This window comes from Shewanella sp. SM87 (genome assembly GCF_025653705.1).
GTDB lineage: Bacteria > Pseudomonadota > Gammaproteobacteria > Enterobacterales > Shewanellaceae > Shewanella > Shewanella oncorhynchi.
On sequence record NZ_JAKKSC010000018.1, the window covers coordinates 57,672 to 104,670 of the forward strand.

The 46,999-nt window shown below is 45.5% G+C and carries 43 protein-coding genes and 2 pseudogenes (1 of these 45 running past the window's edge); 27 read left to right on the forward strand and 18 right to left on the reverse strand.

Going from position 1 to position 46,999, the window contains the following annotated elements:
* From L5M11_RS14995 to L5M11_RS15010, 4 genes are all read left to right on the forward strand, one after another.
* On the forward strand, positions 1-41 hold the 3' end of the coding sequence (locus tag L5M11_RS14995; protein ID WP_105250136.1) for a YajG family lipoprotein. 526 nt of this gene lie to the left of the window's left edge; only the last 41 of its 567 coding nucleotides appear in the window; its start codon lies beyond the left edge, outside the window; its stop codon occupies positions 39-41.
* Between the two features lie 29 nt (positions 42-70).
* Entirely contained in the window at positions 71-655 is a 585-nt protein-coding gene (locus L5M11_RS15000; RefSeq protein ID WP_131523723.1) for a peptidylprolyl isomerase, read from the forward strand.
* A gap of 73 nt (positions 656-728) precedes the next feature.
* Positions 729-1,049 carry a hypothetical protein gene (locus L5M11_RS15005; RefSeq protein WP_131523724.1) on the forward strand — a complete coding sequence of 107 codons (321 nt, stop codon included), beginning with the start codon at positions 729-731 and terminating at the stop codon, positions 1,047-1,049.
* A 283-nt stretch (positions 1,050-1,332) separates the two neighbouring features.
* The gene (locus L5M11_RS15010) at positions 1,333-2,748 is read left to right on the forward strand and encodes an AmpG family muropeptide MFS transporter (protein ID WP_131523725.1); all 1,416 of its coding nucleotides are present in this window, start codon (positions 1,333-1,335) and stop codon (positions 2,746-2,748) included.
* Between the two features lie 123 nt (positions 2,749-2,871).
* Here the strand turns inward: L5M11_RS15010 and L5M11_RS15015 are convergent, their stop codons facing one another.
* Complete coding sequence (locus tag L5M11_RS15015) at positions 2,872-3,357, reverse strand: YajQ family cyclic di-GMP-binding protein (protein ID WP_006080274.1); 486 nt, start codon at positions 3,355-3,357, stop codon at positions 2,872-2,874.
* A 155-nt stretch (positions 3,358-3,512) separates the two neighbouring features.
* On the opposite strand from L5M11_RS15015, the gene L5M11_RS15020 reads away from it, so the two are divergent.
* The 4 genes from L5M11_RS15020 (at position 3,513) to L5M11_RS15035 (ending at position 6,881) form a co-directional block, all read left to right on the forward strand.
* The gene (locus L5M11_RS15020) at positions 3,513-3,875 is read left to right on the forward strand and encodes a VanZ family protein (protein ID WP_105250138.1); all 363 of its coding nucleotides are present in this window, start codon (positions 3,513-3,515) and stop codon (positions 3,873-3,875) included.
* A 50-nt stretch (positions 3,876-3,925) separates the two neighbouring features.
* Positions 3,926-4,882 carry a ketopantoate reductase family protein gene (locus tag L5M11_RS15025; protein ID WP_411569231.1) on the forward strand — a complete coding sequence of 319 codons (957 nt, stop codon included), beginning with the start codon at positions 3,926-3,928 and terminating at the stop codon, positions 4,880-4,882.
* A 350-nt stretch (positions 4,883-5,232) separates the two neighbouring features.
* Positions 5,233-5,571, forward strand: coding sequence for a P-II family nitrogen regulator (locus tag L5M11_RS15030; RefSeq protein WP_105250140.1), 339 nt, complete (start codon positions 5,233-5,235; stop codon positions 5,569-5,571).
* Positions 5,568-6,881, forward strand: coding sequence for an ammonium transporter (locus L5M11_RS15035; protein ID WP_263192626.1), 1,314 nt, complete (start codon positions 5,568-5,570; stop codon positions 6,879-6,881). Before L5M11_RS15030 ends, L5M11_RS15035 begins: the two co-directional genes overlap by 4 nt.
* 89 nt (positions 6,882-6,970) lie before the next feature.
* On the opposite strand, the gene L5M11_RS15040 is transcribed toward L5M11_RS15035, so the two are convergent.
* The 6 genes and pseudogenes from L5M11_RS15040 to L5M11_RS15065 all read right to left on the reverse strand — a co-directional run bounded on the left by L5M11_RS15040 (position 6,971) and on the right by L5M11_RS15065 (position 13,197).
* On the reverse strand, positions 6,971-8,491 hold the full coding sequence (locus L5M11_RS15040) for an EAL domain-containing protein (RefSeq protein WP_263184422.1): 1,521 nt from the start codon (positions 8,489-8,491) through the stop codon (positions 6,971-6,973).
* A 160-nt stretch (positions 8,492-8,651) separates the two neighbouring features.
* A pseudogene (locus L5M11_RS15045) lies at positions 8,652-9,514 on the reverse strand (EamA family transporter).
* A 188-nt stretch (positions 9,515-9,702) separates the two neighbouring features.
* Entirely contained in the window at positions 9,703-10,551 is an 849-nt protein-coding gene (kdsA, locus tag L5M11_RS15050) for a 3-deoxy-8-phosphooctulonate synthase (protein ID WP_105250144.1), read from the reverse strand.
* 58 nt (positions 10,552-10,609) lie between these two features.
* The gene (locus L5M11_RS15055) at positions 10,610-11,857 is read right to left on the reverse strand and encodes a DUF819 domain-containing protein (protein WP_105250145.1); all 1,248 of its coding nucleotides are present in this window, start codon (positions 11,855-11,857) and stop codon (positions 10,610-10,612) included.
* Between the two features lie 156 nt (positions 11,858-12,013).
* Entirely contained in the window at positions 12,014-12,802 is a 789-nt protein-coding gene (locus tag L5M11_RS15060; protein WP_168824767.1) for a SirB1 family protein, read from the reverse strand.
* Positions 12,802-13,197, reverse strand: a complete 396-nt coding sequence (locus L5M11_RS15065; protein ID WP_006080263.1) for a SirB2 family protein — start codon at positions 13,195-13,197, stop codon at positions 12,802-12,804. Before L5M11_RS15065 ends, L5M11_RS15060 begins: the two co-directional genes overlap by 1 nt.
* 119 nt (positions 13,198-13,316) lie before the next feature.
* Between L5M11_RS15065 and L5M11_RS15070 the strand changes: the two genes are divergently transcribed.
* Positions 13,317-13,730: a GNAT family N-acetyltransferase gene (locus tag L5M11_RS15070; protein ID WP_219255813.1), complete on the forward strand. Its 414-nt coding sequence runs from the start codon at positions 13,317-13,319 to the stop codon at positions 13,728-13,730.
* Positions 13,731-13,865: 135 nt separating this feature from the next.
* Here the strand turns inward: L5M11_RS15070 and prmC are convergent, their stop codons facing one another.
* The 3 genes from prmC to hemA are packed head-to-tail and all read right to left on the reverse strand — an operon-like array spanning position 13,866 to position 17,073.
* On the reverse strand, positions 13,866-14,714 hold the full coding sequence (gene prmC, locus L5M11_RS15075) for a peptide chain release factor N(5)-glutamine methyltransferase (protein ID WP_113939044.1): 849 nt from the start codon (positions 14,712-14,714) through the stop codon (positions 13,866-13,868).
* A gap of 2 nt (positions 14,715-14,716) precedes the next feature.
* Positions 14,717-15,808, reverse strand: coding sequence for a peptide chain release factor 1 (prfA, locus tag L5M11_RS15080; protein ID WP_131523734.1), 1,092 nt, complete (start codon positions 15,806-15,808; stop codon positions 14,717-14,719).
* A 14-nt stretch (positions 15,809-15,822) separates the two neighbouring features.
* The gene (gene hemA / locus L5M11_RS15085) at positions 15,823-17,073 is read right to left on the reverse strand and encodes a glutamyl-tRNA reductase (RefSeq protein ID WP_028761678.1); all 1,251 of its coding nucleotides are present in this window, start codon (positions 17,071-17,073) and stop codon (positions 15,823-15,825) included.
* Positions 17,074-17,326: 253 nt separating this feature from the next.
* Here hemA and lolB point away from each other — a divergent pair, with 253 nt between their 5' ends.
* The 3 genes from lolB (at position 17,327) to L5M11_RS15100 (ending at position 19,887) form a co-directional block, all read left to right on the forward strand.
* On the forward strand, positions 17,327-17,971 hold the full coding sequence (gene lolB, locus L5M11_RS15090) for a lipoprotein insertase outer membrane protein LolB (protein ID WP_263192628.1): 645 nt from the start codon (positions 17,327-17,329) through the stop codon (positions 17,969-17,971).
* 1 nt (position 17,972) lies between these two features.
* Positions 17,973-18,827, forward strand: coding sequence for a 4-(cytidine 5'-diphospho)-2-C-methyl-D-erythritol kinase (gene ispE / locus L5M11_RS15095; protein WP_263192631.1), 855 nt, complete (start codon positions 17,973-17,975; stop codon positions 18,825-18,827).
* Positions 18,828-18,939: 112 nt separating this feature from the next.
* Positions 18,940-19,887 (forward strand): ribose-phosphate pyrophosphokinase, encoded by a 948-nt coding sequence (locus tag L5M11_RS15100; protein WP_006080255.1) that lies wholly within the window; start codon positions 18,940-18,942, stop codon positions 19,885-19,887.
* 199 nt (positions 19,888-20,086) lie between these two features.
* On the opposite strand, the gene L5M11_RS15105 is transcribed toward L5M11_RS15100, so the two are convergent.
* Entirely contained in the window at positions 20,087-21,949 is a 1,863-nt protein-coding gene (locus L5M11_RS15105; protein ID WP_173496755.1) for a methyl-accepting chemotaxis protein, read from the reverse strand.
* Between the two features lie 439 nt (positions 21,950-22,388).
* Here L5M11_RS15105 and L5M11_RS15110 point away from each other — a divergent pair, with 439 nt between their 5' ends.
* Genes L5M11_RS15110 through L5M11_RS15120 form a run of 3 tightly spaced genes read left to right on the forward strand, consistent with a single transcriptional unit; the run spans position 22,389 to position 24,459 of the window.
* Positions 22,389-22,922, forward strand: coding sequence for an RNA polymerase sigma factor (locus tag L5M11_RS15110; RefSeq protein ID WP_105250152.1), 534 nt, complete (start codon positions 22,389-22,391; stop codon positions 22,920-22,922).
* Positions 22,922-23,506, forward strand: coding sequence for an anti-sigma factor (locus tag L5M11_RS15115; protein ID WP_219250392.1), 585 nt, complete (start codon positions 22,922-22,924; stop codon positions 23,504-23,506). The genes L5M11_RS15110 and L5M11_RS15115 overlap by 1 nt, the downstream gene beginning before the upstream one ends.
* The gene (locus L5M11_RS15120) at positions 23,503-24,459 is read left to right on the forward strand and encodes a DUF4097 family beta strand repeat-containing protein (RefSeq protein WP_168824756.1); all 957 of its coding nucleotides are present in this window, start codon (positions 23,503-23,505) and stop codon (positions 24,457-24,459) included. Before L5M11_RS15115 ends, L5M11_RS15120 begins: the two co-directional genes overlap by 4 nt.
* Before the next feature lie 71 nt (positions 24,460-24,530).
* Here L5M11_RS15120 and rsuA read toward each other — a convergent pair whose 3' ends face one another.
* Positions 24,531-25,283 carry a 16S rRNA pseudouridine(516) synthase RsuA gene (rsuA, locus tag L5M11_RS15125; protein ID WP_173248550.1) on the reverse strand — a complete coding sequence of 251 codons (753 nt, stop codon included), beginning with the start codon at positions 25,281-25,283 and terminating at the stop codon, positions 24,531-24,533.
* Between the two features lie 78 nt (positions 25,284-25,361).
* Here rsuA and L5M11_RS15130 point away from each other — a divergent pair, with 78 nt between their 5' ends.
* The 5 genes from L5M11_RS15130 (at position 25,362) to L5M11_RS15150 (ending at position 30,373) form a co-directional block, all read left to right on the forward strand.
* A complete protein-coding gene (locus L5M11_RS15130) occupies positions 25,362-25,916 on the forward strand; it encodes a sugar O-acetyltransferase (RefSeq protein ID WP_198571876.1) in 555 nt (184 codons plus the stop codon).
* A 261-nt stretch (positions 25,917-26,177) separates the two neighbouring features.
* On the forward strand, positions 26,178-28,262 hold the full coding sequence (locus L5M11_RS15135) for a M13 family metallopeptidase (protein WP_263192632.1): 2,085 nt from the start codon (positions 26,178-26,180) through the stop codon (positions 28,260-28,262).
* Between the two features lie 217 nt (positions 28,263-28,479).
* The gene (locus L5M11_RS15140) at positions 28,480-29,265 is read left to right on the forward strand and encodes a RelA/SpoT domain-containing protein (protein WP_263192633.1); all 786 of its coding nucleotides are present in this window, start codon (positions 28,480-28,482) and stop codon (positions 29,263-29,265) included.
* A 169-nt stretch (positions 29,266-29,434) separates the two neighbouring features.
* The gene (locus tag L5M11_RS15145; protein WP_113939053.1) at positions 29,435-29,842 is read left to right on the forward strand and encodes an SMI1/KNR4 family protein; all 408 of its coding nucleotides are present in this window, start codon (positions 29,435-29,437) and stop codon (positions 29,840-29,842) included.
* A 30-nt stretch (positions 29,843-29,872) separates the two neighbouring features.
* Complete coding sequence (locus tag L5M11_RS15150; protein ID WP_198571879.1) at positions 29,873-30,373, forward strand: DUF4447 family protein; 501 nt, start codon at positions 29,873-29,875, stop codon at positions 30,371-30,373.
* 127 nt (positions 30,374-30,500) lie between these two features.
* On the opposite strand, the gene L5M11_RS15155 is transcribed toward L5M11_RS15150, so the two are convergent.
* On the reverse strand, positions 30,501-33,086 hold the full coding sequence (locus tag L5M11_RS15155) for a TonB-dependent receptor (protein WP_131523744.1): 2,586 nt from the start codon (positions 33,084-33,086) through the stop codon (positions 30,501-30,503).
* A gap of 242 nt (positions 33,087-33,328) precedes the next feature.
* On the opposite strand from L5M11_RS15155, the gene L5M11_RS15160 reads away from it, so the two are divergent.
* From L5M11_RS15160 to L5M11_RS15175, 4 genes are all read left to right on the forward strand, one after another.
* The gene (locus L5M11_RS15160; protein ID WP_263171687.1) at positions 33,329-33,868 is read left to right on the forward strand and encodes a PH domain-containing protein; all 540 of its coding nucleotides are present in this window, start codon (positions 33,329-33,331) and stop codon (positions 33,866-33,868) included.
* A gap of 151 nt (positions 33,869-34,019) precedes the next feature.
* Positions 34,020-35,294, forward strand: a complete 1,275-nt coding sequence (locus L5M11_RS15165) for an Nramp family divalent metal transporter (protein ID WP_263184438.1) — start codon at positions 34,020-34,022, stop codon at positions 35,292-35,294.
* A gap of 140 nt (positions 35,295-35,434) precedes the next feature.
* Positions 35,435-35,899, forward strand: a complete 465-nt coding sequence (locus L5M11_RS15170; RefSeq protein WP_263184440.1) for a DUF1456 family protein — start codon at positions 35,435-35,437, stop codon at positions 35,897-35,899.
* A 269-nt stretch (positions 35,900-36,168) separates the two neighbouring features.
* Positions 36,169-37,857, forward strand: a complete 1,689-nt coding sequence (locus L5M11_RS15175) for an NAD-dependent malic enzyme (protein WP_105250164.1) — start codon at positions 36,169-36,171, stop codon at positions 37,855-37,857.
* A 132-nt stretch (positions 37,858-37,989) separates the two neighbouring features.
* Here L5M11_RS15175 and L5M11_RS15180 read toward each other — a convergent pair whose 3' ends face one another.
* Together L5M11_RS15180 and L5M11_RS15185 are read right to left on the reverse strand one after the other, a co-directional pair.
* The gene (locus L5M11_RS15180; protein WP_105250165.1) at positions 37,990-38,424 is read right to left on the reverse strand and encodes a DUF3069 domain-containing protein; all 435 of its coding nucleotides are present in this window, start codon (positions 38,422-38,424) and stop codon (positions 37,990-37,992) included.
* A gap of 36 nt (positions 38,425-38,460) precedes the next feature.
* The gene (locus tag L5M11_RS15185) at positions 38,461-38,985 is read right to left on the reverse strand and encodes a phosphatase PAP2 family protein (RefSeq protein WP_105250166.1); all 525 of its coding nucleotides are present in this window, start codon (positions 38,983-38,985) and stop codon (positions 38,461-38,463) included.
* A 220-nt stretch (positions 38,986-39,205) separates the two neighbouring features.
* Here L5M11_RS15185 and L5M11_RS15190 point away from each other — a divergent pair, with 220 nt between their 5' ends.
* Positions 39,206-41,062, forward strand: a complete 1,857-nt coding sequence (locus L5M11_RS15190) for a diguanylate cyclase (RefSeq protein WP_372832218.1) — start codon at positions 39,206-39,208, stop codon at positions 41,060-41,062.
* On the opposite strand, the gene L5M11_RS15195 is transcribed toward L5M11_RS15190, so the two are convergent.
* Positions 41,059-41,856 carry a substrate-binding periplasmic protein gene (locus tag L5M11_RS15195; protein ID WP_263181947.1) on the reverse strand — a complete coding sequence of 266 codons (798 nt, stop codon included), beginning with the start codon at positions 41,854-41,856 and terminating at the stop codon, positions 41,059-41,061. The genes L5M11_RS15190 and L5M11_RS15195 overlap by 4 nt on opposite strands.
* 174 nt (positions 41,857-42,030) lie before the next feature.
* On the opposite strand from L5M11_RS15195, the gene queG reads away from it, so the two are divergent.
* A complete protein-coding gene (gene queG, locus L5M11_RS15200) occupies positions 42,031-43,233 on the forward strand; it encodes a tRNA epoxyqueuosine(34) reductase QueG (RefSeq protein ID WP_263181946.1) in 1,203 nt (400 codons plus the stop codon).
* Between the two features lie 105 nt (positions 43,234-43,338).
* Here queG and metE read toward each other — a convergent pair whose 3' ends face one another.
* Positions 43,339-45,609 (reverse strand): 5-methyltetrahydropteroyltriglutamate--homocysteine S-methyltransferase, encoded by a 2,271-nt coding sequence (gene metE / locus L5M11_RS15205; protein WP_263181945.1) that lies wholly within the window; start codon positions 45,607-45,609, stop codon positions 43,339-43,341.
* Between the two features lie 199 nt (positions 45,610-45,808).
* On the opposite strand from metE, the gene L5M11_RS15210 reads away from it, so the two are divergent.
* Positions 45,809-46,714, forward strand: coding sequence for a LysR family transcriptional regulator (locus L5M11_RS15210; RefSeq protein WP_105250171.1), 906 nt, complete (start codon positions 45,809-45,811; stop codon positions 46,712-46,714).
* Between the two features lie 49 nt (positions 46,715-46,763).
* Here the strand turns inward: L5M11_RS15210 and L5M11_RS15215 are convergent.
* Positions 46,764-46,999 (reverse strand): annotated as a pseudogene (locus L5M11_RS15215) (IS4 family transposase); the annotation flags it as partial.

Genomic DNA, 46,999 nt, shown 5'->3' on the forward strand with positions numbered 1-46,999 from the left:
TTCTAAACGATCCTGAGCTTAATCAGTTTCTACAAAAATAACAGCGTCAGTTTATTATAAGGAAATCAATATGCTCCGTTGGATATCAGCCCTCTTGCTCATCTTGATGAGTCATCATAGCCTCGCACTCGACATTCAGGCCGATACCTTGTATCCCAGAGTCGAATTTGATACTAGCTTAGGCAAAATAGTGGTCGAGCTAGATAGAACTCGTGCACCAATCACTGTCGATAACTTTTTAACTCATGTCGTTAAAGGCGAATACGACAACACAATATTTCACCGCGTGATCAGTGACTTTGTGGTGCAAGGCGGCGGACTCACCCCCAAGTATGAAGAGCTCCCCGAGGGTAAGCCGATAGTCAACGAATCAGGAAATGGCCTAACAAATAGCATGGGCACTATCGCCATGGCACGTGAAAACGAGCCGCACTCAGCCACTCGTCAGTTCTACTTCAACGTAGCCGACAACACTAAGCTCGATCCCTCTAAACGTCGTTGGGGTTATGCCGTATTTGGTGAAGTGATTGAAGGTAAAACCGTCCTCGAAGCTATGGCTGTCGTTGAGACAGGAACTAACACTAAGCTCAATTGGCCCGATGTTCCTGTTACCCCTATCATATTGAAAAAAGCCAAGTTATTACCAAAACAGTAATCAAAATATAATTTCGAGCAAAAGCGCTAATTTTGCATCTATACTGTGATAGTAAACAGAAAGGAGGCAAACGATGACGGCAACTGAGTTCATCGATAATAAAGCGCCCCAACTCGCCTTCTATGGAAAAGCGTTTTTGAGTGAAGAACTCGACTTCAATGAAGTGCAACTTTACTTATGGGACACGTTAGAAGAATGGCAGCAACTGAATTCGACTGGCGAAGCGCAAACGGAAACTGAAAAAGTGTTTTGGCACTTGCTCCACAGCTTTAACAGGTGGCCTGACTGTGTGATCCGCGGTAATCAATATCTGCGTAAGCAAGTAAATGATTGCTGTGACTACCTGAGTTTAGGCGGCCGAGTGCCGCAGGGATGCATCGGGATAAGACCTTAAGTTCAGCATTCCTATCGATTAAAAATGGCCTGTAATAGGGCCTTTTTTATTTCGTAAACCAATTCCTCGTGTGTACATTATTACGCTCTCCTTACTATCAAGATCAATGCTAGCGATAAAGATAAGCGGTAAACTTTTAGCTACAAGCAGTTAACTCTCGAGCCATATTCAACCATCTTATAGTGCTAAACGGGACTCCAAAGTAAAAGTAATACCATTAGCCCTTGAACCCTATGGCACCTTACCCGTAAGCTAAGCGGATTAAACACTTAGACTCATGCCTATGTCTGCAACAGGTTTTATTCAACGTACACTCGATGCCCTCAGTGTCTATTATCACAAGCGGGTTTTGATCCTGTTATTACTGGGTTTTTCTGCTGGTCTACCATTAATGCTGGTATTTTCAACGTTATCCTTTTGGTTGCGTGAAGCTGGTGTTGATCGCACTTCAATCGGTTATTTCAGCTGGATAGCCTTAGCCTATGCGTTTAAATGGGCTTGGTCACCCTTAGTCGATCGGCTTTCATTGCCGCTGCTAACTCGATTTCTAGGCCGCCGCCGTAGCTGGATGCTGTTCGCTCAGTTATTATTGGTTGGTGCCATCTTAGGCATGTCTTTTAGTGATCCCCTCAAAGATCTCGAGCGCTTGGCACTGTTCGCGTTAATGGTCGCCTTTGCCTCAGCCACCCAAGATATTGTTATTGATGCCTTTCGGATTGAATCAGCCCCAGAAAAGATGCAAGCCGCACTAGCAGCGGCCTATCAAGTGGGTTATCGCAGCGCCATGATTATCGCCACCGCAGGCGCGCTAACCATAGCGGCTTGGGTTGAACCCGGTAACACGGCATACAACTTAGTGGCATGGCAAACTTCTTACCTGATTATGGCGGGCTTGATGTCTGTTGGGATTTTGACCACGCTTTTTAGCCGCGAACCCGAAGTCGATACCCGCGCCGCCGATGCCACTGAATTAGCGCTAAAACAACGCTTAAGTGCCCGTTATCCTAGAATTATCGCAGCGGGCATATCTTGGGTATATACGGCCAGTATTTTACCCTTTATCGACTTTTTCAAACGCTATGGCCGCAGCGCTATCCTCATCCTATTACTGATTTCTTGCTACCGGATCTCGGATATTGTGATGGGGATTATGGCGAACGTCTTTTATGTGGACATGGGATTCACTAAGGAAGAAATTGCCTATTTGAGTAAAATCTATGGCCTGATCATGACCTTAGTCGGCGCAGCCTTCGGCGGTGTTTTGTTAGCCCGCTTCGGAACTATGAAAATCCTTTTCCTCGGTGCCTTACTGGTTGCCGTAACCAATCTGCTATTCGCATGGCAGGCAGTGATTGGCTACAACGTGCCCTTTTTAACCTTTGCTATTTCCGTGGATAACTTCAGCGCTGGGATAGCCACGGCGGCATTTATTGCCTATCTCTCGAGTCTCACTAGCAACGGCTACAGTGCAACGCAATATGCCTTACTGTCTTCGATTATGTTGCTTTTCCCTAAATTTATCGCGGGCTTCTCGGGCGCTTATGTCGACGCATTTGGCTATGTGAACTTCTTTGTCGCTGCCAGTGTTATTGGCTTTCCAGTGTTGTTTTTGGTTGTCTTAGTCAACAAGTATGCCCCGCATCCAAGCACATCATTAATGGATGATTCGTCAAAAAGTGCACCAACAAACTCGGATTAAGGTCTCATAGCACTTATGTCATCAATATAAAAAAGCCCTCACACCTTAGTGTGAGGGCTTTTTTATATTTAAAGACGAAATGGCAAACGCGATACTGCATCACGTTAAACCAATTCTGCTCGATTAATCTTTAAAGTTATCAAATTGGAAAGGCTGGCCTAACTCAGACTCACGTGCCAACGCCATGACAGCTTGTAAATCGTCACGTTTTTTACCTGTAACTCGTACTTTCTCGCCCTGAATAGACGCTTGCACTTTAAGTTTGCTGTCTTTAATTAGCTTGACCAGTTTTTTAGCAATTAAGGTTTCTATACCTTCTTTAAACTTCACTTTTAGGGAGAAGGTTTTACCGCTGTGGATGGCTTTCTCATCGACTTCCATCGAAGACGGATCCACATTACGTTTGCTCAGTTGCATACGTAAAATGTCCACTAATTGTTGGCATTGGAAGTCATCTTCAGCGGTTAACGTGACCACATGGTCCTTATATTCCACGTCAGCCGTTTTACCGCGAAAATCGAAACGTGTCGCCAGCTCACGCTTAGTATTATCAACCGCATTACGCAGTTCAACTTCATTCACTTCTGACACAATATCCATTGAAGGCATAGTTTTTATGTCCCATATCAAATTAATATGCAGCTAGTTTACCCACACACAGGCCTAAGTTGAAGGTAAAGCCTAGAATAAAAGCGTAATCATGGGTGACTTTAGCCACACATTTTCCTATCATTGCCCCACTCTAAGCTAATACAAACATATTTGTGATAACTAAAAACACCCTATTTAAGCTGGCTTTAGCCGTAGCCTTTGTCGTGATCAGTTATCTGGTATTTTCCAGACCAACCTATTCGCAAAGTATTCCGAATATCGACAAGGTAGGCCATCTTGGGAGCTTTTTTTGCCTCTCCTATCTCACCTATCTTGCTTTCAAACCTAAGTGGTATTGGTTATCTCTCACACTGGCAAGCTACGCCATTTTAATTGAGTTGGTGCAATCACGTTTGCCCTACCGTAGCGCTTCTGTGGGGGATGTTATTGCCGACTTTTCGGGTATTGCACTGTTTTACTTTTGCAATTGGGCCTATGGCAAATACTTCCGCGCAGCGCAATTGCGAGAAGATTAACTCAGGTGCTTCAAACTGGTACTGATAACAGATACCTTAAGGCTACACATATGACTCTTGCTGTGAACATAAATCGCGTGGTGGATATTGCGATTTTAGGTGCTGGTGCCGTTGGGCAGCTTATTTGCCACCAACTGACTACAGCGGGCATGAGTGTTGGTCTTATCGGCCGCGATTCAATTGCATCTATACAGCAGACACTTAGCGTCACTCCATTAGCGCTGGCCAATGATAATCAACAGAAAACACAAGCACTCCAGTATTCTGTGCCTATCTTAGCGGCCAATGCGCTCGATAATATCCGCCTCGTGATTGTCTGCGTCAAAGCCTATCAAGTGCTCGATGCACTTTTGCCCTTACTTAACCAACTGCCCAGACAATGCCACATTTTGTTGTTACACAATGGAATGGGACCTCATTTAGCCCTAGCGCCGCTAATTGATGCGCAAGCTGATGACAGAGGGCTAAGCCTAGGGACAACTTCCCAAGGAGTGTTACGTCAAGCCAGTTGGCAAATTAGGCAAACTGGACAAGGGCTAACTCAATTTGGGCATTTTGCAGGTACAGAGCTCACTGAGCATTATCGCAATGCTTTACTGACGGCTATCCCCAACAGTGAATGGGTGGATGCCATTGTGCCTTGTCTATGGCAGAAACTCGCCGTTAATGCCGCGATTAATCCGCTTACAGCACTATATCAATGTCCTAATGGCACACTCGCCGAGCCAGATTTTAGTGACATGATTAAAGGCATTCTCGACGAGTTAGTCACGGTTGCCACACTCGAGGGCGTGCCTCTCGATAAACAATTGTTACACGACAGGGTCTATCAGGTGATCCGCCTCACTGCGGGGAATTTCTCATCGATGCACCAAGATATTGCACACCAAAGACGAACTGAAATAGACCAAATTAATGGTTATATCTGTGAGCGTGCACAAGCGCACGGTTTAAGTGCACCAGTTAATGCTGACCTCTGGGCGCGCGTCAAACAGCTAGAAGCTTAAGCAAGAAAACTCACATAACAAAACTCAATATAACATTATGTTTAATTGATATAATTTTTAATTTTTTGCTAAATCCCCACTTTTTACTTACCGCATTAAAACGCGAATCACCCTAGCGCCATACTCACTCGGCTTTTACCGCACTCATGCTAGTCAAGCAAATTTAACTTGCACCAATAATGCGCACCAAATCAGGGCAGATTAACTTTGCTTTGCACCGTTTTGCATCAAAATTTTAAGCTATTTCGGTGCATTTTAATGTTAACGCAATGATAATAAATGCTTTGTCTATATGGCCTAATTCCTGCTTTATTCCAATCAATTGAGTCTGCAGCTTGTTGGAGAGAAAATTGAAACTGGTCACCGCAATCATTAAACCGTTCAAATTAGACGATGTACGTGAAGCTTTAACCCAGCTCAGCGTCCATGGCATGACAGTCACTGAAGTACGTGGTTTTGGCCGCCAAAAGGGCCATACGGAATTGTATCGTGGTGCTGAATATGCAGTGGACTTTTTACCTAAGATTAAACTCGAAGTTGCCATTCATTCCGATCAAGAAGATGCCGTTATTGATGCCATTATTGCTGCAGCCCATACGGGCAAAGTGGGTGATGGCAAAATCTTTGTGACTTCGTTAGAACAAGTGGTGCGCATTCGCACTTCGGAAGAAGGAGTTGATGCCCTATGATGCTAGTGAGCTTCAGACTCAGTATTAAATACCTATTGATATTATTCAGTGTATTGACGACGAACGCCGTCGCCGATGATGGTCAATTTAGCGCTGCAAATACGGCGTGGATCTTAAGCTCATCCGCATTAGTGTTGTTGATGACCCTGCCAGGATTAGCCTTATTTTACGGCGGTTTAGTTCGCAGTAAAAACGTGCTTTCAATATTGATGCAATGCTTCTCTATTGCCGCCCTAGTGTCAGTTTTATGGTTCGGGCTAGGTTATTCACTCGCATTCGACACAGGTAACAGTCTCATCGGTGGCTTAGACAAAGCACTACTGTCAGGTATTGGTCGCGATAGTCTTAGCGGGGATATTCCCGAGCCGCTGTTTATGCTATTTCAAATGACCTTTGCCATCATAACGCCAGCTTTAATCATCGGTGGTTTTGCCGAGCGAATGAAGTTTTCAGCTGTGCTTATCTTTTCAGGTGCTTGGTTATTACTGGTTTATGCGCCGATCACCCACTGGGTTTGGGGCGGTGGCTGGTTAGCACAGCTAGGACTGTATGATTTCGCAGGCGGAACCGTGGTGCATATCACCGCAGGGGTTGCTGCGCTCGTGGCCGCTAAAGTGCTAGGTCCACGCAAAGGATTTTTAAACTCGGCCATTATGCCGCACAACCTGACGATGACTGTCACAGGTGCGGGCATGCTGTGGGTGGGTTGGTTCGGTTTTAACGGCGGCAGTGCGCTAGGCGCTAACGGCACCGCAGCCATGGCGATTCTAGCCACTCATCTCGCCGCTTCTATGGGCGCGATGACATGGGCGGCAATTGAGTGGATTAAGTTTGGTAAACCCAGCGCCCTTGGCATAGTCACAGGCATGGTAGCGGGCTTAGGCACTATCACTCCGGCGTCTGGTTATGTTGGCCCAGCAGGCGCCTTAGTCATAGGTTTACTCGGTGGAATCGTGTGTTTTTACTCAACGGTTTATATCAAACAGAAACTTAAAATCGATGACTCCTTAGACGTTTTCCCCGTGCACGGTGTCGGCGGTATTCTTGGTACTCTTTTGGCAGGAGTCTTTAGCTCGACCCAATTAGGCGTTTTTAGCGGCTACGGTTTTGCGACTATGAATAACACTATGATAGACCAACTTGGGGTACAGATTATCGGGGTTGCGGCGACATTCACTTATACTGCGGTGGTCACTTGGTTGCTGTTTGTGATCATCCGTAAGCTACTTGGCGGCCTTCGCGTCAGCACAGAACAAGAAGTTAACGGCTTAGATTTATCGGAACACGAAGAAACGGGTTATAGCCTTTAATCAGAACCTCTAGCCAGAACCTTTAGTTAAGACAGTTGAATAGCCATAAGGGTACCAAGGCGCCCTTATGGCTGACTTACATCATGATGCTACTTTTTGAAATGTTCGACTAACCATAACTTTAAATCCCCCAACTTCATCGGCTTAGCAAAGAGATAACCTTGTAAAAAATGGACTTGGCGACTGGTCAAATAATCTGCCTGCTCCTGGGTTTCAACCCCTTCAGCCACCACCACATAATTCATCTTATGAGAGAGCTCAATAATGGTATCGAGCACGTGGGAAGTCACGGAATCCTGCCCTATGGTATCGATGAAGCATTTATCGATTTTCAAGTAATCTAATGGCATGGTTTGTAACAAAGATAAGGTTGTTTGCCCAGTACCAAAGTCATCGATAGCCACTAAAATCCCCAACTGGCGTAAGCTTTCAATGCGCTGGCAAATATCCGGCGTTAATAATTGCCGTTCGGTGATTTCGATTAAAGGCTTAACGCCAATACGATCCAAAGAATCCCGCAGATGAATAAATTTCGACTCTATATCATCTTGGGTAAAATGCTCTGGCGCCACGTTAAACGCGACTCTAAAGCCCGATTCAACCTTCATATTAGCAAAATCTTTTAATGCCTTTTCGAAGATATAATTGGTCAATGGAACAATCAACTTGCTCTCTTCGGCGATAGGAATAAACAAATCAGGCCGCACTAAGCCCATTTGTGGGTGCTGCCAACGCACTAATGCCTCGACTCCTTTGGCCTTACCGTCCTCAGCACAGATCACAGGCTGATAAACCAAAAAGAACTCTTCGTTCTCTATCCCGCTACGAATATCATCAGCAAGGGAGTGACGAGATAACCGTGAATAGAGCACAAACAAGATAGAACCCGTAATCAAAATAATGCTAAAGGGTAATGAGATGGCAAAAAATATCCAAAAAAAATGCCTAAAAAAAGCAGGTGACATTTCTAGTAACACCGAAAAACGATGATCCTCAGAATCTAAAGTCATTACCTCATTTTTGATAAACTCGAGTGATTCAGGAATCGTTTTACCATTGATGGATAAAGCGACATTGATAACTGCGCTAGGAAACACATCGGGCTGTACAAAGGAATCTAATAAATATTGTCCTTCAATAATGACAGCAGCGCCGTGTTTAGATTTAGGGTCCCATTTAGATGACACTATCGCGGGCACCTCAGGCATAAAAGGCGTGCCCGTAATAATAAACTGGTTAGATATTTCAAGATTTTCGGTAGCACTAACAATGCTCAGGGGAGTATCAATATCACCGGTTTTAGAAGAGCAATAAACATGTTGTGAATCATATATTAAAGCCGAGCGAAAGTAGGGTTGGAACAACATATAGTTGTATAACTCTTGACACTCAGAATCCTTCAATGCCAATGCATAATGGCTGATTTCATTAGCATGGGACACCAAAGTATCAATATGACTCACATAAATAGCCCCCACACCTTTGACTTTATCTTCAACAAAATACTGTGCAGAGAGATAACTTGCGACAGCAGCAATTCCAATTGGAAACAATATGACTGCCAGCCATTGCCATAATGACAGATTTAATTTTGCTAACTTTTTTCGCATATATCCTTAACTCGCACAGCGCTCGGTTAAAAATGGTATCAAAATCTATGGAGCAAGACGTGTGTATATTTGTATCTCAGCGAATGTTTGCTTGATATAAACACACTGAATCGAGTTCTATTTTAGTCTAAAAAACCATCACACCTTCTATTAATTTAGTCTATTCCCACATCACCAAAATAGCGGCGATAGCGATCAAGACTAACCCTAGCATATCTTTTATCTTTACTTTTTCCTTCAGCCAAAAGGTGGCAATCAAGATCATAAAGAAAACTTCAACTTGACCTAAGGTTTTAACATAGGGCACAGCCTGCAACGACATAGCACTAAACCAACCGATAGAACCTAAACAACTGGCGATGCTTGTCAGTAAAGTCAACTTAGGTCGTTGCCATAATGCTATCAGCGTAAATTTATCCTTAAGCAACAAATAACTGACTAACAGCAAAGTTTGTAGGCCTATCACAAATAGCAACACCCAAGCTGCGCTATGGGGGTCAAACATAAACTCGCTTCTCGTACCCAAAGCGATGTCAGCGCAAACGAAGTACCACAGGCTAAACCAATCAATACCGTATTGAGCGACAGACTTCGCAGGCCTTGTTTGGCACTCATGAGAAAAATTGCCACACCACCCAACAACACTCCCGACCAACCTAAAAGGGATAAATGCGTCCCAAAAAACACTGTGCCTAAGATCGCCGCGACCACAGCTTCACTCTTGGCTAGCCCAGCACCAACGGCAAAGTTCTGTTGCTTGAACAATTTCACCATCAAGCCCGTCGCGAGAATTTGCATCGCCGATGCTCCGAGAATAAAACCGATAAAACGGTCGCTAAAATCGGGGATTCCGACATCCTGCCAAAGATATAAGCTCGCCAAATACACGGCGGCAATCGGCCCAGCCCAAATAAAACGCGCTAAGGTCACGCCCGCAACACTCACTTCTTTACTCAGCTGGCTTTGAAACGCATTACGCCAAGCCTGCATAAATGCCGCCAGCAAAGTGAGTAAGATCCACATAAAGGTATTCCGTAAAGAATCTGGTCGGCTATAAAAACAAGATTGTTAGGCAAAGCCCATCATAAAACATTAATGTTTCAGATAGCTACGGGGCTATACCAATCACATTCCTCGACTGAAAAACAAAAGCCCCGAACGAGTCGAGGCTTTAGGATTAAGTCACTAATTCATTAAGTCTTAGCTTGCGATTACTTACTGGTATCGATTGGCTCGAAGGATTTAACCAAATCGTCGATCGCTTTCATTTGCTTCAGATAATTTTCTAACTGATGCAAAGGCAGCGCACATGGGCCATCACACTTAGCGTTATCAGGATCAGGGTGCGCCTCAATGAATAGACCCGCTAAACCCAGCGCCATACCACTGCGCGCTAACTCGGTCGCCTGTGCGCGACGTCCACCCGCGGAATCTGCACGACCACCAGGGCGTTGCAGCGCATGGGTCGCATCGAAAATCACCGGATAGCCAGATTGCTTCATCTCGTCCATACCCAACATATCAACGACTAAGTTGTTATATCCAAAGCTTGAACCACGTTCACACAGGATGATCTCGTCATTACCCGCTTCGTTAAACTTAGTGATGATATGGCGCATTTCATGTGGTGCTAAAAACTGTGGCTTTTTCACATTGATGATAGCGCCAGTTTTTGCCATAGCGACAACCAAATCAGTCTGGCGTGCTAGAAATGCAGGTAACTGAATAATATCAACTACTTCTGCCACTGGCGCACACTGATGCACTTCATGCACATCGGTGATCAAAGGTAAATTAAAGGTCTTTTTAATCTCTTCAAAAATCTTTAAGCCTTCCTCCATACCTGGACCGCGGTAAGAGTTAATCGAAGAACGATTCGCCTTATCAAAAGACGCCTTAAATATATAAGGGATCCCCAGCTTTTGAGTCACTTCGGCATAGGTTTCAGCAATCGACATCGCGAGATCGCGAGACTCAAGCACGTTCATGCCACCAAACAACACGAAAGGTTTATCGTTGGCAATCTCGATTGAACCTAGGTTTATGATTTTATTACTCATCGCAACTTCTCTCTAAAATGCTGGAACCTTTCCCAGCGGTGAATAGGAGCTAAGGCGGTTATACCGCAACTAACTGTAAAATTTGACCACAAATCCATGCCATATAGGTTCCTAACGCATAACCTAATACGGCTAACAGTACGCCCACTGGTGCTAAAGCGGGGTGAAATGCCGCCGCAACTACAGGGGCCGACGCAGCACCGCCCACATTCGCTTGGCTGCCTACGGCCATATAAAATAACGGGGCTTTAATCAGCTTAGCCACCAATAACATAAAGCTTGCGTGAACTATCATCCACACAATACCAATTAAAAAGTACAATGGCGTATCGAGCACCTTACTCACATCCATATGTAGACCAATGGTCGCAACTAAGATGTAAAGGAAGGCTGAAGCCACTTTTGATGCCCCCGCCGCCTCTAAATGACGCACTGGGCTGAATGACATCGCCAAACCAATCGTTGTGACTATCACCACTAACCAGAAGAATTTAGAGGTTAAACTGTAATCTGCGGTCCAAGGATAGTTCACTTCAAAAAATGGCCCCAGAAAATCAGCGGCGATATGAGCAATACCTGTGATACCAAAGCCTACAGCGACAATCAGCATAAGATCGCGCAGATTAGGAATGCGTGCATTTTCAGCGTGATACTTTTCAACTTTATCTTTTAACGCTTCAATAGCAGAAGTATCCGCACCGGTTTTAGCATCGATCTCTTTCGCTTTTGAGGCTAGGAACAGTAACACTGCCATCCAAATATTGGCGACTATCACATCGACTGTCACCATCACAGAGAAAATATTACCGCCCACGTCATAAATCTCTTTCATTGCAGCTTGGTTTGCGCCCCCACCAATCCAGCTCCCCGCTAAGGTCGTCATACCACGCCATACCGCATCGGGGCCATCGACCCCAATTAAAGAAGGTTCAATAACCGACACCAGCAACAAGGCGATAGGGCCGCCGATAACGATACCGACAGTGCCGGTTAAAAACATGATCAAAGCTTTCGGACCTAAACTTAAAATAGCTTTTAAATCAACGCTTAAAATCAATAAGACTAAACAAGCTGGCAGCAAATAACGGGATGCAACAAAATACAGTTGTGAGGTATTACCATCGATTACCCCAAAGGTGTTCAATAACGATGGCAAGAAATAGCACAATAAAAGGGCGGGAATAAAACGATAAAACTTCTGCCAAAAAGGATGACTACTGCTACTGGTATAAAATACAAAACCTAGAATTGTCGCGAGTATTCCTAACGCCGTGGCATCGTTCGTCACTAAAGCCGTGCTTGTCATGCTAATTTCTCCCTGTCGATACAGTTATTATTTTTATTAGAGACTTAACTTTTAAGTCCCTGGGTCAAACTTTCATCTGCCCAGTGTTATTATTTTTGCGGATTGAATTCGTTAATAAAAGTTGAATAAATAAGAAGAGCCCCGAAAGGCTCTGCTTTAGTGATAAACCTCGGCGTGTTCGTTTAATTCTTTGAGCTGCATCTTCACTATCTCGATCACGGGATCGTGAGGACTATTATCAACAAAATGCTGCAGATCGGCGGCGGCCACATTAATACAACCCAACTGCTGTGCAATAAACGCCCGCTCACGATTCAAATGCACATCGTCAACATGCCATTGCAACAGCAGACTGCAACACTCCATCGCTGCCTCAAATTGATGCGACACTATGCAACCCGCCTTAAGCTCATGCAGCATACGCGTCAGCAGTTTTTTCACCGTTGCAGGCTTTAAGTAACTTGCCTTAAGCTCAGCAGCATTACCTAACTCGCCGCGCACTAACACGTGCAACTGGTGACGGGTGAGTTCCTTGCCCGTTAAAGGATCCAAATAACTCACTTCACCGCCAATCTTACAACGCAGCACCGTATTGCCAGGTAGCAATATGGGTTCGAATTCAAGATCTAACTGCTTTGCCAGCAACATCAATACCGTCGCCAGCGTAGTACTATTACCTTGGCGACTAATTAAGCAAGTACCTAAATCTGCCGCCTCGGTACTGAAGTAGTTCTCACGAACACAAAAACCTAAATCCTCGTAAAACCAATGCAACAGCGCATTAAAACGCTGTTGTTGATCAACCAAGTAATGAGTTAATACGGCTCCCGCCATTTCAAACCAAGCCCATTTAGCGGCTTCAAGTTTAGAAAATCCAAGGTGCGCACCTACATCCAATGCCGACTCGGGCAATGAAATGCCATCTTGCAGAGTGTAGTTACCCATTAACCCAATAATACCGCTTGTTTAAAATGAGCCAATTTAGCAGCATAAACCAACCAACCTATCGCGCCTAAGTAAGCAAACACTTTGAACAATTTGTTTCTGTTCGCTTTTATGGCAATGGCGCCTAGGACAATGTAAGCAACTACAGCACCGATTTTTTCGGTCATCCAAGGATCCACAAAAGGAAATTGCTGGATCATAAAACACAAAGTTAAGCCCGACAGCAGTAGGAAAGTGTCGATAACATGGGGCGCTATCTTGAGCAGCTTCTTCTCCATCAGAGCCGATTGGCGCAGATGCAGGACAAAGCGCACGGTAAGCAGTAACACGCTCAACGCGATAAAGGTAAAATGCAGATGTTTAACCGCAGGATATAGACTGTAAAAAGTTTCCATTACGATACTTATGGCCAGTGACAAAGGCGCTAGTTTACCCTAATCCTTGGCGGCATACCAATGCCTATCAGCCTAGATATTCAGAGCTAACATCATAAAAAATCAAACGAGAAGTGACGATGAATTTAAGCTTAATTAATGATGAATCAACCGAGTTCGCCGACGCTGTAAAACAAAAAATTGTCGAGTTCAACCAAGTCCAATGGCAGGGGCTTAGCCGTAAAAATCTCGGACTCAAACTACAGGACTCCGAAGGTAAACTGTTAGCAGGGATCAGCGGTAAAACCTTCGGCAATTGGTTGTTAATCGACTATCTGTGGGTCAATGATTCTTTAAGACACCAAAGTATCGGCACGCGCTTATTATTAGCCGCAGAAAGCCAAGCAAAGGAGCGCGGCTGCCAATTTGCCCTACTCGATACCTTAGATTTTCAAGCTAAGCCCTTTTATGAGCGCCACGACTATCGCGTGCAGTGGATACAACAAGCCTATCCAGAAACCGGCAGTAAATTTTTTATGGTAAAAGTGTTGTGATGTTTAAGGTTTAGGATCTTCACCTTACACCAACTTAAGGTCGCCCTATCGAAAACAAAAACGCCATTGGCAATAACCAATGGCGTTCGATAAATCGGTATAACTGGGTAAATATCTTCACTTAAAGCAGAGTTATTACTCCGCCCATTTGCCCATAGTGCATCTGTCATTACTGCCAAAGTCTCGCACTGTGGCGACATTCTCATAGCCCAGTTCAATAAGCTTAGCTCTGAGTTTCACAGCCTGCTCAAAACCATGTTCGAGCAGGATATAGCCGTTAGGCTTTAAGTAATCTCGGGCAGTGTTGGCAATATAATAAAGATCGGCAAAGCCTTCCTCGGCGGCGGTTAACGCGCTTTGGGGCTCGAAACGCACGTCACCTTGGTGTAAGTGTTCGTCAGCTTCATCAATATAGGGCGGATTTGAGACGATTAAATCAAAGTCCCGCGACTTTACGGCACTGAACCAGTCACTCTGGAGAATTTCGACCTGTGGCAGCTTTAAGTTCTCGCGGTTCGCGATAGCCAAAGCCACGGCATCATCGACTTTATCGACCGCGGTGATTTGCCATGACTCACGCTCAGACGCCAACGCCAGCGCAATTGCCCCAGTGCCAGTGCCTAAATCGAGCACTTTGGCGTAGGTGGAAAGCGGCATGTTCAAGGCGGTTTCGACCAAAATTTCAGTATCAGGACGCGGGATCAAAGTGGTGTCGTTGACGATAAAAGGCAACGACCAAAATTCGCGCTCACCGACAATATGTGCCACAGGTACGCCTTTTTGGCGTTTCTGTACCATTTGCTGGAAGCGTTTCCACTGTTCAACCGTTAGGGATTTTTCAGGCCAAGTATACAAATAGCTGCGGCTTTTATTGAGGCAATATAACAACAAAACCTCTGCATCCAAATGAGCGGATTCAGAGGTTGATGCTAACTGCACATAAGCCCATTGCAGGGCTTCGGCTATGCTAGATTGATCTGACAAAATTACCCCTGCTCGTCAGCCAGTGCGGCTAACTGATCGGCTTGATGCTCTTGCATCAGAGGCAATAAAATAGCATCGAGATCGCCTTCCATCACTTCGTTCAAGCGATATAAGGTCAAGTTGATGCGGTGTTCGCTCACGCGGCCTTGCGGGAAGTTGTAAGTACGTACACGTTCGGAGCGATCGCCACTGGCAACCAGACTACGACGGGTCGATTCTTCGGCGCTGCGGCGTTTTTCGTCTTCAACAGCTTGAATACGTGCGGCCAGTACACTCATGGCTTGGGCACGGTTCTTGTGTTGCGAACGTTGATCTTGGCATTCCACCACGATCCCAGTAGGAATATGGGTGATTCGAATAGCTGAGTCAGTTTTGTTAACGTGCTGACCACCTGCACCTGATGAACGATAGGTATCAACTTTCAGATCGGCTGGGTTGATTGAAATCGCTTCCGCTTCAGGCACTTCGTGAAGTACCACAACAGTAACCGCTGAAGTATGCACACGTCCTTGGGATTCGGTTTCTGGCACACGCTGTACACGGTGGCCGCCGGATTCAAACTTAAGTTTGCCGTATACGCCGTCACCACTGACCTTCATGATCACTTCTTTGAAGCCACCATGTTCGCCTTCGTTACAGCTCATGATTTCGATCTGCCAGCGATTTGCTTCAGCATAACGGCTGTACATGCGGAATAAATCACCGGCGAAAATAGCCGCTTCATCGCCGCCAGCACCAGCGCGGATCTCAACGAAGGCGTTTTTATCGTCGTCAGGATCTTTTGGCAATAATAGAATTTGCAATTCGTCTTCGAGCTGCTCGAGTTTGGCCTTAGCGGCTTTCATCTCTTCCTGCGCCATTTCACGCATTTCAGCATCGTCTTCTTCCAGCATTTCTTTGGCAGAATCGAGATCGGCCTGCGCTTGCTGATAGGCTTTAAAGCCAGCAACAACGTCTTCTAACTGGGCATATTCTTTCGATAACGCACGAAACCTGTCTTGATCAGAAATGACGCTAGCATCACCCAGCAAAGCCATGACTTCTTCATTGCGCTCGAGCAAGCCTTCCAGCTTGCGGATAACGGATTCCTTCATTTAACTCGCTAACCTTAGTTTTTATCTAATCCAAGCGCTGATCTTAACTGACCGAGAGTATTCAAATCGCCCTGACGACTCGCTGCCGTGAGGGCCTGTGTCGGTGCGTGGATAAGTTTGTTGGTCAGGCGATTGGCTAGTTCAATCAATACCTGCTCAGTGTCTGAGCCCTGGGCTAATTTATTCAAGGCGCGTTCCACTAACTCATCTTTTACCGCCATGCTCTGGCTGCGATACTCGCGAATACTGTCGACCGACTCTAAAGAACGGATCCAATCCATAAATAGGAAAGATTGTTCTTCAGTAATTACTTCAGCTTGCTCGGCGGCTTCTTTTCGAGAAGCCATATTCTGTTCAATAATGCTATGCAGGTCGTCCACTGTATACAGAAACGCGTCATCCAAATCGGCGACTTCCGGCTCAATATCCCGGGGAACTGCTATATCAACCAATAACATAGGTTGATGGCGACGCTGCTTTAGCGCTTTTTCGACCATGCCTTTACCTAGGATAGGCAGAGGGCTGGCGGTAGAGGATATCACGATATCGGCTTTTGGGAGATAATCTGGTATCTGCGCCAGTGTAATTGCTGTTGCGCCAAACTCCTCGCACATGCCTTGGGCACGTTCTAACGTCCGATTTGCTACGACCATTGAAGCCACGCCGTTATCTTTAAGATGCTTAGCAACCAGTTCTATGGTTTCACCTGCGCCAATCAACAGTACTTTAGTGGTCGATATCGATGAGAAAATATGTTTCGCCATGCTTACCGCGGCAAATGCCACAGAAACTGCGGCGGCGCCAATTTCAGTGTCAGTGCGGACTTTCTTAGCGACTGAAAAAGTATTCTGAAAGAGTCTATCTATGGTTAGCGCAACCGTACCAGCCTCTTTAGCCTTAACAAACGCTTGCTTTACTTGACCGAGAATCTGCGGCTCACCAAGGATCAAAGAATCGAGCCCGGAGGCTACGCGCATCAAATGCCTTACGGCATCTTGACCGTGATAGTTATAGAGACAAGGTGCTACATCCTCATGATCTAGGCCGTGATATTCTTCAAGCCACGCAATAATGTCGGCCTCATCACCGTTGTTGCAATACAACTCAGTGCGATTACAGGTCGAGACAATAACGGCTTCACCCGAGCGTGTACGACTGGCCAGACTCTTCATAGCGTCATGAATTTTGTCCGGAGAGAAGGCGACTTTCTCACGCAGGTCTACCGTGGCTGTTTTATGGTTAATACCGATTGCTACAAGGCTCATCTGACTCTTTCTAGATTCTTGGCGACTCTCTTAATAAGGGCATTCTACTGAATTGGCCCAACTAAAAACAGAATACGCTTAACAAAACCGAATAAAGGTCTAACTTCTTACCTAAATTTTCTATCAATAATAGGTAAGGCAAAATTTGTCCCAAGGGAGCAAATCTAAGTGACCGCCGATGGAAATTTTACGTTTGGCATTGGTATTCTTTCCAAGCCCTCGTATCATAAGGACTTTGGTATATCAGTCATAGATGAATAATTTGAAGCGCCTCACAAAAACCATTTTCTCTTGTTTTACCTTAAGCGCCCTACTCTTGCTAGCGGGGTGTGAAACCTTGCCGCCGATGACTGACTTAAGCCCAATCGTAGTCAATGATGCGCGCCAAGCCAAAGCTTGGGAATTACAGGGAAAACTCGCGATAAAAACTCCCGATGATAAACTCAGTGCCAATATCTACTGGCGCCACAGTGAAGATCGCGATGAACTCACACTCACGACTATGCTAGGTACAACGGTGTTGACGCTTAATTCAACCTCGAACTCTGCCCATTTACATATCGATGGCAAAGATTTTCGCGACGATAATGCCCAGCGTTTACTCGAGCGCGTCAGCGGTTGGTCCATCCCCTTGGCCGATTTACCTTTATGGATCACCGGCCAAGTTGGCCCGAATGACCAAGTACTGGAAAGCGATAGCCAAGGCAAACCTAAACAGCTCACAAACACTCAAACCCCACCGCCTTGGCAGGTCACATTTTTAAGTTGGCAATCCCAGAGCGGCGCCAACGTGCCCCATCAATTAAAGCTTGAGCGTGGTGACTTACAACTCAAACTACAATTGAATCAATGGCAAGCCCTCGGCAAGCCTGCAATCATACTCGAAGAGAAACCTTAGCATGCCCGCAGCAATTTCACGCCATTGGCCAGCACCAGCCAAGCTTAACTTATTCTTACACGTGAATGGTCGCCGCGCAGATGGTTATCATGAACTGCAAACCTTGTTTCAGTTTATTGATTACTGTGACACGCTCGATTTTAAGGTCACTGAAACCGCAGAACTGATTTTGCACTCCAATATCTCTAATGTTGTCGCCGATAGCGATAACTTAATTCTGCGAGCCGCAAAATCATTACAACAAACCACAGGCTTTACTGGCGGCGCCGAAATCTGGTTGGATAAACGTCTACCCATGGGCGGAGGTTTAGGTGGCGGCTCGTCAGATGCTGCCACCACCTTAGTGGCACTGAACACATTATGGAACACCCAATTATCGACCGAAGAACTGGCTAAAATCGGCCTTAAACTTGGTGCCGATATTCCTGTTTTTATTCATGGTTTCGCCGCTTTTGCCGAAGGTGTAGGTGAACGCTTACAAGCGGTAAATCCGAGTGAGCCTTGGTACTTAATCATCGCACCCGATGCCCATGTATCCACCGCTGAAGTATTCCAAGATCCACTTTTACCACGTGATACCCCGAAACTGGCCATAGATACCTTAATGAACCAACCTTGGGCAAATGATTGTCAAAAACTAGTCGTTTCTAAATACCCTCAAGTTGCCAAGGCATTAGGCTGGCTGCTAGAATATGCGCCGTCGAGAATGACAGGAACAGGCGCATGCGTGTTCGGGGAATTCACACAAAAGCAACAAGCTCTCGCAACCTTGGCGAAATTACCGTCTGAAATGCAAGGATTTGTTGCACAAGGGATGAATCTTTCGCCGCTCATCACGCGACTCAGTCACCCTTAAACTACTTTCTTCTAGAGTAACCACTTAACGATAACGCCTCGGGTTCCTCCCGTCCCTACATCGTCGTTACTCTAGCCACTAAAATATAAAGCAAACGCCTGAGGTTCATACAGTGCCCGACATCAAGCTCTTTGCTGGGAACGCCACCCCCAGTCTCGCTAAAAAGATAGCCGATCGTCTATTTTGCAAACTCGGAGACGCAGTGGTTGGTCGTTTCAGCGATGGTGAAATCAGTGTCCAAATTAACGAAAATGTACGTGGGGCCGATGTGTTCATCATCCAATCCACTTGTGCGCCGACAAACGACAACCTGATGGAACTCATCGTGATGGTTGACGCGCTGCGCCGTGCATCTGCTGGCCGTATCACAGCTGTTATTCCTTACTTTGGTTATGCTCGTCAAGACCGTCGCGTTCGTAGCGCCCGTGTACCTATTACTGCAAAAGTGGTTGCCGATTTCCTGTCTAGCGTGGGTGTTGACCGCGTTCTGACCTGTGACCTGCACGCTGAGCAAATCCAAGGTTTCTTCGACGTTCCCGTTGATAACGTATTCGGTAGCCCAGTGCTGCTAGAAGATATGTTAGCGAAAAACTTAGATAATCCAGTCGTTGTTTCTCCAGACATCGGTGGTGTTGTTCGCGCTCGCGCAGTAGCAAAACTATTGGATGATTCTGATTTAGCGATCATTGATAAACGTCGCCCACAAGCGAACGTTGCGCAAGTTATGCACATCATTGGTGATGTTCAAGGTCGTGACTGCATTATCGTTGACGATATGATCGACACAGGCGGCACTCTGTGTAAAGCGGCTGAAGCCTTAAAAGAACATGGTGCGAACCGCGTATTTGCTTACGCAACTCACCCAGTCTTCTCTGGCAAAGCGGCTGAAAATATCGCTAACTCAGTGATTGATGAAGTGATTGTGACTGACACTGTTCCTTTAAGCCCAGAAATGTTGAAAGTGGCTAAAGTGACTCAGTTAACTATGTCTGCGGTACTGGCTGAGGCAATTCGTCGCGTAAGCAACGAAGAGTCTATTTCTGCCATGTTCCGTCACTAATAGTTCCGTCACTTATAGTTCGGTCGCTGAACGTTCTGACTAATCTGAGTTGTACAATGCACAGTTTGCTGTTTTAACGAATCACTAAGCTTGCAGAGCTCATCACTCAGACATAAAAACGCACTCCTCGGAGTGCGTTTTTGTTAGTGTATTTTTTAAGCCAGCTTCTGATCATCAGATGTAAACTGGCTTCTACGCCTTAGATTTTAAAATTACTCACCGCACGGAATAAGAACTCAGCCTGCGCCTTAAGCTCATCCGATGCGGACGCATTTGCATCTGCCGCATGGGATGACTCCTCAGCGATATCGCGGATCACCACCACGTTCTTGTTCACTTCAGCTGCCACCATACTTTGCTCTTCAATAGCCGCCGCAATTTGAGTGCTCATGTCCATAATATTACGCACGTCGTTATTGATAAGCTTCAATAAAGCGCCAGCACTTGCCGCTTGTTCAGCGCTTTCAACGCCTTGTTTTTGGCTAGATTCCATCAATTGCACAATCGATCGGGTACGCGTCTGCAGCGTTTGAATGATGTTAGCAATCTCTTGGGTTGACGATTGCGTCCGCATCGCTAAGTTACGTACTTCATCGGCAACCACAGCAAAACCACGGCCCTGCTCACCCGCACGCGCTGCTTCAATCGCGGCATTCAAGGCTAAAAGGTTGGTCTGCTCAGCAATGCCGCGGATCACATCTAACACGCTACCGATAGTCTCGCTGTCACGTTCCAATTCGTTAACGACCGCTGCTGAGCTATTCAACTGCTCAGCAAGTGACTGGATTTTATGTATCGTTTGCTCAACCTCTAATTGACCACTTTGGGCATTATCGTGGGTCTGACCCGCTTTTGATGCAGCTAATTCGGTTGTTTTAGCGATTTCCTCAATCGTTGCGCCCATCTCAGTGATTGCTGTTGCGACCATGTCGGTCTCATTAAGTTGTTGGCCCACACCTTCGGAGGCGAGCATGGCATTTTCTGAAACACGTTTACAGGAAGTGTTAATCGTTGCGACCGACTCAATCACTTGCTCAATCAGCTGTTGGAAGCTACTCACCATGCTATTGAAATGCTGTGCAATTTCACCAAGTTCGTCTTGGGTGGAGGCATCGCACCTCAATGTCAGATCTTTACTCACCTCGATGCGAGAAATGATCTGCGTGATACGCTCAACAGGCGCGATAATACTGCGGATAATCAAGTAGGTAATGATTGATAGTAGTAACGCAATAAAGATAAACACAGTAATACCGACATTAACACTACTACTCTCAGCATCATCAATGGCCTTAAGAGCCAAGTTTTTCAAGTCACTCGTACTGCTCTCAGTTTGCTGGTTTGCAGCTAAAACTCGCGCCATAGTACCGTCATTTTCGGTCAAACCAAGCTGCTGTTCTTTATTAATTAAGCTTTTGAAATCCTTTTGATATTGAGTAATAAGCTCTTCAATTTTTCGTTGAGTATCAATATCGATACTCGAGGCATGAAGCTTGTCATTAAACTTACTAATATTAGTATCGAAGGTTTCGACATAACTTAGCTCACGACGCAGCATAAAATCCTTTTCGTTACGCCTAAGTTGCAGCATTGCGGCTTCGAGTGCGGGCTGATCAAATTCCTTGAGTAGCGTTTCAACGTTATGCACCGCAGCTCGTAACGTACCGTACAAACCTGTTTTAGGTGTTAAGCCAATCTCTTGTTGTAGCTGCACCACTTCAGAAAAAGCGGCTTGATACTGATTTAAATTACGGTCAAAACTTTCAAGTGAGGCAGTCGACACCCCATATTCTTTAAAGACTTTCTCTAACTCAGGGACAATACTGTCGATTGCCATGTGGCTTTGCTTATGCAGCTCGACATATTTCAAATCCTTGCGAGCGAAAAAGTCCTTTTCATTTTTACGCAAAATTAAGACGTCGCGCTCTAAATCAAGCACACTTTGAGCCGCGTTAGAAAGTTCCGATTTCACCGAATTTGAATAGAGTTGTAATCCAAACATGGCAATTAGTGCCGAAATAGACACTGCAGCACTGAGTAACAACTTTGAGCGGATTAGCATAGAAAGTCCCCGAATATATAATCTATCTTAAAAAGATAGCTGGAAATTAAGCCTTTAACAGCGCAAACATAGCAATACATTAAAAGTTCACATCAAATACTTTGATAGCTTGTCGATTTAAGCTCCCATACTGTGAGTACCGCATTATTTTTAACTTAGTTCTTCAAGGTGATACCCTACCGTTACTACAAAGTATTTCGTTTTAATTACGTTAAATATACCGTCTCAAAGCAGATGTAAGTGTCATAATATCAATTGATATAAAATGAATTACTTCATTAGCTTAGCAGTACTTTTTCGGGCGAATTCTACTACAAATTACAAAAATGTTACGCTGGATAATTGATCTAAATAAAATATATTTTTTAAGGTTCCAAACCTTTTGTAGCGCCCACTGCGTCAAAACTACAACACTCAATCATTATGGCAGGAAATTACAGTGACAGCAGGGATCCTCCCACTCAATGGCTCAATGTCTGACTTTGAACTGGTCACCTTAGCGAGCCAAGGAGACAAAACTGCCTTCAAGTTGCTGTATCAAAGCCATTACCAACGTATTTACGCCCTATCACTGCGCCTTTGCGGCCATAGCGCTATGGCCGAAGAAATTACCCAAGAGTGTTTTATTTTAGTGTGGCAGAAGTTGCCACAATTTCGAGGTGAGAGTCAGTTTTCCACTTGGTTACACAGTATTTGTGTCAATCAAGCATTGAGCAGCATTCGTAAACAAAAGTCCTTTTGGTCACGATTTATTCCGCTGGAACATGAAACTGAGCCCTTAAGCTCTGATAGCAGCTATAGCGGATTAGATAAGTTAATTTTCAAACTGCCAGAACGCGCTCGCATGGTTTTCGTACTCTGTGCAATCGAAGGTTATCAACATGATGAAATCGCTGACTTACTTGGCATTGCCGTCGGCACCAGCAAGACCCAATACCATAGAGCTAAGCAACTACTACAGGAGATGCTGTAATGACGTTAACGCCGCTTTCCCGTGAACAACAGCTTGAGCAATTGATCAATAGCGCGCCCAAAGAGATGTCGCCTACACATGATCTGTGGCAAGGCATTGAAAAACGCATGGATAAAACGCTGATACCCCAAACGTACAAATCCCAGAAGAGTCACGCTTGGGCGATAGCGGCTTCGTTTATTATTCTAGCGGCATTGGGATATACCCAATTGCCCTATTTCAACTCATTCATAATGCAGCAGACAGAGCTTGCCCAGAACCAAGCTATGCCAGAGCAACCAGAGGATGTGGCCTTACATTTATTACTCACCCAAATTGCAACATCACACCAAGCGCAAGTGGACAACCTAGAACAGGCGCCAAATGCGCTAATGTGGCAAACGAGCAGCTTCAGCGCACCCGTTGAGCAAGGTTTAACTGAGCTAAGGCTCGCGGCAACACAGATTTACCAAGCTTTACAAGCGAATCCAACCGATAAACAACTTTGGCAACTGTGGCTTTGGGTGCAGCAGCGTGAGCTCGACCTATTACAACAGGGCCAAAAATTACCCATTAGAAACTCGACACAAGGAAACACCCTATGAGTAACCTCAATCTCACTAAAGCTAGCCTATTGGTTTCGACACTCTGTTTAGGCTTAATGGGCAATGTGTTAGCAGCACAAAGCGTTGATAAACAGTTAAGTGTCAGCAGCGACACTCAACTGCAGATCAAAGTCCAACGCGGTGATGTGACCATTCAAACATGGGATAAGAGTGAAGTGAGTGTCACTGGCACATTAGATGAATTGAGCGAAGGCTTTGTGTTTGAGCAACAGGGAAATAGTCTCAATATCGAAGACAAGATGCCTCGCCACTATAATGGCAATAATGACAAAGGATCACAGCTCACCATTAAAGTCCCAAAAACGGTTAAACTCAGTGCAGATACCATATCTGCCAATCTGCAAGTTGCCGAAACTCAAGGTGAACTAGATTTGAATACGGTAAGCGGCAATATCAACGCCAACAACTTAAGTGGTAAACCTGAGTTACATACAGTCTCTGGTGATATCACGACCAAAGCTCTTGATGGAAAAATCAAATTAGAAACCGTATCCGGCACGATTCAGGACACTGACAGTAAAGGAGAAATGAATTATCGCCTCGTTAGCGGTGACTTAAAAAGCCACACTCAAGCAGAAAAAGTCACGATTGAACAAGTCTCAGGTGAAGTGAATGCTAACTTTAGTGTCACCAAGGAAATCGAGCTCAGAACCGTCAGCGGAGATTCACAAGTGTCACTCGCTAAAAACTTCAACAAAGCGAATTTAGAAAGTGTGAGTGGCGATATTACCGTGATCTTTAATGATGTTCCCGATGCAAGCTTCAACTTAGATGGTGGTCCTGGTGGAAAAATCAACAACGGTTTAACCCAAGATGTACCGCAAAAGCAAAAATATGTACCAAGCACAGAGTTATCATTCCAAACAGGCTCTGGTGCAGCCAACGTGAAGATGAATACCATCAGCGGTCATCTGATTTTAAAGAAACAGTAATAAAAGCTATTTAGCACAAATAAAAATGCCGCCAAAGTAAAACTCGGGCGGCATTTTTTATATCAAACTCATCAGACTGAAGCTATCTCTTCAGCCGTCAAATATCGCCATTCACCCAGTGCTAAGGTGGGGTCTAATTCAATTTGCCCTACACTTTCACGATGCAACCCTTGCACATGATTGCCCACAGCGGCAAACATACGCTTCACTTGATGATACTTACCTTCGGTGATGGTTAATCGCACTAATTGTGGATCAATAATCTCCAGTAACGCTGGCTTAGTTAGACCATCTTCACCGCGCAATTCAACGCCAGCGGCAAATACCGCAATCAAACTAGCATCCACAGGCTCAGCGAGTTGCACTAAATAGCGTTTGCCACATTCTTTCTTCGGTGAGGTGATCTTATGCGACCATTGGCCATCACTGGTAATCAACACGAGACCTGTAGTATCGGCATCTAAACGACCAGCAATGTGCAGAGTTTCTGGCTTAGGTACATCCACTAAGCTCAATACCGAAGGGTAGGTTTCATCTATCGTCGAGCAAATAGTGTCTACCGGTTTGTTAAGCATTAAATAACGCTCGCCCACTAAGACAATCGGCTCGCCTTCAAGGCAAACACACATACCTTCAGTCACTTTAAAACCCGAGTCTTTAACGACTAAGCCATCACAAGTAATATCACCGCGATGCAGGGCTTTTTTCGCTAATGAGCGAGTCAGTGAGGTACTCTCACAGATAAATTTGTCTAAACGCACGTTAATACTCAACTTCAATAAAGAAAACTGCCGTATTATGAAGCCGACCCGTTCAAAGGGCAAAGAATTGCTGCTCAACGCGACCTGTGTTTCTATATTAGCCCTTACGCATTGACAGTAATCACCATAGGGAAAGATGCTATGACTGAATTCCAAAAGATGATCACAGGCCAAGAATATGATTGTCTTGACAGCGAACTCTTAAGTTTAAGAACACAACAGCAGCGACTGAATCGACAATTAAATCAAACGATAGCTCAAAATAGCACTGAGTACACCCAACTCTGCCAACAACTTCTGCCCCTTAAATCGCCAGTCGCAACTATCTCCACGCCGATTTTTATCAGTTATGGCATCAATCTCACTCTTGCTGACAGAGTGTTCATCAATGTCAATGTCACCTTGCAGGATAATGCCCCCATTTTTATTGATGAACAGACTATGGTCGGCCCCAATGTACAGTTTTATACCTCAAGTCACCCACTTGATGCCGAGCTACGTTGCTCAGGTTTGGAAACCGCTAAAGCGATTCACATCGGTAAACGGGTATGGATTGGCGGCGGCGCAATCATAATGCCAGGAATCAATATTGGTGATGATGCCGTCATCGGTGCTGGCGCCGTAGTGACTAAAAATGTCGCAGCCAAAACAGTGGTTGCAGGTAACCCTGCAAAACTAATTAGGCAACTGAATTAACCCTATTTTAAAATGATAAATCGAAGTGCTCACTTACCTGAAAAGGCCTGCATACGGTAACTTTGCAGCTACTGACTTAAATATGCTCACTGGTAACCTTTAGTTACATATCACTCAAGATAAATCCACGATAAACAGTGTAATGACCTTGTTTCGATTCCTAGTAAGGCATTAACATAGTTCATTGCGCCTGAAGCAATCCCATTTTGCCAAAATAACAGCCCCAATAATGGGCACAATAATAAACTCGAAGGAAACAACATGAGAAAAGTACTCATTGGGGGACTGTGTGCCTCACTTATCGCAGGCCTGACTGCCTGTAATGACAAGGCTGCCGAAGTTAAAGCACCTGAAACTGCTAAAACAGCCACCGCAGCGGCAGTGACTCAAGCACTAGGTTCTGGAATTGAATTTGCTAATTTTGATAAAGCGATTCGTCCACAAGACGATTTCTATAAATACGTTAACGGCACTTGGCTAAAAAACACTGAGATCCCATCCGATCGCACTAGCATTGGCGCTTTCTACGATTTACGTGAAAAATCACGTGACGACGTAAAAGCTATTATCGAAGAAGTGGCTGCAACGCCCAATCTCGCCGCTGGTACAGACGAGCAAAAAGTGGCCGATTTATATCGTTCATTTATGGATACAGAGACACTCAATAAACTGGGAGTCACACCAATCCAAGGCGAATTTGATGCTATTAATGCCTTAAAAGATAAGAATGAATTAGTGAAGTACTTCGCCCACAGCCAAATCGCTGGCGCGGGTACCCCAATAGCATTTTATATCGATATCGATGCGAAAAACTCTAGCCGTTACGCAACGCATCTCTATCAATATGGCCTAAGCCTGCCAGAGAAAGACTACTACTTTAACGAATCCGAACGCTTCGTTAATATCCGTAAGGCATATGTCGCTCATATCGAAAAAATGTTTACCCTTGCGGGTCTCGCTAACCCTAAAGCCAGTGCTGAAGCTATTTTAGCCTTAGAAACGGCGATTGCTGCTAAGCATTGGGATGTGGTTGAAAATCGCGACAGCACTAAAACCTACAATCTATATCAAGTCAAAGATCTGCCAACACTGGCACCAGATATCGATTGGGCTGGCTACTTAGCCGCTCTTGGCGCTGACAAGCAAACCGATATCATAGTTAACCAACCTAGCTATATCCAAGGGTTAAACGAAGTTTTAAAAACGACTGAGTTAGCCACTTGGAAAACCTATATGCAATGGCAAGTGCTGACGCACGCGGCGAGCAATCTGAGTGAAGCGTTAGACAATGAAAACTTCGCTTTCTTCTCTAAGACATTGAATGGTCAAGAAGAACAAGAACCTCGTTGGAAGCGTGGCGTTGCAGCCGTCAATGACGTTCTTGGTGAAGTTGTGGGTAAAGTGTATGTCAAACGTCACTTCACTCCAGAAGCCAAAGACCGTATGCAAGCACTGGTTGAAAACCTGCGTGGTGCTTACGGCGACAGCATCAAAGAATTAACTTGGATGAGCGACAGCACTAAAGTGGCTGCGGCGGATAAATTAGCAAAATTCAACCCGAAAATCGGTTACCCGAACAAATGGGAAGATTACAGTAAGCTGACCATCAAGGCAGACGACTTAGTCGGTAACGCTATGCGTGCCAGCGAAGTTGAACATGCTAAATCACTAGCCAAACTGGGCGCGCCAATCGATAAAGACGAATGGCACATGACGCCACAAACGGTTAACGCTTACTACAACCCAACCATGAATGAAATCGTGTTCCCTGCAGCTATTCTGCAACCACCATTCTTCAATTTGGCAGCTGACGATGCAGTCAACTACGGTGGTATTGGTGCGGTAATCGGCCACGAAATGGGCCATGGTTTTGACGACCAAGGCGCTAAATTCGATGGCGAAGGCAACATGCGTGATTGGTGGACAGAGCAAGACTTGAAAGAGTTCTCTGCTCGCGGCCAAGCGCTGATCGCACAGTACGATGGTTACGCTGTGTTTGATGATCTGCATGTCAACGGCAGCTTAACCTTAGGCGAAAACATTGGTGACTTGTCAGGTGTGACTATCGCTTATCGTGCTTATAAGAAATCGCTTAACGGTAAAGATGCACCCGTTATCGATGGCTTAACGGGCGATCAACGTTTCTTCATCGGCTTCACGCAAATTTGGCGCGCAAAAGCCAAAGAAGAAGCCATGCGTAACCGCGTAGCGACCGATCCACACTCACCTGCGGAATTCCGCGCACTGGGTGCACTATCTAACATGCCTGAGTTCTACACTACATATGATGTAAAACCTGGCGATGCTATGTATATAGCACCAGAGAAACGCGTAAAAATTTGGTAAGCCAAATTTAAATCACTGTTCAGCGGCATAAGCTGGCCAACAATGGCGCTCACTGTTACAGGTGGCGCCATTTTTATTTCCTTAAACCACTGAGTTATGAATGTGAACCCATGCGCAAGATGAACAAGTCTTCATGGTTGGTTCAGCTTTAATTAAGCAATAGAAGCCTATGGTGGAGGCGTGACCTGAATAACTCACCCATAAGGAAGTAGGCCGCATGACTAAGTTATTTCGTACTTTTTTTATTTTTCTACTCTTATTATCGAGCCGCGCTGGTGTAGCCAATCCTCTCGACATCAGTGACAGTAAAGCAGAACGTGGTAATTACAGTGCAAGACAGGCATCAAGCCATGACCTACAAGGTCTATATGCACTCAGCAGTCAGACCTTCGATGCGCCTCATCAATCCTCGAATGACTTATCCGTGCTCCATCACCAAGCCTATGATGCACAAGCTGAGCTCGCTCAATTACTCACCAAGATTGCCCATTATTCACAGGCACAAGTGATTGTTCCGCCAGTAAAGAGTTACCAAAGAGCAGCCGATAAAGTGGCCACAAAATTTAACGGTGATGCCAGCCAAATTACCGACCTTGCAAGGGCAAGTATTGTGACCGACAGCATTCAAGATCTGATGCAGGCCTACCAAACTTTGAATGAGCACACCCAAGTTGTGAAACAAAAAAACCGCTTTGCTGAACCTAAAGCCTCCGGCTATCGCGATCTCAATCTACTGGTACGCTTACCCCAATCAGGCATGATTGCTGAAGTGCAATTACACCTACAGGATATCGCTGATATCAAAAATGGTCCTGAACACAAGGTATATGAAAAAGTACAAAGGATTGAGGCCAATGCTCGTAAACAACAACGTTCACTAAGTGAGTTTGAACTCGCGCAGATTGCCCAATTACGTCAAGAATCACATAAGTTGTACCACAAGGCATGGCTTAACTATAAACGGGTTGATGAAGCCAGTTTATTAAGAGTCTCAGTCGCTTAACTAAAAATCTTCCACTCTTGCGCTGGTTATCTGTAAAGGTGCCAGCGCTTTTTTATATTTTACAGTGCCTGAAACATCATCTTAATGAGGTGTAAAAAAGCACTCTCTCGCATCAAAGTGCCATTTGAGTATATAATCCCGCGCCATAGCCCTATCAGCAGGAAATGCCATGCACGACATTATTGAGCAACTCCAAGAACGCAGCGAAACTGTTCCTGTACCACTCGAATTACCCACATTTGAGCAGCTCGTCGAAGTCGAAGAGCAAATCCTGATTTCATTGCCAAGGGAGCTAAAAGAATACCTGCTGTATGCCAGTGATGTGATTTACGGCACGATAGAGCCAGTAACAGCATCGGATCCCTACTCGCACACCTACCTGCCCGAAGTGACTTGCTATGCGTGGTCCATCGGTATGCCAAGGGACATGATTGCCATTTGTCAGCAGGGTGATGCTTTTTACTGTATCGACCAAGATGGTCAAGTACATTTCTGGAAAAACGGCGACTTTACCGATATCTATTGGGAGTCGTTTTGGGAATGGGTTGAAGAAATCTGGTTAAAGATCAAATACTAATTTTACTTTTATTGCATTGAGAACACGATTATGTCTAAGAACATTGGCTTGAATGCCATCGAAATGAGCTACTTACGCCAGTCACTCAGCTTAAGCGCGGCTCAAGTTGGTGCTCTGACTAACCATAGCGAAGCCGATGTCCTCGCCTGGGAAAGCGGTGAACAACTGGCACCTGAGCTGGCGCAAAAGAAACTGCTTGATATTGATGACATCATTGAGATGCAAGTGCTCAACACCTGCGATGGTATCGAAGAACTATTTAAGAAAGAACCTAAGCGTCACTTAGCCTTCGTGGTCTACCCCACTCAAGCGGTTTACACACAATACAACCCCGAATTCTTAAGTTCACTGCCTTTTACTGAGCTGTACAACACGGCCGCTTGGCGCATCAAGAAAGAGTGCAAACTGGTCCTAGAAGTCGACGTCAGCCTAGTGGCCCTCGACGTGGAGGCCTACAAAGCCTTCCGTGAACCGACCAAAATGAGTGAAAGCCGCGAAAGTCGCGCAAAGTGGGCAGCGACGCAGTTATAAACTCAACCGTCACAAGTTTAACCCTATAAAAATAAAGGCCAATATCATTATTGGCCTTTTTTATTAGAGATCACACCACCCATCATAAATGACGCACCATTCCGAATGAAATGACGCTAAGCGGTAGTTAGAAGTTCATCGTGAATTTAGTGTAAATGTAGCGGCCCATAGGATTATGTACTGAAATAACATAGCCGTAGAGATCCGTATCCCCGTCACCGATAGCAAATGGTGGCTCTTCATCAAATACGTTGTTCACGCCTAGTGTCAGCTTGAACATTTCATTGAAGCGATAAGTACCAGACATGTCGACCAATAATTGAGAGTCGATCATACGAGACTTATTACTTTCAAAATCAAGTACACCATCGAAATTGATATCTGGGGTATCTTCAAATTCACCGATGTAACTCAAATTAATATTGGCGGCAAAATTATCCATAGTCCAGTTAGTGGTGAGTAACCAGCGATGTTGAGGGAACTTATACTCACCCGTGTAATCCAGACCATCTTTCTCAAAATTATGTAAGTAGCTGTACTCTAAGCCAAACTTCAAATCCCCATAGCTATCTAGCTCAAAACCATAATGACTAGAGACATCCATCCCTTGTACATCTTGAGAGCTTAAGTTGATAAAGCTTGAATGGATAATACTGATCGGACCTAAAGTTTGACCTAGCTGTGGCGCTAAGCGCTCGCACACTGTGCTATTTTGATCGTTACAATTTGCAGTATAGATATCGCCTAATGGCTGTTTATCAATTTTGTTGTCTTGCGTGATGCTAAAGATATCAAAACCCACATCAAACGTCTGACTCGGCGCCCAGATCATACCGACGTTCCAAGTTTCGGATTCTTCAGCATCCAGCTCAGAGTTACCTTCAAATTCAGTGTTGTAATCTAAGGCTTCACAATCAACATTATCGGCAGCGCAACGGTAAGTATCGACAAAGAAACTACTTTCGCGAGATGGACCAAGACCTATCTGCGCTAACGAGGGTGCACGGAAGCCCGTAGACCAAGACGCGCGCGCCGTTAGCTCGTCAGTCACTCCCCATTGAAAGGCGACTTTAGGGTTAGTCGTTGAACCAAAATCGCTGTAATGATCATATCGACCAGCGAGTTGCAACTCGAAGTTATCCGTGACTGGAATAGATAATTCCATATAAGCGGCATATTGCTCACGGGATGCCGCCGCAGAGACAGCTTCAGTACCAAAAATCAATCCACGTTGGAATTGCTCATCGGGCACATCACTGACATCTTCTTCGCGATATTCAGCTCCCGCCGCCATCATGATGTCGCGACCAGCCAAGGTAAATGCTTGACCAGATATGTTAGCCGCATAAGATGTCATGTTTGACAAACCTTGGCGTACTAAACTGGTGGTAATAGCGTCAATGACCTCTTGTGAGTTCATCGTGCCGCCGAAAGGATTGTAACGACCCGCATCAATTTCACGTTGCAAATAATCTGTTCTTACCCAGCCTTGGCTGCGATCACCCGTTTGAGTCGACTCACTGCGACCTTTTTGAACAGAAGCTTCCCAATCCCACTCTTTTACTACACCGCGTAAACCAGCAACTAAACGTAAACTATCGGATTCAATATCCCAACGTCGCGCCCCCGCATCAACCGTACGGAAGCGACCAATTTCAATATCTTTCCCCCAAGGATTATTCGGGTGAGATCCAGGTACAGTTAAACCAGCATCCTCGTCAAGTGGTGTCGGTGCTCCACCTGCGATTGAGGTATTGTGCTGCGCCGCTAACTCTAAAAATGCTGTTAAATCATCATTAAAATGATAGTCAAATTGGCCAATAGCCCCTACGCGCTCCGCAGCCGGCGCAACAAAATTGTATGAGCCGTACTCAAATAAACAACTTCCACTCGCGGTTGCACTATCAGCAGGACAAGCAGGATCGATAGTTTTAACACCATCAACATAGAAATACCCAGGAAAACCACGGGAAGAACGAAAATCTTCACCACCATAAGGTGATTGATTTGAAACACCAAAACGTCCTAAATCAGTCGCAGCTAAAGTATCATTTTTGAAATAGTCGAGGATAACCGATGCGCTACCCTTATCGGACTTCATCCCCCACACCATATTCGCTGTAGTTTCATCGTAGCCAGTGCCTGAAGCATCACCGTAGCCAAGATTGACCTCAATGCCTTCAATGTCTTTTTTCAGAACTATGTTAACCACACCCGCGATCGCATCAGAACCATAAATAGCCGATGCACCGTCCTTCAGTATGTCGATACGTTCAATAGCTGATACCGGAATATTATTGATATCAACAAAGGAATTAGTGATACCTTCGGCAAAAGCACTCGCCGCAACACGACGACCGTTAATTAACACTAAGGTCGCATCTGGGCCTAAACCACGTAGACTGATAGATGCGCCGCCGTTGGCGGTTGAATCTTGACTGTTTCCTCGGGTAGAAAACGCGCCAGCACCATTGGCAGGCATGCGTTCAAGTAATTGCTGCAGGTTATCAAATCCCATATTGGCAATATCGTCTTTACTGATCGATTGAATAGGGGAAGGGCCTTCAATATCGGTACGTTTAATACGGGAACCCGTTACTTCAATACGTTCAACTTTTTCTGCACCTTTATCGGCAGCATGGGCCACTGTTGGCGCACATGCCATAGCAATTGCGATTGCACAAGCACTGGGTAGAATCTGAGGTCTGTTCATACATTTCCCTTGTTTTATTTATCTCATTAAAATTATTTTAACAATAAGAAAACCCTAAATTAACAATACACAAGGTAATGAGTTACAAACCAAAGTCAATGGCAGAGAAATAAAAGTTAAACTTTTGTTACATTTGAGACAGTGTATTTTCCTCATACGAGAATCAAAGAACGTCTAGGCACTAAAAATTCAACCTACAAGACAAGTCGCAGTATTTGAATATCAGAATTTAAGGAAGAAAGATGGAAGACAAGATTATTTATCAAGCAGAGTTTGAAACCCATTTAGGTTGGTATTGGTTGCTTTCAGGCGCCGCCTATTTCAGCCTAAGCATAATAGGTATTCCCTTGTTATTACTTTGGTTTCCAATCGGGCTCTGGGGGACTCGCCGCTATATTCGCAATATGAGTGCCGAGCTCACCAGCAATAAACTTATTGTCAGGAGGGGCATATTAACTCGTACTGAAAACACAGTGCCTTTGGACAAAATTACCGATATGGCATTGATCCAAGGCCCAATTATGCGCCTATTTGGTCTGCATAAACTCACGGTAGAAACCGCAGGCCAATCGGGCGCAGGCGCATTGATAAGCTTAGTCGGCATAGTCGATGCGCCTCGATTTAGAGCCCGCGTATTAGAACAAAAAGAACGGCTTACCCAACCCTTGCACCCAACAATCCCATCGGCACAGCCAGATAATACGCTATTACAAATCGTAGTCGAAATGGCTGCAAGCTTAAAACGCATTGAAACTTTACTCAGCCAAAAATTAAACAGATAAATTGAATAAAACGACTTTTAGTTCAATCACTTTACCTTTAATGTTGAGCCACTCACTTAGCGTTAGCGCGGCTTTAACATGAGCGCAGCCTTAGCATGAGGGCTTATTCGATTCCCCAGATTAATTTTCAACAGGCATTTTTAATAACGACATGACAGAATCTTCAGTAACTTCTCCTTCATCCTCTTGGATGACACACCTAACTCTCGGCATTAAAGCCATGGGCCCAGGTGTTCTTATGGCCGCAGCGGCGATTGGCGCATCCCATTTAGTCGCCTCGACTCGGGCGGGCGCCGAATTTGGTTGGCAACTGGCTTGGGTTATTCTTGGGGTGAATTTACTTAAGTATCCCTTCTTTGCAGCTGGCGCACGCTACACAGCTGCCACAGGGGAGAGTCTACTGCACGGCTACCAAAAACAGGGCCGAGGTTACTTACTGCTGTTTACTGGGCTCAATGTGATCGCCGCCATTGCCAGTACTGCAGGGGTGTGCATGTTAACCGCCGCTATGTTGACCCAATTTATTCCGCTCCCCATCGATTGGTTAGCCCTACTGGTATTGCTGAGTTCATTGGCTTTACTGATTTTAGGCCATTATCAACTGCTTGATAGACTCACTAAGATCATCATGTTCGCCCTAACCTTAACCACCTTAATTGCCGTGGCCTTAGCTTGGGATCACGCTCAACCATTAGCGAGCAATTTTATCTCTCCTTCACCTTGGCAATGGGCCCATGTGGGATTTTTGGTCGCCATGATGGGTTGGATGCCAGCACCGATTGAAGTCAGCGCTTGGAATTCTCTCTGGTTGCTCGAAAAACAAAAAAGCCAGACGGTCACGAAAGCGCAGGCACTGCTCGACTTTAACTTAGGCTACATCATCACTGCGATCCTCGCGATCGTGTTTTTGTCCTTGGGCGCCTTAGTGATGCACGGCAGTGGCGAACACTTTTCAGATTCCGGTGCGCAGTTTGCTAATCAATTGATTAATCTTTACAGCCAAGTGATGGGCGGCGAGAGTCGTTATCTTATTGGTATTGTGGCATTTCTGTGTATTTTCAGCACAACAGTAACAGTGATCGATGGCTATAGCCGTACCTTAGATATGGGCTGGCAGTTACTCACCTCAAAGGCCAGTTCAGACAAACGTCTCACAGGGATCATGCTCGCCATCAGTGCCTTTGGCTTATTGCTGATCCTCTTCTTTAAAGGTGCACTCTTACCGTTACTCGAGTTTGTGATGATCTTGGCCTTTATGACCACAGTCATTTTTGCTTGGTTAAATTACCGCTTAATGACCAGCAAACAGCTTCCCGAGACAGACAGATATGGGACTAAGATGAAACTACTCTCTTGGTTTGGCCTAATTTATCTACTGATTTTCGCAGCACTGTTTATCTATTGGTACAACATCATTAAAGGTTAATTGCCAGAATGTTTATGCCGGAGTAATAAATGGCCTTAACTAACTGCCATTAAATTCCCGCTGAATTCTGCAATTAAGGTGGTTTGGGTATATAATGCGGGCTCTTAAACCAGATAGCGCAGCCGCGCCAAGAGATGACCATGATTAATAATGATATTTTGCGCCGTTTGCGCTTCGTGTTTGATTTTAGCAATGCAAAAATGATTAAAATTTTTGCTAAAGCTGGAAGAGAAGTGCCTGTCGAAGAGATGATTGATCTTCTACGTAAAGAAGAGGAAGAAGGTTATAAAGCTTGTAACGACACGACCTTATGTCAGTTTTTAGATGGTCTTATCATAGAGAAGCGCGGTCTACGTGAAGGTGCAGAAATTCCAGCGCCCGTTTCACGTTTAAACAACAACCTCATCTTTAAAAAGCTGAGAGTTGCCCTCGAAATGCGTGAAGAAGACATAGTAGCAGCTTTGGCTTTAGCCGAAGTGAAAATGTCAAAATCAGAGCTAAGCGCCCTGTTCCGCAATCCAGACCACAAGAATTTTAAAGAGTGTGGCGATCAAATACTGCGTAACTTTATCCGCGGCTTATCACTTAAGTATCGCGGCGTATAACGCTAAACTTATGACATAAAACGCAGCTTAGGCTGCGTTTTTTTATATCCGTTTTTATCTACACCTGAGCTTGTTTGGATATAAACAAGACCTTAACAATTCCATCTCAACAACCTCAGAAATCCTGTTTAAAACAGCTGACTTTTTTACTGCTGCAAAAAAAACCACAAATACCTCGTTCCACGGACAACAAAGATCACATTTCATGATAACCTTACGTGACTTACAGCACGTATTGACCACTTAAACAATAACTCAAAAGGTTACCCATGGACGATAATAAACGCCCCCTCTATCTTCCGTTTGCAGGACCTGCCATTCTTGAAGCCCCACTGATTAACAAGGGCAGTGCATTTTCTGAAGAAGAGCGTATTTTCTTTAACCTCGAAGGCTTAGTCCCCTATGCCATTGAAACGATTGAGGAGCAGGCTTCTCGCGCCTACGATCAATTTAGAAGTTTCAATAACGACTTAGACAAGCACATTTACCTACGTAATATCCAAGACACAAACGAGACCTTATTTTATCGTTTAGTGCAAAATAACATCAGCGAGATGATGCCCATCATCTATACGCCGACAGTAGGTTTAGCTTGTGAACGTTTCTCGAAAAACTATCGCCGCAACCGTGGTTTGTTTATCTCCTATCCGAACAAAGATAGGATCGATGACATCCTCAATAACTCGACTCGTCAAAAAGTTAAAATCATAGTAGTCACTGATGGTGAACGTATTTTAGGCCTTGGCGATCAAGGTATTGGCGGCATGGGGATCCCTATCGGTAAGCTGTCACTCTACACTAGCTGTGGCGGTATCAGTCCGGCTTATACCCTGCCTATTACCTTAGATGTAGGTACAGATAATCCGCAGTTGTTAGAAGATCCTATGTATATGGGTTGGCGCCATCCACGCATCGGTGGTGAAGAATACGCCGAGTTTATCGAAGCCTTTATGCAAGCTGTACATGTGCGTTGGCCGGATACTTTGATCCAGTTCGAAGACTTTGCCCAAAAGAATGCCATGCCGATCCTAGAGCGTTATAAGGATCGCTATTGCTGCTTTAACGATGATATTCAAGGCACTGCTGCGGTTGCCGTTGGTTGCTTGCTCGCCGCGTGTAAGGCTGCGGGCACTGAATTGAATCAACAACGTATCGCCTTCCTCGGTGCTGGTAGTGCCGGTTGCGGTATTGCCGAAGCTATCGTGGCACAAATGGTGTCTGAAGGGATCAGCGACGAGCAAGCTCGCACTCAAGTGTGTATGGTTGACCGTTGGGGCTTATTGCTCGACAACATGCCTAACCTGTTGCCATTCCAGCAAAAATTGGCGCAGAAATGCACCAACATCCAAAATTGGAGCAATTTCAGCGACAATATTTCACTGCTCGATGTGGTTAACAACGCCAAGCCGACAGTGTTGATTGGGGTATCTGGCGTTCCGGGTCTCTTCACCGAAGAAATCATCCGTGCTATGCACAGCCATTGTGCTCGCCCGATTATTTTCCCTATGTCGAACCCCACCAGCCGCGTAGAAGCGACACCGAAGGACATTTTGCATTGGACCTCAGGTCAAGCACTCGTCGCTACGGGCAGCCCATTCGAGCCTGTGGTTGTCGATGGTGAAACCTATGAAATAGCCCAGTGCAACAACAGCTTTATCTTCCCAGGTATTGGCTTAGGCGTATTAGCTTCAGGCGCACGTCATGTATCCGATGCCATGTTGATGGCTTCAAGTCGCGCACTTGCCGAATGTTCGCCACTGGCAATCGATGGTACAGGTCCACTACTGCCTAAACTCGAAGATATCCATGCTGTGAGTAAGCATATTGCTTTCGCCGTAGGTAAAGTCGCAGTTGAACAAGGGTTAACGCTGCCAATGAGCGATGAGATCTTACAGCAGTCGATTGAAGGCAATTTCTGGAGTCCAGAATATCGCCGCTACAAACGCACTTCGTTCTAAGCATAGCGTTGCCGCGACTCAAGTTGCAGTAGAGCAGCTTAGTTGAGCGTTTGTGCTAGCCAGCAAAAAGCCCGTTACTTTGCAGTAACGGGCTTTTTCATTTCAGGCACAGTTTTTCATTTCAATAGAACACTAAGGTGCCATCACCTGTTTAAAGCTATTGAGCAAAGCGCGATCGGTACGCGCTTTCTTCAACTTACGTAGGCTTTCTTTGAGCGATTCATCGGCTAAGCGCGTAAAAATACCGTTATATTCTTGCTCTTGGATTGCACTATCAGTATCGGCTTGCTCAGAAATTTCTTGGGCGACACGACTCAATTGCAACCAAGCATTAGCAATATAGAAACCGTGGAATGCGGCTTGTTCCATTAGATTACGTGCACTGGCAGGTAAAGATGCCCAAGCTTGGCTAAATTTACCTTCCCTGTCTTCCAACAGTTCGGCACACAAACCTTGGTACGCTGCTAATAAGTCACCCGGTAATTTAGCCATTGGTAACACTTTATTCGCAACATTGTAAGAAATCTGCTCGGCAGTTTCACGGTAAACAGCTGATAATTCGCTCATAAAAAATCTCGATTAACATTCATTCAAAAAATAGACTTAAAACTGACCACTCACATATAAACCATAAACGCCGTTACCCGCTATCGGCGTGACAGTAATACCTTCATAGGGCTGAGTAAAATACCAACCCGCTAGCGCGCCAATCGCCGCGCCAGCTAACACATCCTCGAGGTAATGTTGGTCGCTCGCCACTCGGGTGTAGCCCACATAAGATGCGGCAACATAGGCAGGTAAACCATATTGCCAACCATAGCGCTGCTGAATAAACGTCGCCGCCATAAAGCTGTCTGAGGTATGACCCGATGGAAACGAATCATCGCCACTATCGTCTGGCCTGTCTTTACTCACACTATACTTAAGACCTTCAACAATTAACCGACTCGACACCGCTGCCTGAATTAACTGCCAACTACCATCATAACCCTCTTCATAAAACAAGGTCGCACCCATCGCAGTAGCGGGTAATAATAAATGCAATACATCGCCAGAGGTTTCTAAATCTGAGCCTGCCCAACTAGTGCCACTCATCATGAATAATGCAGCACAGAGTAATTTCTTCAAGGGTGATTCCTTTGTGGGATAATAACCAAGGCGGAGTTTATACCTTGATCATTAACCGAATGCAAAATTGCTATACATCTATATTAAAAATGAACAAACAAGTTATGCTAAGCTAATAATTAGCTATTGATTTTAATTCGAACAGGAATCTTTTTTGCTACATCAACTTAGGTATTTATCATTCTCCTTATTGCTGCTTCTACTGCCGCTCAGCAACGCTATGGCAGAAGAAAAGACTCAGGTTGATAAAATATTTGCAAGATTTGAAAGCGGCGTCCCTATGACCCGTGAAGAAATCGAAAGCAATCTAGCGTTATTAAGCAAACTAATTTCGACTGACGATGTCACCCGTCATGAAAAGCTACAACTGCTCAAATGCTGGGATCAGAATACAGAAAACGACACAGCTATTGCACTGGCACTTAAAAATACTAACCAAGCACTGAGCAATATTCCGCCAACCGCCTCCCCCCATTTCATTACCGACCTCACGCTCTGCCACTCTTGGTTTCTGCAATTAAGTGGTGATATGGATGGCGCGATGGAAGGCTATAATCTCAGTGTTAAACGTGCCTATGAGCATGAAGACCTTAAGCTAATAGCCGACTCGCGCAGCATTCGCGGCGCACTTTACTCTTATATTGGCGATTTTTCTGCGGCATTAGACGATCTCGTCACAGCGCAAGATCTCTATGAATCACTCAATTTAAGCGGTTGGGCTAACATTAACCTTGCCGATGTTGCTACCAGTTTTAGACGTTATGGCGATCCCCAAAGTGCAATCCGCTATTACACCAAACTCAAAGCTCTCTATCTAAAAAACAATAACCAAGAACAGGCAATGTATGTCAACTCGGACATTGGCCTTGCCTTAGATGAACTCGGTGAACATCAACAGGCCGTAGATAATTTCTTAGTAAGTTATCAATACTTCAAGGAACATCAGCAGGAAAAAGTGGCAGCAACTATGGCAACGAATATTGCCTACAGCTTAATCAAACTCAATCGTCTAAACGAAGCCGAAAAGTATTTAATCGAAGCCGATACTGTTATTAATGAAAAAGATCTGACCGATTACAGCTTCATGAAGCTTTTTATGGCCGATATAAAGTTTCAACAAGCTCGCTATAAAGAGGCGCTTACCGAACTTGAGCAAGGGGAAAAAGCCTTTCGCACTCTGCAGAATAATCGGGGACTCACTCAACTGCTGCAGCTTAAAAGTAACATATATGTGGCTATGAATGATTTATCTGCCGCCTACGGAGCGCTGCAAGAATTTGTTACCCTAACAAAAAAAGTCGATGGCAATTCTCTCTCCCATCATACGACAGAATTAAAGGTCAAGTTTGATACCAGTCGGATTGAATCTGAAAATCAACGCTTGATTGAAAACCAAAACCTTAAAGAACAAGAGCTCGCGCTACTCGAAAAGAACAAATCACTGCAACACATTATCCTATTACTAGCGGGCTTTATCCTGACGATAGTGTCTATATTCGCTTATAAACAAGTACATAGAAATCGCCAACTGCAAGTTATTGCCCTCACAGATTACCTTACCAAACTCCCTAATCGTCGGCATATTTATGCCCAAGCCGCGAAATATTTTCAGCAAGCCTTAAAACATCAAAGCCCTTTTTCAGTGATTATTTTTGATGCGGATCACTTCAAAAAAATCAACGATAACTTCGGCCATGAATTAGGCGATCGCGCCCTTATGACCATTGCAAATGCAGGCCGAGCCTTATCGGGTAATAAAGATCTCGTTGGCCGCATCGGTGGTGAAGAGTTTTTAATCCTATTGCCTAACACTGATGCCACAGGTGCGTTAGCGCTGGCGCATCAATTGCAGAACCATATTAGCCGCCTTAGCGCACAGAATTTACCAGCAGAACTCAAATTAACCGTTAGTGCTGGTGTCGCCACTTTAGAACCACAAAATAATACGGAAGATGCATATCAAGATAAAGATTTTGCCACCCTGCTAAAGCGGGCCGACAATGCTCTTTATGAGGCTAAAAATGCGGGCAGAAATTGTTTGAAATCAGCCAAGAATGAGGCTTTAAGAGAGAATTAAACGGCCTTATGCCAAAACACTTGATGTTGTAATGGCGGTGGCAAAGTGCCAAACCATGTCTGATACAGACGACTAAATTCACCTGAGTCTTTCATTTTCTCAAGCTCTGTTTGCCAACTGATAACGGTTTCCGCCGACGTCCCTTTAGAAAAAGCTAAATAGAGATTAATCTCCGATACCACAAACACTTGGCGGATATCTGTCTCACTCGCGCCAACCTCTTCGAGTATCTGCTTTACCGCAAGATCCGCTTGGCACCAAAAACGAATTCGAGAAAACAGCAACTGTTTCGCCGATTGCTGCGGAAAACTCGCCACCAGCAAATTATCCACGCCCGCTTGTTGTAGCAACTGCGCACCCGCCGATTCCCGATAAACCCCCACAATATCTGTCGATTGAAGTTCAGCAAGTTGATCGAGAGCGATGGGATCTGCCGCCCTTGCGTACAATGCAATTTTGCTGGTCGCAATAGGACCGATAAAATCGAACTGCTCAGCTCGCTCATCATTAATTGACGTAGCAAAAAGTAAAACGTTCGCAGAGGTATTGGCAATTGAATACGCCCGAGCCCAAGGTAACACATCGATTTTTTCACTCTGACCCAGTCTTGATTGCAAGGTATTGACTAAGTCCACCGCAAAACCTTGCGGCACACCATTTTGCTCGTAACTCATGGGAGGCCAAGCTTCGGTCACCAATTTCAACTTGTCAGGCGCCGCAAAAACAAGATTAGGCATCAGGCCTAATAAGCTCATCGCAAGAAAACACGCCCTAAGGGGAAACGCACTCAGCATACGAATACCAAACGATAAACATTAGACCTAATCATAGACTCAATCCCAACTGCAAATAAACAAATACCCCAAAGAAAATATCGCCTCACGCCCCCTTCTGAGTAAACTCGTCCTCAATAAGTGAAAACTGCTATCATATTGCCACCTAGCCAAGAGCCTCGCTGCAATCAATTCATGTCAACTTTAGCCAATCAAACCCCAAGCCAATCCTATGCCAGCATGCTGTCGCGGCTCGCTCTTCAAATTAAAACGTGGGGAAAAGCACTCGGATTTGCGCAGGTTGGCATTTGCGATACGGATTTAACCGCTGAAGAAGCCAAACTCCAAGCATGGCTAGACAAAGGTTTTCATGGCGAAATGGCCTATATGGCTACCCATGGCATGATGCGCGCTCGCCCGCAAGAACTGCATCCGGGCACAGTGCGGGTGATCTCCGTACGGATGGACTATTTACCACCCGAAGCTGGCTTTGCAACGAATCTCACCGATCCCAACTTAGGTTATATTTCCCGTTATGCAGGAGGTCGCGACTACCACAAGTTGATCCGCGCTCGACTTAAAAAGCTGGGAGATCAAATCAGTGCAGAGCTAGTTTCTCTCGGTTTCGATGCCGCTGACTTTCGCCCCTTTGTTGACTCAGCACCAGTACTTGAGCGCCCCTTAGCCGAAAAAGCCGGTATAGGCTGGACAGGTAAACACTCACTCATACTCAACCATGAAGCTGGCAGTTGGTTCTTTTTAGGTGAGCTACTGATCAATTTGCCGCTACCAGTGGATATTCCCATTCAAGAAGGCTGTAACACTTGTGTCGCCTGCATTACCTCCTGCCCAACGGGTGCAATCGTAGAACCTTATGTAGTCGATGGCAGACGCTGTATTTCCTATCTCACCATTGAACTGCAGGGCGCTATTCCTGAAGAATTTAGGCCACTCATGGGCAATCGCATCTATGGCTGCGATGATTGCCAACTCGCGTGTCCCATCAATCGCCAAGCGCCGCTGACTGAAGAAACTGACTTTCATATTCGTCCGCAGTTAAAGCAACCTGACCTTCTCAGCCTTTTTGCTTGGAGCGAGGCCGAGTTTCTTAAACAAACTGAAGGCAGCGCCATTCGTCGCATTGGACATAAACGTTGGCTACGTAATATTGCAGTAGCACTGGGTAACGCTCCCGCAAGCCCAAGCATTGTTGCCGCACTTAACGCCCGCAATCACAGCGAAGATATCGATGAGATAGTGCGTGAGCATATTGAATGGGCGCTTAATGCCCAGCAATCGCGCCTTGCTGAAAGCGCTGCAACTGAACAACAAAAAGCCCGCCGCAAAACCGAACGTATGGTGCGCATTATCGAAAAAGGCTTACCGCGAGATGCTTAAGTCAGTCGGCAATAAATAAAAGACAACGGATGCATAAGCATCCGCTGTTACTAATTCAACAAACTCAATAAGCTCAGTAAAAAAATATTTCACTCAAGCATAATATTAACCAAGGCGGCGACGTAGTTCTCGCGTGGCATCGACCATGTTTTTCAGTGCGGGTTCGACTTCATCCCAAGTACGGGTTTTTAGGCCACAATCTGGATTGACCCACAGCTGACGTACGGGCACTTTTTGCGCCGCTTTCTCGATTAAGTGCACCATGGCCTCCACACTTGGGGTGTTTGGCGAGTGAATGTCATACACACCTGGGCCGATTTCATTGGGATATTCAAAATCTTCAAAGGCGTTGAGTAACTCCATCCGTGAACGCGAAGTCTCGATAGTAATCACATCGGCATCCATGGCGGCAATCGCGGCAATAGTGTCGTTAAACTCGCTGTAACACATGTGGGTGTGGATTTGAGTCTCATCAATCACCCCAGCAGCGCTGAGTTTAAAGGCATTCACCGCCCAATCTAAATAGGCTTGCCACTCACTTTGTTTCAATGGCAGACCTTCACGGAAGGCGGGCTCATCGATTTGTATAATGCCAATGCCGGCATTTTGTAAATCCACCACTTCATCACGAATCGCCAGCGCCAGCTGAGTCGCAATCACATCGCGGCCGATATCTTCACGGGCGAATGACCAATGCAGAATCGTCACAGGGCCAGTCAGCATGCCTTTTACAGGCTTGTCGGTGAGACTTTGGGCAAACTCGGCCCAATCAACCGTCATCGCCTTTGGACGACTAACATCACCATAGATCAACGGCGGCTTAACACAGCGTGAACCATAGCTTTGCACCCAACCATTTTTGGTAAAGCCAACGCCCGCAAGCTGCTCACCAAAGTATTCCACCATATCGTTGCGCTCGGCCTCACCATGAACCAGCACATCGATACCGAGTTTAAGCTGGCGGTCGATAGTATCGCGGGTGACTTGTTGTAATTGCTCTGTATATTGTGCATCACTCAGATCGCCCTTGCGCCAACGACTGCGTAGTCCACGGATTGCAGGTGTTTGTGGGAAGGAGCCAATGGTGGTGGTCGGCAACAGAGGTAAACGGTATTTCTGCTGCTGCACTGCTTGGCGTACGGTGAAATCACTGACGCGCTCATAATCGGCAGATGTCAACGCGGCAACGCGGGCAATCACTTGACTGTCGGCAGCCTGCGCTTTCGCCTCGCGGCGCGCCAAACTGGTTTGCACAATCTCTTTTGCCGCGATAGATTCAGGTGCCAGTAGCAATTGGCGCACATTGGCCAGTTCAAGTAATTTTTGCTTCGCAAACGCGAGTTGTTGACGCAGCGCGGGCTCAAGCGTGGCTTCCACATCTAAATCCACAGGGCTGTGCAGGAGTGAGCAAGAAGTACCGATCCACAAGCGATCTCCGAGATCACGGGCAACCGCGCCTATGCGTTCGGCAATCAAATCCGCCTCTGCCGCCCACACGTTGCGACCATTGACCACACCCACCGACAAAATTTGATCTCGACCAAGCGCATGGGCAAAGACTGCCAATTGATCCGGCGCTGTGACTAAATCGACATGCAACCCCGCGACCGGCAAGGCCGATACCAGCGCTTGATGGTGTGCGATACCGCCGTAATAACTGGTAAGAAGGATCTTCACCTTCGCAGTGCTGAGGGCTTGATACGCCTCAGTCATCGCCGCTTGCCATTCGCCATCCAATTCCAATGCGAGAATGGGCTCATCGAGCTGTACCCATTGCACTCCCAGAGCAGCAAAACGCACCAAAATGTCAGCATAAGCAGCTAATAAATTGGGTAATAAGCTTAACTTATCAAACTCTTGGCCCACGGTTTTAGCAAGGAACAAGTAGCTAACAGGGCCGAGTAGCACAGGTTTTGCTTTATAACCTAAGGACTGCGCTTCGCTAACTTCATCAAAGAACTGCTCATAGGCAATCGAAAACTCTTGGTTTTGGCTGAGCTCAGGTACCAGATAGTGATAGTTAGTATTGAAATACTTGGTCATTTCAGAGGCTGGCGCATCTTGGCCCGTTGGCGCTCTGCCGCGGGCAACACGGAATAAAGTATCGAGATCGATTGCCCCTTCACCACGATGACGATCAGGAATGGCATTTAAAGTCGCGCTTAAGGTCAGCACTTGATCATAAAAGGCAAAATCACCTACGGGAACTTGCTCAATGCCAGCAGCAGCTTGCCACTGCCAATGGGTGCGGCGAAGTTCACTCGCCACTTCACGTAATTGTGCCTGAGTGCTCTCACCACGCCAGTATTTTTCTAAGGCAAATTTCAATTCACGACGACGCCCAATACGGGGAAACCCAAGACTATTTAATTGCATACTCTATCTTCCTTTATTTGAGATAAGCCATATTCGGCACTTACACCCACCAGATTGTTTTCTCTTGGCACTTTTCAGCACTTCAGCCTGATAAATAACAATGGGCGTCTGGACGTCTAGAAGTTTATTGTGTTAGTCTCTATTCCAGCAACCGAATTGATTTCAAGCACAACATGAGCGAAATTCACTTGGAGTGAACATGATCGAACTAAGACACCTGCGAACCTTAATGGCCCTGAAAGAAAGCGGCAGTTTGGCGGGCGCAGCCAAAAAACGTTTTGTCACTCAATCCGCCCTCTCCCACCAGATTAAGGAGCTGGAGCAAAGGATTAACTCGCCCATTTTTGTGCGTAAGAGTAAGCCACTGTCATTCACCCAAGAAGGTGCACGCCTGCTGCATCTGGCCGAAGAAATTTTGCCTAAGGTGTTAGAAACCGAGACAGATTTGAAGAATGGGCTGGAAACCGAAACCAATCAGTTGCGTGTCGGCATTGAGTGCCATAGCTGTTTTCGCTGGTTAATGCCTGTAATGGAGCAATTTAGGCAAGATCATCCGGCAGCCGAGTTAGACTTGTCGAGCCGTCATCTGTTCGACTCGCTCAATGCCTTAGAAATGGGTGAACTGGATATTGTATTAACCTCAGATCCTGTGCCTGGGCATTCACTCGCCTACCAGCATTTGTTTGATTTTGAAGTGAAGTTAGTGGTTGCTAAGGATCATCCTTTAGCGAAAGAAGCCTATGTCACCCCTAAGCAATTAGCACACTTGCCTATTATCAGTTATCCAGTGCCGTTGACGCGTTTAGACATTTATCGCCACTTTTTAGAGCCTGCGGGCATAGAGGCGGGCGAGCAAAAAACCTGTGATTTAACAATGATGTTATTGCAACGCATCGCCTGTAAAGACGGCATAGCCGCACTGCCAAGCTGGTCGATTAATGAAGGACATGGACTGAGTCTCGCTACGGTAAAACTCGGCCAAGAAGGTCTGAAACGACCGCTATTTGGTGCCTATCGCCGCCACAGTGCTAACTCTGCATTGATCCAAAATTGGTTACAACTGGTGGCGAGGGAAGGTTTATCCCGCCAGCAGAAGACGAATTAATGCGGGTGAAATTGACTAAAAAAGCCTGCGAATGCATAATGCCGTTCACTTAAGAGTGAACGGCATTTTTCTTTGGTCTAACCGGGAACTTGTTTTTGCTCATTTTAAGAACTCGTGGATATGCCCTTTCCCGTTTACCATCCAGCTTAAATTGCCGTGCATTTCGTTCTATATCCAATACGTCTCTCGGGACATTCCCCGGTGTTTGTGATGACAGTTGTGTCAACTTGAAGATGATATAACTCGCCGCATCCCGAAAACTCAGTTGATTGGGATGGACCGATG

What these genes read in the sequence shown, in the direction of transcription:
- L5M11_RS15180 (WP_105250165.1), bottom strand. Translation starts at nt 38,424, where the DNA reads ATGAGCGAATTATCAGCTGTTTACCGTGAAACTGCCGAGCAGATTTCT.
- L5M11_RS15175 (WP_105250164.1), top strand. Translation starts at nt 36,169, where the DNA reads ATGGACGATAATAAACGCCCCCTCTATCTTCCGTTTGCAGGACCTGCC.
- L5M11_RS15190 (WP_372832218.1), top strand. Translation starts at nt 39,206, where the DNA reads ATGGCAGAAGAAAAGACTCAGGTTGATAAAATATTTGCAAGATTTGAA.
- L5M11_RS15170 (WP_263184440.1), top strand. Translation starts at nt 35,435, where the DNA reads ATGATTAATAATGATATTTTGCGCCGTTTGCGCTTCGTGTTTGATTTT.
- queG (WP_263181946.1), top strand. Translation starts at nt 42,031, where the DNA reads ATGTCAACTTTAGCCAATCAAACCCCAAGCCAATCCTATGCCAGCATG.
- L5M11_RS15000 (WP_131523723.1), top strand. Translation starts at nt 71, where the DNA reads ATGCTCCGTTGGATATCAGCCCTCTTGCTCATCTTGATGAGTCATCAT.
- L5M11_RS15165 (WP_263184438.1), top strand. Translation starts at nt 34,020, where the DNA reads ATGACAGAATCTTCAGTAACTTCTCCTTCATCCTCTTGGATGACACAC.
- kdsA (WP_105250144.1), bottom strand. Translation starts at nt 10,551, where the DNA reads ATGAGTAATAAAATCATAAACCTAGGTTCAATCGAGATTGCCAACGAT.
- L5M11_RS15105 (WP_173496755.1), bottom strand. Translation starts at nt 21,949, where the DNA reads ATGCTAATCCGCTCAAAGTTGTTACTCAGTGCTGCAGTGTCTATTTCG.
- L5M11_RS15065 (WP_006080263.1), bottom strand. Translation starts at nt 13,197, where the DNA reads ATGGAAACTTTTTACAGTCTATATCCTGCGGTTAAACATCTGCATTTT.
- L5M11_RS15060 (WP_168824767.1), bottom strand. Translation starts at nt 12,802, where the DNA reads ATGGGTAACTACACTCTGCAAGATGGCATTTCATTGCCCGAGTCGGCA.
- hemA (WP_028761678.1), bottom strand. Translation starts at nt 17,073, where the DNA reads ATGAGCCTTGTAGCAATCGGTATTAACCATAAAACAGCCACGGTAGAC.
- L5M11_RS15015 (WP_006080274.1), bottom strand. Translation starts at nt 3,357, where the DNA reads ATGCCTTCAATGGATATTGTGTCAGAAGTGAATGAAGTTGAACTGCGT.
- L5M11_RS15160 (WP_263171687.1), top strand. Translation starts at nt 33,329, where the DNA reads ATGGAAGACAAGATTATTTATCAAGCAGAGTTTGAAACCCATTTAGGT.
- L5M11_RS15145 (WP_113939053.1), top strand. Translation starts at nt 29,435, where the DNA reads ATGCACGACATTATTGAGCAACTCCAAGAACGCAGCGAAACTGTTCCT.
- L5M11_RS15120 (WP_168824756.1), top strand. Translation starts at nt 23,503, where the DNA reads ATGAGTAACCTCAATCTCACTAAAGCTAGCCTATTGGTTTCGACACTC.
- L5M11_RS15195 (WP_263181947.1), bottom strand. Translation starts at nt 41,856, where the DNA reads ATGCTGAGTGCGTTTCCCCTTAGGGCGTGTTTTCTTGCGATGAGCTTA.
- L5M11_RS15005 (WP_131523724.1), top strand. Translation starts at nt 729, where the DNA reads ATGACGGCAACTGAGTTCATCGATAATAAAGCGCCCCAACTCGCCTTC.
- L5M11_RS15035 (WP_263192626.1), top strand. Translation starts at nt 5,568, where the DNA reads ATGATGCTAGTGAGCTTCAGACTCAGTATTAAATACCTATTGATATTA.
- L5M11_RS15040 (WP_263184422.1), bottom strand. Translation starts at nt 8,491, where the DNA reads ATGCGAAAAAAGTTAGCAAAATTAAATCTGTCATTATGGCAATGGCTG.
- prfA (WP_131523734.1), bottom strand. Translation starts at nt 15,808, where the DNA reads ATGAAGGAATCCGTTATCCGCAAGCTGGAAGGCTTGCTCGAGCGCAAT.
- L5M11_RS15140 (WP_263192633.1), top strand. Translation starts at nt 28,480, where the DNA reads ATGACTAAGTTATTTCGTACTTTTTTTATTTTTCTACTCTTATTATCG.
- L5M11_RS15130 (WP_198571876.1), top strand. Translation starts at nt 25,362, where the DNA reads ATGACTGAATTCCAAAAGATGATCACAGGCCAAGAATATGATTGTCTT.
- L5M11_RS15010 (WP_131523725.1), top strand. Translation starts at nt 1,333, where the DNA reads ATGTCTGCAACAGGTTTTATTCAACGTACACTCGATGCCCTCAGTGTC.
- lolB (WP_263192628.1), top strand. Translation starts at nt 17,327, where the DNA reads ATGAATAATTTGAAGCGCCTCACAAAAACCATTTTCTCTTGTTTTACC.
- L5M11_RS15135 (WP_263192632.1), top strand. Translation starts at nt 26,178, where the DNA reads ATGAGAAAAGTACTCATTGGGGGACTGTGTGCCTCACTTATCGCAGGC.
- L5M11_RS15150 (WP_198571879.1), top strand. Translation starts at nt 29,873, where the DNA reads ATGTCTAAGAACATTGGCTTGAATGCCATCGAAATGAGCTACTTACGC.
- L5M11_RS15155 (WP_131523744.1), bottom strand. Translation starts at nt 33,086, where the DNA reads ATGAACAGACCTCAGATTCTACCCAGTGCTTGTGCAATCGCAATTGCT.
- L5M11_RS15025 (WP_411569231.1), top strand. Translation starts at nt 3,926, where the DNA reads ATGACTCTTGCTGTGAACATAAATCGCGTGGTGGATATTGCGATTTTA.
- L5M11_RS15055 (WP_105250145.1), bottom strand. Translation starts at nt 11,857, where the DNA reads ATGACAAGCACGGCTTTAGTGACGAACGATGCCACGGCGTTAGGAATA.
- L5M11_RS15210 (WP_105250171.1), top strand. Translation starts at nt 45,809, where the DNA reads ATGATCGAACTAAGACACCTGCGAACCTTAATGGCCCTGAAAGAAAGC.
- ispE (WP_263192631.1), top strand. Translation starts at nt 17,973, where the DNA reads ATGCCCGCAGCAATTTCACGCCATTGGCCAGCACCAGCCAAGCTTAAC.
- L5M11_RS15070 (WP_219255813.1), top strand. Translation starts at nt 13,317, where the DNA reads ATGAATTTAAGCTTAATTAATGATGAATCAACCGAGTTCGCCGACGCT.
- metE (WP_263181945.1), bottom strand. Translation starts at nt 45,609, where the DNA reads ATGCAATTAAATAGTCTTGGGTTTCCCCGTATTGGGCGTCGTCGTGAA.
- L5M11_RS15115 (WP_219250392.1), top strand. Translation starts at nt 22,922, where the DNA reads ATGACGTTAACGCCGCTTTCCCGTGAACAACAGCTTGAGCAATTGATC.